Consider the following 57,671-nt stretch of genomic DNA (forward strand, 5'->3'; position numbering starts at 1 on the left):
CGTTGGCCTCGGCGTTCCCGGCTCCGCGTAGGAAGCCGCCGCCGCGGTCCTCGCGGCTGGATCGGTTCAAGCCGGTGATCGATCAGATCCTGTGGACTGATCTGGACGCTCCGCGCAAGCAGCGGCACACGGTGCGGCGGATCTTCAACCGGCTGGTCGCCGAGCAGGAGATGGAGGGCATCTCCTATTCCACCGTCGCCAACTATGTGGCCTGGCGCAAACCGCAGATCATGGCCGAGGCGGGCCGGGGGTCGCCGCCCGAGGTGCCCATCGACCAGGTTCACCGGCCTGGTGTCGAGGCCGAGGTCGACTTCGGGGACGTGTGGATCAACCTGGCCGGGACGATGACCAAGTGCTTCCTGTTTGTCTTCCGGCTGTCTTATTCGGGCAAGGCGGTGCATCGAGTCACGGCCTCGGCGGGGCAGGAGGCCTTCTTCGAAGGACACGCGCACGCCTTCAGAGTGCTGGGCGGCGTCCCGACCGGCAAGGTCCGCTACGACAATCTGCGGGCCGCGGTCGCCAAGGTGGTCGGGCTGTCACGGGTCCGGGTGGAGAACGAGCGCTGGGTCGCCTTCCGCTCGCACCACCATCTGGAGGCTTTCTACTGCCGTCCCGGCAAGGACGGGGCACATGAGAAGGGTGGAGTGGAGGGCGAGGTCGGCCGGTTTCGCCGCAACCACCTGGTGCCTGTTCCCGTCGTTGAGTCGTTGGCGGAGCTCAACGCGATGATCGCCGATTGGGAGGACGAGGACGATCAGCGGCGGATCGGGTCGCGGGTCCGGACCGTCGCCGCCGACTTCGCCGTCGAGCAGCCGCTGCTGCAGCCGCTGCCGGACGAGCCGTTCGAGACCGGCCGGGTCTTTCATCCGCGGGTGAACCGCCGCTCGCAGATCTGCGTCCGGATGAACTACTACTCGGTCCCGGTCCGCCTCATCGGACGGCAGGTCAGGGTGCTGTTGCATGCTTCGGAGCTGGTGGTCTTCGACGGCCGCACCGAGGTCGCCCGGCATGAACGGCTGGTCGCCAAACACCAGCGCCGGCTGGAGCTGGACCACTACCTGGAGGTCCTGATGCGCAAGCCCGGTGCGCTGCCCGGGTCGACCGCGCTGGAACAAGCCCACCAGGCCGGCAAGTTCACCCCGATCCATGACGCCTGGTGGGCCGCGGTCCGCCGGGCGCACGGCACCGATGAAGGCAACCGGGCACTGATCGAGGTGCTGCTGCTGCACCGCACCATGGCCCACGAACACGTGGTCGCCGGCATCGCCGCCGCGCTGCGCGTCGGCGCCCTGTCGCCTGACGTCGTCGCGGTCGAGGCGCGCAAGGCCGCCCAGGCCGACAAGGCCACCGACGCCCCCGCCGCCGTTTCAGGGCGGCAGGCCGATCGGCCGGTCGGCAACCCGGTCCAGATCCCCGACGAGGTCGCCTCACTGACCCAGCGCCGGATCACCGCCCTTCCGCCCGACACCCGGCCGCTGCCCTCGGTGGCCGCCTATGACCAACTGCTGCGCCGCAGACCCCCACCAGCCGCCAGCCAGGGAGACGTCTCATGACCCTCAACCACCAGCGCGGGCTGACCGAACCGGCCGCCGACGCCGCCATCGACCAGGCCTGCCGGATGCTGCGCCTGCCCACCCTGCGCCAGCAGTTCACCGCCATCGCCGACGCCGCCGACCGCGAACAGCTCACCTACCGCGGCTTCCTGGCCGAACTGCTGATGGCCGAGTGCGAGGACCGGCAACGCCGCCGCTCCGAACGCCGGATCAAGGCCGCCGGCTTCCCCCGGCAGAAGTGGCTGAACGACTTCGACTTCGAGGCCAACCCCAACATCCAGCCCGCCGCCGTCCACACCCTGGCCAAATGCGAATGGATCAGGCAAGGGCACCCGCTCTGCCTGATCGGTGACTCGGGCACCGGCAAGTCCCACCTGCTCATCGCGCTGGGCACCGAGGCCGCCATGGCCGGCTTTCGGGTCAAGTACGTGCTGGCCGCCAAGCTGGTCAACGAGCTGGTCGAGGCCGCCGACGAACTCCAGCTCAACAAGACCATCGCCCGCTACGGCCGCGTCGACCTGCTCTGCATCGACGAGCTCGGCTACATGGAACTCGACAAACGCGGCGCCGACCTGCTCTTCCAGGTCCTCACCGAACGCGAAGAGAAGGCCAGCGTCGCGATCGCCTCCAACGAGAGTTTCGGCGGCTGGACCAACACCTTCACCGACCCCCGCCTCTGCGGCGCCATCGTCGACCGCCTCACCTTCAACGCCACCATCATCGATACCGGCAACGACTCCTACCGGATGGCCCAGACCCGAGCCCGCCAAGCCGCCGAACCCGCCTGAGTGCCTTAACGACTGGCCGGTCAGCAACCCCAAACCCCCACCCCAGCGGAATGACCAGCGCACTGTCGGGTAACCCATGCCCCACCGGCAACACAAACCACCGCAAAACGACCGGCGAGGGAGGGCACCATGGAAAGCTCCGGGCAGTCACACCCCGGTCCCCGACAACGACTCCAAGCCCGCACCCGCCAGCACGGCACCGCGATGATCATTGAAGTCGACGGTGAAATCGACCACGCCACCGCCGACCTGCTCCGCGAGCACGTCATCACCGCCGCCCTGGCGCTCAGACCACCCCACGTGGTGCTGGACCTCGATCAAGTCACCTTCTGCGACTCCTCCGGCCTGGGCGCCCTCGTCGCGATCTGGAAAGCGGTCCGAGCACACCACGGCGACCTGGTCGTGGCCCGCCCACCAGGCGTCTGCCGCCGCATCCTGGAACGCACCGGGCTCGACGGCCACATCACCACCCACCCCACCCTGGAAGGCGCCCTCCGCCACACCTGACCGCCCCCCGATCCGTCGACGCTCTGACTGGCCCCACCCCCGCCGAGGGGTGGGGCCAGTTCCCATTCGACGGACACCCACCCAAGATCGTCAACTGGGGCCAACTCAGCTTCGAATCTGGGGCCTGTTCTCACTCGCCAAATCAATTCCTGCGCCCGCGGGGGGCCGGCGGCTCAGGCCGCCGGGGGAGCGCTGTGCCGGACCGGGTTCGGCGGCCGGGCGGCCCCAGGGCCGACTCGGCGCCCGGCGCAGGGGGCCCCGCCCGGTGGCACCACCGGTCCCGTCCGGCCTCCGCGCACGCCTGGCCGGGTAACGGCGCCCCGTCAGGCTGGGCAGCGATGGCCGGGAGACGCGGGTGGATAGCGGCGGGGGCCGGTCTGATCCCCGCCCCGGGGCTGCCGATCATGGGTGCCCGGTGGCCGGCGAGCCCGATGACGTCCACGCCGAGCTGCTGGCCGCGCTCACCGAGCTGCAGCAGGATCTGGTGGGATACGCGGGTCGCAGGCTGGGCGGAGACCGTGGCTACGACGCGGCCCAGGAGGCGATCGCTCGTTTCCTGAAGAAGATCCGCACCGGAACGGCCCCCGAAGACCTCAGCGCCGAGGACTTCGACGCCGAGAACCTGCGCAGATACTTGTTCAGAATGACCTGGAACGTGGTCCGGGAAATGCGGCGCGCTCATCGGCGGGAGAGCAGCGTATCCGACCCAGTGCTGGAGCGTGCCGCTGACTGGCGGCCGCGGGACGGCGGGCCCGGCCAGGACTCCCAAGTCGACTCGCACCTGGCCGCGCAGGTGCTCTCTCGGGCCGAGGAGATACTGCCCATATCCGAGTATGAGGCCATGCGGTTGCACCTGTTGCAGGGGCTACCGGTCAAGGCGGTGGCGGAAACACAGGGCGTAGCGCGCAACACTGCCGCCAGCCGCATCCGCCGTGCGGTGGTCAAGCTTCGCTCTTCACTGCAGGACGACCGGCTGCAGGACGACCAGGTCTAGGGCCTGTTTCGAAGTGAGATGAGCGGCGGCGTGTCGTGCGCCGGACGCAGTGAGGTCTCCGGTAGAGCGTTCATCGACCAAGAAGAACAACACCGGAGACCTCGTGGCCACCCTAGCGGTGACGAGGCGGTTCGACCTGACCGATGAGCAATGGGCGCGGCTGGAACCCCTGCTGCCCGTCCCCAGGCGTCCGGGCCGGCCCTCGAAATGGACGAAACGCCAGCTCATCGACGGCATCCGCTGGCGGGTGCGGGTGGGTGCCCCGTGGCGGGACGTGCCCGCCTGCTACGGCTCCTGGCAGGCGGTGTACTCGCTGTTCCGCCGCTGGCAGCGCGACGGCACCTGGGCCAACATCCTGGCCCGGCTGCAAGCACGGGCCGATGCCACCGGGCTGATCGGCTGGCAGGTCGGTATCGATTCCACCGTCATGCGGGCCCACCAGCACGCCGCCGGAGCCCGCCGGCACGGCGAGGCGCAGGCCGAACCGCCCGGCGGAATCACGCCCGAGCCCGACGACCACGCCTTGGGACGGTCGCGCGGCGGGCTGTCGACCAAGCTGCATCTGGCCTGCGAGCAGGGGCAGAAGCCGTTGTCGCTGGTGGTCACCGCCGGGCAGCGCGGCGACGCGCCCCAGTTCGCGGCGGTGATGGCCGGGATCCGGGTCGCCCGGATCGGCGGCGGGCATCCGCGCACCCGGCCCGAACGGGTTCGCGGGGACAAGGCGTACTCGTCCCGCGCGATCCGCCGCCATCTGCGGCGGCGGGGCATCGCGGCCACGATCCCCGAGCCGGCCGACCAGGCCCGCCACCGGCTCCGGCGCGGGGCCCGCGGTGGTCGGCCACCGCGCTTCGATCCGGTCGACTACCGCGAGCGTCATGCGGTGGAGTGCGGCATCAACCGGCTCAAACGCCACCGGGCACTGGCCACCAGGTTCGACAAGCTCGCCGCCCGCTACCAGGCCACCGTCCACATCGCCGCCATCAACGAATGGCTCTGATCAACTTTGAAACAGGCCCTAGCCGAGGCTGCTGGGCGCGGGCAGCGGCATCGCGAGACTGGTACCGGGCGAGAACGCCGGTGCGGTCAGCCGAAGCCGACGGTCTCGACATCTCCGATGAGGTGCAGGATGGTCTCCTGCGCCAGGCGGCGCGCGGCTCTGGCGCTGAGCCCCTGATCCAGGGCCTCCTCCTCCAGCCGGGGGCGCAGGACGACATGAAGATGGCGCGCCACCTTGCCTGCGGCGCTCACCAGCGCATCGGCCCGGAGCGCCTCACCCGGCGGCCCTTGAGGACTAGACCACAGCCTGCTCGCCAGAACCCGGCAGCCGTCCTTGAACTCGGGTTCACTGATCAGCATGTCGATCGTTTGGCGATCACGAAAACGCTCAAGGCCGATGAGAAGTGATTTTTGACTGATTGGGGTTGCGATGTCCCGCACCGCTGCGGGCGGTCCCTCTGCACGAACCAGCGCAATGGCCTCATCTGATGGAGTTCGCCCTGTATGGAGCCAAAGAATCGATTCCTGCGCTATTTCCTCAGCCGCCCATTTGTCAAAGCCCTTCCACAGCAAAAAGGCGACGAGCGTCAAACGGAACTCAAGATGAGCAAAGTCCTGGACCTCTGAAACTGACAGTTCGCCTTCGGTCACTTGCTCCGCAAGCAAACGCAAGGGAGTCTGTTCGTAATCCAGCGCAGCGAGCCAGCGCAAAGCGAAATCGACTTCTGATTTCTGGCGTCGCAGCGACTCGTCATCTTGAGACAATGCCGCAGCGAATCTGAGCTCACCAAACTCCTCCGCAGTTGGCAATCCTTTCCGGGGTTCACGCCCCAGAATGCTCGACGCTAGTTTCTGGAACTCGTCCTCCTCCGGCAGCCATGAAGTCATGGTTGAACTCTCCTGTTTGGGCCGGCCCGGAGGCTGGCATGGACATATGTCGGCGACGACCGCAGTGTCAGCTCTTAGCAGGTTGCAGGACTGCTGGCCTCCTGCCCCCGCCCAGCAAGCAAGGCCACTCGGCGTTCGGGTAAAGGTTCGCACGTAAGCACAGGAGAAGTCACCGGGCCGATACTCCCCGGCGTTTCATCTGCGCACCTCCATGCCATACTGCACGATCACCTCCCATAGCGCCAGGCAAGAGAGGCCAGCCCGCAGGTCACGGCATAATCCCCGAAGGGCCCGCCGCCTCTGAGGCGGAGGTTCCGGACTTGCGTCCCCTGGCGGCAGCGGCCCGTCAGCTCCGGCTCCCGCACCGACCAGATAGCGCACATAGGGGCATGGCGGCACCCCACCCAAGTCGGTGATCAAAGAGTCGCTTCCGGGGTCCAGATACACCAGTAAACCAATCTTGCTCCAGGCCAGGCCATGATGTGTCCTTCTGTTATTCAATCATCACTCCGGCGCCCGGTGGGACATGGTGCGTTTCAGGTGATTTCACCACATCGGTTCCGAGGCTTGCATCCATGTCCCCGCATCACTACATTGTCGGTTTCTGTGCCGCTGATGGGGAACAGGCTGTCGATAGCGCCCAGGTATGGATCGCGTGATTGAACAGATCTCGGTGAACGGCTCCACCCCGGTGCTTCCAGCGCGGGCGCAGGCCAGGTGCTTCGCACAGCGCCTCGCCGGCGACCACGGCATGCCCTTAAGCCCCATTGGATAGAGGCCGCCCCCGATCTGTCGTTGGCGGGATGACTCCACCTGTGGCCCGGCCCGCTCTCGCGGTGGCCGGGCGGGCCGGCCCCCCAAGGCGCGTCGGCCCGCCGAGGCTGAACGGGGATTGCTCCGGCAGCGGTTCAGATGGTCCCGGGGGCAGCGGCGGATGACGCCGCCGGAAGCAGGCCAACTGCCTCGCCGATCGCTCTGCTGCGGATGCACTGCGTTTCATCTGTTCCTGGAGAGAACCGCCGTGGGCCTGCCGCGGACGACAAAAGCGCTTAATGGGCAACAAATAGCCTACCTCTGCTGCACGTGCGGATGCACGCGCTGATGGCATGCCGCTGTTCCTGGCGCCCACCCGCCGACAACCTCGTGTCGCCGACCGTCGCCTCTGCCTCCGAGGTGGAAGGAGAGGCGTGCGCGCGTGCCCTTCCAGGCGCCGCGTCCTGCTGGTCCGCAGCGCTGCCGGTGGCCCTGATGGGGACGTGCCCCGCCACCGCCGACACCGGCGTGACCGGTGCGGACCGCCGGGCCGGTCCGTGCGATCGGCGTTGGCCTCGCCCCAGGACCGGCGTGAGTGTGATCTAAATCACAGCCCCGGGTTGGGCATTTCATCGGCCCTGCCGCAGGTAGGTGCAGACCCGCATCGAGCGAAGGAGCCGCGAACCCCACCGTGTCGGCAGTGCCATACGGCGACACCACAGCACACGCATATGCCGCGCAGCGGCATTGCACAGTCCGTTCACAGCCCTGCCTGGGATCCGTCCCGAGGTTCGGGTGAGAGGAGTCCGCATGACAAGGCCCACTGAACACCGGCCGTCGACCACCCCAGGCACGCCCGAGCCTTTGGCATGGCGTGTCAGCCGCCGCTGCGAGGGAGGTGAGTCCTGTGTGGAGACCACCCGGCTACCGGAAGGCCTGATCGGTGTGCGCGACACCGCCGACCGCGGCCGCGGGCCGCTGACCTTTAGTGCCCAGCAGTGGGCCGCGTTCATGGCCAACGCCAAGCACGGCGCCTACGACCTTCCGCGGGCGCCGGCCACCTGATCCACTGCGACGGCCGTGTTCCCGCAAGACGGTCGCCTCCGGGGAACACGGCCGTCGCGTGACGACGTGCACCAGCGCCAAGGCGCGGCCCCGCAGCGCGGCCATGCACCGGGAACATACCTGGCAATCGCCGGTGTCGCCGGGCTGCCACCACTGATCTAGGCTCGCGCTGCGTCAGGTTCTGCGGTGACTGCGGCGTCGGCTCGCATCAGCGACGGCGCTGACCTGCTCGGGTCGTTCGGGCGGCGGCCGGCACGCGCAGCGGTCCGCCGAGATCACCGCCGCCCCGCCGTCGCCCGTCTCCGGCCATCACCGGGGTCGACGTCCAGCGCGCACTGCTGCCAGCGACACCTGCGCGCTGGACGGCTTGACCTACCGAGCAGGGCGGCCTTATCGAAGATTGTTGCTGCCAGAGGTACCAGCCGGACGAGGCGTGGAGGCTCGGTGAGCCAGAGGGAGGAGGACCAGAAGTTGGTGAGTTGCAGCCGGTGTCTTCGACGCTTGTGCTGGTCGCCATCTCCCGCCTGAGACCCGGCCCCGGTGATCGACGGTGCGCACAGCCTTCGGCGCAACCCCCCAGAACACCGGGCCACGGCCGGCCCGGCTGCAGTCCACAGTCGGCCAGGTTTTCCTGGCCGTTGGCTCAACCACGCGCGGCGTGCCCCATAGTGTCGGCGGTGGCGGCTTGACTGCGCGTATGGATGACCACCGACCACCGGAGGACCCCATGGCCACCGTGATCAGCAGATCCGAAGCTGAGCTCCGCGCCCAGCGCCGCCACCTCCTGGAACGAGCCGGAATCGCCGAGGACGAACTACGCCGACGCGCTCAGAGCTATCAACTCACCGCCGAGCAGATGGACGTCCTCACCGCGATCGACAACATCGACTACCTCCTCGGAGACTGAGTGTCAGCGGACGAAGCCGAACTGCGCCGCCAGGCCGAGCGGTTCGCCAACGAACTCACCGCCACCGTCCGCGGCGTCATCGGCCCCCAGGCGCCGCCCTTCCAGGCCGTTTACGAGAGCGGCGGCCGGCGCCTGGTCATCGCCACGCCAGCACGAGAGGACAGTCCGTCCCCACCGATTCCGATCACCATCGACGGCAAGCTCCGCCTGGAACTGAGCGTCACGCTCAAGGGAACCTGGGACGGCGCCAAGGACTACCTGGCGATCGAAGAATCCAAGGCGGCCGTCCGCATGGCCGGAGGCAACGCCGAGCCGCTGTTTCGCTGGGAGTACATCCGCCACCCCAAGAGCAACATCCCCGGCGCCCACTTCCAGGTCCACGCTCACCGTGACGAGGTCGTCTACCTGCTGCTGAGCGGCGGCGCCGCCAACCGCCGCATCAAGAATCGCCTCGACCAACTCGACCGGACCAGCCCGACCATTCCTCAGCTGTCCAACCTGCACTTCCCCGTCGGCGGTGCCCGTTTCCGTCCCTGTCTGGAAGACGCGTTGCAGTTCTTGGTGGAGGAGTTCGGCATCGACCGCCAGGACGGCTGGAAGGACGTCCTGTGCGAGGGCCGCCGCGCCTGGCGTCGAGCCCAGACCGGCGTGGTGGTGCGTGACTGCCCGGACGAAGCGGTGCGGGTCCTGCGCAGCCTCGGCTACAAGATCGAAGAGCCGCACGCCAAGCCGCCGGTGAGCGACAGGCTCGCCATGTACTGAACCGGCCGGGCGTCGGGGCACTGGAGACCGTGAGGTCTGGTCCCAACCCAAATGGTGCGCTCGCGAGAAGGAGCGACAGCCGGTCACCAGGCGGCTCAGTCGAATTCCAGGGGGCGGCCACGGCCCAGAGCGCCAGCCACACGCAGCCCCAGAAACAGTGCAAGCCCCGTTCGCACCATCAAGGGCATGCCCCACGAAGTGAAGAGTGTCTCAGACTCCCCGCACGGTGAGCCGGATGCCGGCTCCAGCCGGGAGACGTTGGAGGAGTACGGAGGCACCCCCGATTTCCCGGCGGGCCGGCCAGCGCGAGATTGGGGGCATGCACGACTTCGGCTGCTCCAGGGTGGCAGCCGCCCACTCCGTCACGCCGTCTGTCTGGTCCAGAGCACGCCCCCTAGTAGCCCGCGCCGGTCTCACTGGCTCTTGTTGTGCCATGGGGTCGAGGTGGCCATGAGTTCGGCCGGGGTCATGTCGAGGCCGTCGGCGAGTCCGAGGATGAGCAGCAGAGATGGATTGCGGCGGCCGTGTTCGATGCCGATGAGCATCCGGGCGGAGATGCCGGCGGCATCGGCGAGCGTCTCGATGGACATGCCGCTCCGCTCGCGCGCGTCACGTACTGCGAAACCGAAGGCCTGCAAGCGTGGATCGGGAGCGGAGTCGGGCACCCAGCGATGCCACCAGCACCACTAACCGAACGACCATGAACGATAGTTCAGGATCTGCAGGTCAGGGTGTCTTTATCTAGACGTAACGGCGTGATCCGCTCATCCTGGCCGCAGCTGTGCCTTGCGGTGGCTCGTGTAGTGCGCCCGGCGGCTCTTGCGGCGGAGTTCGCGCGCCAGTTGCTGCGCCGGGTCCTACTGCCGTCACGCGGGGCCGAGGGGCCTGTGGGTGCTGCCCTCCGCCGTTGACACCTAGACGAAGACGGGTTCGTGCGGCAGCCGTGTCCGAGTGGGTCAGGCGCGGACACGGCGCCCGCTGTGCGCAGTTGCCCTCGCTACCTCGAAGCCAGTCTTGCCCTGTTGCGTGAACTGGCGGTCGCCGCTGCGGTTGGGGAGGCGGCCGCTCGATCAGGGGGTCGACGGGATCGCTGGCCAGAGGGTGTCCGGCATGCTGCGAACCACGCAGCACAGACGAACCGTGCTGCGTGGGCTAGGGAGATGGCGCGTGGTTGTGGGTGCCGCTGTTGCCTGGCGCACCGCGGGCCAGGAGGTCGGCGGGGGAGAGGCGCAGGCCATCGGCGATGGCCAGAAGCGTCGGCAGGGTGGGGTCGTGGCCACCCTGTTCGATGCTGATCAGCAGGCCGGTGGAGATGCCGGCGGCGGTGGCGAGGGCGTCGATGGACATGCCGGTGTGCTCTCGGGCGTCGCGGACGGCGGTGCCGAAAGCCTGCAACCGCGGATCAGGAGTAGCGGTGGGCATGTCTCTATATCACCAGTGCCGGATGGGTACACGCCAGGAATGATGGTTCGGGATTCGTGGGGTTCACCGGCGCGGTGGCGTGGGAGGGGCGGGGTGCTCCGTCCAGGGCGCGGTCAGGTCGGCGACCACGGTTGCCAGCGTCGCGGCGACCAGGCACCAAGCCTGTTCCAGGCCGTGGGGCGGGTGGGAGGCGTACCAGGCGGCGCGCTGGTAGCGCTCCAGTAGTCCGCCGGGCGCCAGAATCGCCGCCGCCAGCGCGGCCTGGCTGACTGCGTGGCTGGCGGGGCCGTGAGCGGCGGCCGGATGTGCGGCGCTGGTGGCTGCGGGGTCCGGGGGGTGCAGGCGGGCGCGGAGGAACGCGATTTGGGCGCGGGCTTCGCGCAGGGTTGGCGTGGGCCGGGTCTGCGGTTCGATGCGGGCGGGCAGCGGTCGTTGGCGGCGGGGTGGCTGCTGCGTGGCGCGGGTTGGCTCGGTCATTGCCAGCCGTCCCGCGGGTGCTCGGTGCGGGGGGTGAGCAGCATCCAGCAGACGAGGCGGATGTGGTCGGCTGCGGTGTCGGGGAGCAGGCCGTGGGCTTGGGCGACGGCGGTGCGGGCCTGGTCCAGCAGCGCGGCCACCAGCTCGATGTGGTCGCCCTGCAGCGGCGGGGTGGGCGCCGGGCGAGGACCGGTGGCGCGGCCGGCGGCGAGGTAGGTGGTGAGGTCGATGCGGGCGTGGCGCAGGCACCGGTCGGAGTCCAGGGTGATGTGGCCAGCGCGGCGCGGGCCCGCAAACACCTGGGCGAATGCGGCGCGGTGCCCGCGGCCGTCAGGGCCGTCGGGCGTGGCGGGCAGGCGGAAGCAGAAAATGACGCTGGCGTCGGGGTCGGTGCCGGGGCGGATGGTTCCCGCGCCGGGTGGCAGGTCGTTGAGGGCGGTGGTGACGTGCGGGATACGGCGGGCGTTGCCCAGCCATGCGGTGGCCCAGCCGTGGTCGCGGGCAGGAGCGGCCTGCGGGGCGTGAACGGTGGGCGTGACCCCGATGGGGTCGCCTGGTGGCGGTGGGGTGGGGCTCGGGTGCGGGACCTGCCAGAGGTCGAGCAGGTCGGTGTAGGTGCGCACAGGTGAGTCGGGGAACAGGGCGGTGGGCACGCCGACGGTGTCGGCGGCGACCTGGGTCTTGGTGGTGAGCGCGTCCATGATCTGCAGGACGGTGTCGGTGGCCGGGCCGGGCAGCATGGTCCAGCAGGTCACGCGGTCGTGGGTGCTGCCGACCCGATCCAGGCGTCCTACGCGTTGCCCGAGTCGTTGCGGGTTCCAGGTCAGGTCGTAGTTGACGCACAGCGCGGCCTGTTGCAGGTTGACGCCTTCGGAGAACTTGTCGGTGCAGATCAGTACGTCGTAGCGGTCGGCTGCGGGTGGCAGGGTGGCCTCGGTGACCGCGGTGCTGGCCGTTTGGGGGGCGAAGCCGGCCAGGATCGCGCCGACATCTGGAGGTTCGTGGCGGCTGCCCAGGTTGGCCACCCGGCCGCGCAACGGTGCCAGGTCCGGGTCGGTGGCGATGCGCTCGTGCAGCCAGTGGCCCAGCTCATGGGTGGTTTCGCGAGCGCTGGCGAAGATGACGATCTTGGGGCCGCGGTCGTCGGCCAGCGCGTGCCGCAGCAGCCGCAGCAGCGCGGGCTTTTTGGGGTCGGCGGGGACCGCAGCGCGTGCCCGGGCGGCCAGCTCACGCAGGATGGCCAGGTCATGTTGGAGGTCGGCGCGCAGCGCCGCGGTGTGGTAGTCGCTGGCCGGTTCGGTGGCGGTGCCGGTGTCGGCCAGGTCGGTCAGCAGGGCTTCGCCGTCGTCGGTGTTGTCCCACAGGGCCGCCAGGCGGCTGGTGGCCCGTGGCCGGGTGATGCGGACCAGTCCGTGGTCCAGGTCGGTCAACGCCTGTGCGGCGGTGGCGGCCATGCGGTCGGCGGTGGTGGCTAGCGCGGCGGGGGAGGACTCCATCCGTTTGACCAGCAGGGTGCGCAGCAGCCCGGTGATCGGCGGCCGCGGGCCGGGGTCGTGCAGGCGGTAGCAGGCGCGCCGGTAGGCGGCCAGGGTGAGTTCGGCGGGCCGGCCACCGTGCGCGGCGCGGACCGCGGCCAGCGCCGCCGCCAGCTCCGCCAGCGGCCCGCCGTCGGGGTCCTCCGGCGGGCCGCTGGGCGGCTGGCCGGGCGGGGTGGGGCCGGGCAGCCGGTCGGCGTAGCCGACCGCGTCCAGCACCGCGGCGAACAGCTCGCGCAGCGGCGTCGGCAGCGGCAGGTCCACCCGGATCTGTTCGACCCGCGGGAACCGCACGCGCGCGGCGGGGTAGGCGCGGCGGATGAAGGGCCGGTCGCGGCGCAGCATCCGGGCGTGGGCCATCTGGTAGTACCAGGCCTTGTCGCCGGTGGCGGCCATCAGCGGGTCCGCCAGCACACTGGCCAGCCGCCGTCCCGCCTCGGAGCGCGCGGTCAGGCGGGCCTGCTGCAGCATCGCCGCCGGCTGCCAGTGCGGTTCCAGGGTCCGGTCGGCCAGCACCAGCAGTTCGAACAGGTCCTCGGCGGTGTTGTTGACCGGGGTGGCGCTCATCACCAGCACTTGAGGTGGGGCGGGCTGCTGCGGCTGGGCGGCCAGCAGCGAGCGCAGCGCCTGGATCCGTGCGGTCAGCGGGTTGCGGACCGCGTGCGCCTCGTCCAGGATCAGCAGCCCGCACCGCTGCCAGGTGTGCCCGTCGGCCAGCACGCTGCGGTGCAGCTGGGTGAGCTGGTGGTAGGACAGCACCCGCACCCCGGTCAGGCCCCATTCGGCCAGGCGGCGCTGCCACATCGCGCGCAGGCTGGCGGGGGCGACGACCGTGACCGGGCCGCGGCCCTCGGCGACCGCCAGCCGGGCGACCTCGCCGGCGATGTAGGTCTTGCCGAGCCCGACCTCGTCGGCGATCAGCGCGCCGCCGTAGCGGCGCAGGATCGCGCGCACCCGGGCGACGCCGTCGCGCTGGTAATCGGCCAGGTCCATGCACGGGCTGGCGGCGGCGTTGACCTCGTCGTCGTAGGCCTCGGCCAGCATCCGCAGGTACACCAGCTCACCGGGATGGGCCTGAAACAGCTCGGTGATCGCGGCGGCCAGGTCGTAGGGGCGGGCCTGCCGCCACCAGGCCGCCGCCGCGGCCAGGGCGGCGCGGGCCTGGCCGCGGCCCAGCACGGCGTTGAACTCCTGGTTGCGGGCCAGCCCGCCGACGGTGAGGTTGGAGGAGCCGGTCACCGCGTGCACCCGCTCGCCGCGCTCGACCACCACCGTCTTGGCGTGCAGGAAACCCCGCTGGTACCGGCGCACCTGCAGGCGGTCGTCGGCCAGCAGCGCTCTCAGCTGCAGTAGCCGCCGCAGCTGCGCGCCGGTCAGCGCCATTCCGGCCAGGTCGGCGCGCAGCACCCGGTCGGCCTGGGCACACAGCCGCGCCATCGTCTGCGGCGCGACCTCGGCCTCGGCCGGTGCCCCGCCGGGTACCACCGGGGAGGGCGCGGGATCGTCAGGGCACGCGTCGGCGGCGCTGGCCGGGGCGACGGGCAGTTGGGCGTGCCGCCAGATCCGGGCGCCCTCGGGCGGCGCCACCCCCAGCAGCAGCCGCACCTGGTGGCCGCGCTCCAGCAGCACACTCAGCGGCTCGATCAGCTGCAACAGTCCCTGCACGGTGACAAACCCGGTGACCAGGTGGATGCGGGCTGGCCGGCGGCCTGCGGTGGCCAGCAGCCAACGGGCCAGCTCGGCGCCGACGGTGGCGCCGGCCGCGTTGACGAAAACACCGGCAGGCGACGCATCGGTCGCGGACGGGCCCGGCTGCGCGGGCCCGGGCTTGGAGGCGGGCGTGGGCAGGACGGCACTCATGGAACGCTCCATTCAACGCTGGTGGCTGGACCGTCACCGCCCGGTTAACGCCGGCGACGGCCAGAAGACGGCCAGAGACGGCCGGGAAGGTAGAGAAGGTTGGACGGTGGCCGCGCGGCTGGCGGCCGCCGATCACGCGGCCGGAGCGCTACCGCAGGCGCCCGCGCCGGGAACCTGCAGCGGCCCGATCCGCGCCAGAAACCCGTTGATCATGTGGAGCAGCTCTTGCTCTCGGGCCTTGACCAGCTGCGCCGGGGCGATCCCGCCGCCGTCGGCGGCCGGCACCGGCAGGCACTGGGAGGCCAGCGCCGAGTCCCCGCACCGCATCTGCTCGTAGGCGGGACGGCCCCACCCCCCGGCGTCGGCCAGCGCCTGCGCGGTCGCGGGCGTGGCCAGCACGAAGTTGCCCAGCGAGGACTCCAGCGGGCCCCGCCACAGCGGCACCAGCGCCATTCCCGCCTCGGGGAAGACCGCATCCTGCTCGAACAGATCCCGCACACCAAGCCCCGACTCGCTCGCCGCGGCCAGCGCGTACAGGCTGGTGACGGCACCGAACCCGCCGCGCCGGCCGTGCAACTGCTCGGGCTGCAGCGGCGGCGGCGGGCCGGCCGGCAACATCAGCTGCGCCAGCACTGCCCGCGCTTGGCGGTAATCGCCGGCGCGCAGCATCGCCGACACGTCCGCGCTGGCCCGGTACGGGGCGCCGTTGTAGCGGCCGGTGGCCAGCGCGTGCACCAGCCAGCGCCGCGGGAAATCGTCGTCGGTGGCCTCGGGGAAGTGCGCGGCCAGATGGAACAGCACCCCCAGCGCCGCCGGCATCGCCAGCAGCGAGGCATCGCACAGTCCGCGGCGCTGCAGGTAGCCGATCATGGCGGTGCAGCCGGTCACCGCGGTGCGCGCGGCTTGGGCCACCGTCTCGGCGCCGGCCTTGAGCGCCGCGCGCCGCCGCGCGCTCGGCGGCAGCAGCCGCTGCACCAGCTCGTTGATCACCGGGAAGGTGACCGCGGCCGCATACCCCTCCTTGTGGGCGTGCCGCCACAGCGGATCCAGCACCTCGCGCCGCACGCCGGGGCTGGCCAGGTCCAGGTACAGCGTTTCGATCTCCGAGGCGTGCGCGACCTTGGTGGAGGAGCCCTGGTTGAGCACCCGGTAGGACTCGGCCGCATCGTGGGCCTGGTCACGCAGCCACATCACCGGGATCTCGGTGTCCAGCAGCCGCTTGCGCAGATCGGTCAGCTCGGCGGTCAGCTGGCTGGCCTCGTGGCTGCGCATCCCGGCGCCGGCGTCGGCGACCAGATGCGGGATGTCGCTGGGCGCCGCCTGCAGCAGATCGCCCAGCCGGATCTGCGGATGCTGGCGGGCCCGCATCGGCTGGATGTACAGCCGCCGCGTCGACTCCAGCACCACCCCGACCTGAAGGTCCGGGCCGCCCAACTCGGCCCACACATCGGGCGGGTAGCACGCCGGCCGGATCCCGGCACCGCCGGCCAGCGCGGTACTGCGCTGCTGGCCGTCGACGATGAACACCCTGGCGCGGCTGAAGGCGCGGTAGCGCCCGGCCCGGGGCTCCTGCTGCGGCGGCGGCATCCACCACACGAACCCGTTGATCGGCCGCTGCGGGTCGCGCGCCAGCGACCCCCACAGCTCGGCCCCCCAGTGCACGTTGCGCTGAAACGGGCGACCGAACTGCACCACGTCCAATTCGCCGTCGGCCAGCAGCCGCAGCAGATTCTCCAGCCGGATGAAACGCTGATCGAACACCGGCCACCCCCCGTGTGACAGCCCGCTGTTAAGCGAGCACCCGCATGATCACCTCGCCCACTACCCACTCCCACCCGAGTCCAATACATTTCCGCAGGTCACAGCTTCTAAATGGGGTCACTTGCCCGGCTTTCCGCCCGCCGCAGAGCCGCAGCGATCACCCGCTGCGGCTGCCGGTACACCCGCGCCACCGACCGCACGAACACCGCGCGCGCCACCGCCCGCGGCAACCGTCCCGACCGCTCAGCGCGCAGCAACGACCACTGCGAGAGCCCCAGCCGCTCGGCCGCCTCATCGGCGGTGAGCCCGGCCCAGTGCCGCAGGTCCGCCAGCTCAGCCTCCTCGACGCCCACCGCCGCCAGCGCCGACGGCGCCACCCCCAACGCCCGGCACAACTGGGCGAACCGCGCAGGGTCACAGCGCCGCCGGCCCGCCTCATACTCCAGCAACTGCCGGGCCGGTATCCGGCCCGCGGTCAGCGCCGCCAGTTGGTCCAAGGTCAGGCCGCGTTCCAGCCGCAACCAGCGCAGCCGGCCGCCCTCCAGCCGCACTCTGCCGTGGGCCATCACCGGCCGCCCCGTCGACGCACACTCCATCACTACCGGCGGGCCAGCGATCGGGTGCCGGGCGACCATGCACGATCGTTCAGGATGGGCTCTGGCCCCCTGAGGGACAAATCGGCATGGCGGCGACCAGCGAAGTGTCCATCACCCAGGACCGACGCGGCGCTACCGGCGCCCTTCCCGAGAAGAGGCCGGTGTTTGCGAGCGGACTGGGCTGGGCCTTCGCTCACGCATGGCAACGCGACCAGGCGGGCCGTTGGCCGTCAGCGTGGCGGTGACCGCGAGAAGCAGGAACGTGGGTTCAGTGCTTCGGGCGACGCTGACGGCTGCGTCGGCGCGGGAAACTCGATGAGTTTCGGCGACGGTTCCGTCCGGCGCTCTCGCCCTCTGATGCTGGCAGAGGGTGGCTGGCCAGGCCCGCGTGCCACCGTGGCAGCCGGCACGGCCCCGGCTGGACCCAACCCTCTCGACTGTGCGCGACCTCGGCTGCCGCGTCCGTTCACCGCGTTCGGCTCCGTGCATGCCCGGCGCCGACGACCGCGGCATCGAGGCAGGGCAGCACGGCTCTCTGCCTCGAAGTCGCGCGTGTCGCCCGATCTCATCGGCACGGTACGGACTGCGGAAGAGGGCGTTGTCGGACTTCGTCGAAAAACGTTGCTGCAAGAGGTGAATCAAGACCATCGGGCGCATCCGCCTACCGATGACCTCGCCCGATTCGACGCGGCCGCAGGCCCGCGACGCGGCGGCCCGAGCCGGAGAGGGCCGGGGAGGCTCCTGGTCACGGCAAGACGAGAGCGAGCCTCAAAACAGGACGCGAGGCAAGACTCGTGCCGGTGGCACCGGCTGATTCCCCCGCCTGGCGCGTGTGGGCCACGAGGCGGCGGAGCGCAAGGACGCGGGCCGCGCTTGATCGACATCGCTCCGAAGGCGCCGCCAGATGCCTCATGCCGGCCATCGCTGCGGCTTGGGCGGTTCTCGGGCGGCCGGGCGGGGCGACTTGAGGGCGCCTGAGCGGACAGCCCCCGCACTGGCGCATCGTGGAGGTCCTCGCCGGTGCGGCTGTCGCCGTGTGGCCGCCGGCGGCCGGGCCGCGGCAGAACCCATGATTCGGACCATGCGCTGAGCCAAGCCTTCACTGGCTCACCGAGTGCAACAAACTGCCACAGAAACCCCGCAGGAATCCACCTAAACGTCCATGTTCTTGGCGATTATTCAAGGCAAGCCGAAATGACATAATTTGTCACCTATTATGGCAATTCTGATGACCGATGAGCGTCTTTGAGAATCTAGTTACCCTTGCCGAGGGATGCTTTTTTGTGCAGGTAGCATTTCGGGTCTGGACAAGTCGAAGGAGTGGCGGCCGTGGCCGTTCTTGATCCGCGCAGATTCTTCAGTCCCGCCCAGCGGCAGGTGCTATTCGAACTCGCCCAGGGGCGCTGTCAGGGGTGCAGTGCGGAGTTGCTGGAAGGCTGGCACGCTGACCACCGCATCCCCTGGGTGGACGGCGGGCCGACCAGCATCGAGAACGGCCAGGCGCTGTGTGATGCCTGCAATCATGAAAAGGGGCGCCAGATGCAGTTCCGTGATGACTTCGTCCCCCGGCCCTTCCAGGCCGAGGTGGCCAACCAGGTCCTGGAGCGGCTGCGCGCCGGCCTGGACCGCACGACCGTGCTCGCCACGCCCGGATCGGGCAAGACACTGGCCTACCAGTCGCTGGCCACCCGGCTTTACCGGGAAGGCCTGATCACCTATGTGGCCGTGTTCGTGCCTCGCATCGCGCTGGCCGAGCAGTGCGAGACGGGCTGGATGTACACCGGGGCAGCCGGCGAGACCCGCGGGCTGTGCCTGCTGTTCGATGCGGCCAAACGGATCGGGATGATCCGCCATCGCACCAACGAGGCGCCGCTGACCTTCCCCAGCCAGCACGGGAGCGGGTTCGTGGCCACCTACAGCGCCCTGGTCACCAACGAGTCGCTGTACCTGAACTGGGCGAAGATCAACGAAGGCAGGTTCCTGCTGGTCGCCGACGAGGCGCAGTTCTGCGGTGAGGGCAACGACACCGACAACGGCGGGACGCGCGCGGGCGAGCTCATCAAGCGGATGCATGATCACGCCCGGCATACGCTATTGCTGACCGGGACGCCCTACCGAGCCGACAACGCTCGGTTGATCCTGGCCGACTACGAGCCCGACCCCGCCAACCCCAAGCGGCTCAAGCTGGTTCACCATGCCGAGGCCAGCTACGCCGACGGAATCGCCGAGGGCTACCTGCGCAAATTCGAGCTCACCCGCACCGACGCTCGGATCTCGCGGCGCACACTGGGCGAGGACGACGGCCGCGGCGAGAGCCTGCTGGAGTACAACCTCTCCGATGACGGAAGCGACCTGGTGCCGGTGCTGCGTGACCCGCAGACCTGGAAACCGCTGGTCGACCGGGTGGTGGCCGCGGTCAAGGACAAGTAGACCTTCCACCGCCAGTACCGCGGCCTGATCTCCTGCATCGGCCAAAACGACGCCCGGAAGGTCGCCGAATACCTGCACAGCAACTATCCGGGCCTGCGGGTCGGGCTGGCGGTCTCCTCCGACGCCGACGCGCCCCAAGCCCTGGCCGACTTCAAGTACCAGGAGCAGGACATCCTGGTCACGGTGCGGATGGCCTTCATCGGCTACGACTGCCCGCAGATCAGCGTCGTGGGCATCCTGACCCACTACCGGGACGGGGGGCACCTGATGCAGTTGGTGGGCCGGGGCCTGCGGGTCTGGAAGGAGATGCCCGGCCGCGAGCAGTCCTGCGTGATCGTCGCCCCCGACGACCCCAAGATGGAGGGCTTCCTGGAACTGCTGCGCGATGAGAGTGCCCTGGGCCTGCGGCTGATCGAGGAGCGCGAGCGCGACGCCCCCGAGCCCGGCGCCGGCGTCCAGGAGCCGCTGTCCTATGTCGAGTCGGCGATCGCCCAAGGCACCCGCGCCTCCAGCAACGAGCTGGACATGGAGGAAGACGAGGTGCTGCTGGTGGAGCACATCAAACGGGCGGTGGACTCGGCCGAGACCGTGACCAAGCTCAAGCAGGCGATCGAACTGGCGGGGGTCATGCTCCAGGTGCCCGCGCCACGCCCCGAGCCAGGCCCGCCGCCGGTCTTCGAGGCCCCCAAGACCGAACGGCAGCAGATCGACGAGATCAAGGTCAAGGTCGTCGACACCGTCAAGAGCCAGCTGTACAAAAGGGGCATCACCCCCGAGGTCCCCGGCTACCAGGAGGCCATGACCAAAGCGATGGCCGCGGTCAAGCGTGCTTCGTGTAGCGCCGATGAGGCCAACACGATAGAGAAGGCTAATCGGAGATTGAAGGCGGCGTTGGGCCTGTCGAACTCCATCTGAAGCGAACCGGCACCTGGAGCCCCATGGAAACGCGCGTCGACTCCAACAGCTACCTGACCGAGGAGCAGAAGCAGGTCTATCAGCTTCGCTCCAGCCTGGAGCGCAACGGCGGCACCCCCGTGGGGTTCTTGGAACTGCTGGCGGCCGTGGTCGACCAGGACACATGGCGGAAGATCCCCTCGGGCGTCAACCGGGAGGATCCCTTCGATGACTTCGCCGACTTCATCGAGGCCAAGCCGCCCTTCGGGCTGAACTCCACGGTGGAGCACGTCCGCGTACTGCTGCGACTGCACCACCCCCACGAAGGCGTGCCGCACATCGCCGAGCAGATGCAGCACATGCGGGCTCGGCTCGCTCAACTACTGGGCCCCGATCCCTGCCAAAACCCGATCGACCGGGACGCCCGCGCTTTCGGCGCCTTCACCGAGTCGGGCGGCTGGGTGTTCGCCTTGATGGTCGCGCGCAGTGCCCGCAAGGGGGGTGGGGGACCACGACCCGGAAAACCCGTTAGCAAGGCTCACGACCAAAATCGGAGGCCCCCCGACAACACAGACGGCAAGGTGTCGTTCACGACCTTCGCCCAGCGGGCGGGCTGCGACGTCGGCCGCGTTTCCCGTTATCACAAGGCGTGGGAGCGCGCCGCCCACGACGGGGTCGTTCCGCATGCCGACACTCTGGTTCCGGGGCAGCAGATCGCCCTGCCCGGGCCGGACCGTTGGTCGGCCTACTTCACCGTCTACGAGCCCAGCAGTGACACTCGCCAGCAACTGGCCGCCCAGGCCGAGGCGATCGGCACCAGTTACAGCAAGGCCGTGCAGATCACAGCGAACCGGCCGGCGCTGCGCGCCGCCATCCTCGGTGATCGGCAGACCGCCGAGGCCGCGCGCGACGCCCTGCTGGAGCGTCCCCAGGAGCGAGCGGCGATGGTGGCCCGGGTGCTGCAGGAAGACCCCGCGGTGCGCAAACAGGCCGCCGCGCACACCCGCCGGGCCGAGCGGCTGGACTACCTGCAGCGCGTGGTCGCCCAGGGCAGGGCCAAGACCCCGGCCGGACACGAAGTCGACCTGGACCCGGCCGTCCGGCAGCAGGCAGCCCAATATCTGACCGCATGCCAAGACCCACAGTCCGACCCTCACACCCTCGACCACGCTTGTGAGTTCGTCAGTGACAGCGTCCGCGCAGCGGTCCAGGCCGACCCGGACACCTTCCTGCGCGAGCAGCGCACCAAGCTGGGCAAGGCCCTGAGCGGCACCGTCCGCAGCATCGAGGCCATCGACCCAGACGACCTGATCGCCTGCGCCGACAGTTCGCTGATCACCAGCGTCGCCGAACTGCAGAAGAAGGTCAACGCGTTGGCCACGCTCATCGCGCGTCTCGCCGACGACGCCAACACCGGCCCGCGGGGCTGAGTCGGCAGTCCAGGGCGGCAACTGGTGTTCCCGGCGGAGCCTGTCGATCCTCCCACCAGGACCGAGGCGGCCAGCGCTCGCCGAAGCGACTGCGGCCGAGCCGGGTCCGCTCGTGCCCTGGTCAGCGGCTGCCGCCGGATCGGCTCCACAGCCGGTGTTCATCCGGCTCGGCCGTCCTCGCCGCGTGCATGGAGCGGTTGCGCTTGCGTTGTCGGCCAGGCCGACCCGGCCACACCTGCTAGACTGCACGCACACCGCCCGGCCCCTTCGAGGGCCGGGTTTTTGCTGTTCAGACCTACCACCCGAGGCGAAACCTGGGTCACCGGTCAGGCCGCACCGCGCCGGATTAGCCTTGCTCGCAGGCCCCCAGTCCGGGTGCCTTGCGTCCCCTCAACGCCCCACGCGTCAACGGCTCCGCCAGGGGGCGCATCTTGATCGTGGACACCGAGGGCCCCGGGGGGAAGCCCGGCCGGCCGGACACCTCGGAGGGGGCCCGGGTCATGGTGGGTCGGCCGCCGACAGGCAAGATCACGCGTTCGGGAGGCGAAAAATGGCCACAGCCCGGGCGTTGGCATCGGAGCCGCCGCGCCCCGGCTCCAAGAGCCCATCGGCGGGCGTGTGTTTGGTGCCGCGCATCTCCCGGGGGACGCGGCTCGGCGCTCTTGCCCGCCGTGGTCGATCGGCGATGACGCCGACCGCGTCGCCCCGCCAGCCTGCACCGCTGCGGTGAGGGCTTGTAGGGCCGGGCGGTGCGCGTGTGCTCGGACGTGCAAGAGCCCGTCGGCCGGTGCTGGCGCCGACTTCTGGCGTCGATCACGGTGGCCGCCGGCGCCATCCGGCTGGCGGCTGCCCCCTCGATCGGACGGGTGCGCGCGTTGGCCCAGCAGGGCGGTTAAGGAAGCGGGCGCGTGGCCGGAGGGCGAGGAGGAGTCCTGTGGGCGCGGTCTATGCCTGCGGTCGGGCCGGAGCTGGCTCGCCCTCGATCCGCTTGTTGCGGGAGCCGGGCAGCGGTGTGACGGTGAGGGTCTGGGCGGCCATGTCGAGGTCGATCACTCCGCCGCCCATCCGGCGGAGCTTCCTCCAGGCCGCGTAGCCGGTGAGGATGGCCTTCTCCCAGTCGGCGGCGCGGTGGGCGGCGACCTCCAGCTGTCCGACCATGGCGCCGATGTCGTCGAGGAGCTTGTTGTCGATCCTGGTGGTGCCGTCCAGGAAGTTGTGCCGGCTGGCGTAGGCGAAGACCAGGACGGAGACGCCCTCCTCGATCGCGATGGCCCGGCCGCCGTCTTCGGCCTCGTCGACGCGGGGGTCGGATCGGCGCTTGCAGCCCATCAGGGACCGCATGACCGGTGACCAGCCGAGCACCGCGAGGTAGGACAGGTGGAAGACATCGTGCATGCGGTAGTCATCGTCGATGCGGGAGGCGTCGGTGAGCGGGTCGTCGATGGGCTGGCCGTCTCGGGTGAGCACCGACTTGGTGGTGCCGTTGACGTCGGTGAGGCGGAGGGTGAAGCGGGCAGTGCGGGGCAGTTGCTCGTGGGGCGGGTAGGCCCGGTCGAAGGGGATCTGGTCGGCGGCCGTGGGCCGCCACCGGTCGGCGACCTTGTGCAGGTTGGCAGCGGCGATGTCGGTCAGTTCCAGCCCGCACTGGTCGGCCGTCATGGCCAGGTACCACAGTGTGTCGCCGAGCTCTTCGCGAAGCTGGGCCTTGAAGGTGGGGTTGGCGGGGCCGTCGCGCAGATGCTTCTTGTAGGCGGTGGCGATCGCCCCGATCTCGCCGATGAGTCCGAGCAGCGGGACGAGGACGGCGGCGCCCTCCTGCCCGGGCTGCAGGGCCGTCGGTGCGGGCGGTGGCGGTCTGAAGCAGCATCCGCCGCTGCACCCGCTCGCGCAGCGCGTGCGCGTCATCGCCGAGCAGCCTGTCCAGCCGGACGCCGGGGGATGACGCGGGCCCCGGACCGTCGGCGCGGCGCCGCAGCCGCCACGTCGGCGGTCCGGGGCCGATTGCGGACACGGGCCGACCACGGTTTCCACGGCATCCGCCGGCCGGGTGGGTGATGATGACGGTAAGGGGCCGGACCGTCACCCCAAGTAGAGGCCCCGCTCATGGAACGGGGCCGTCGTTGGGCACCGATGACAACGGCCGGGTTGCGTCCCCATGCTCCCAGAGCATAAGGACGGAGTCCGGATCAGGTCAGGGAGGCGTACGGCTGCGTCATCGTCCCCGATGCGCAGACCGAGGGCGGAGGTGCTGCGGCGGCTGGAGGCGTCGGCGGGTGCCGGTGCGGGGCCGGGCGGGGACGCCGCCCGCCAGGCACTGCTGCGGCGCGAGGCCGGTGCTGGCCGGGACCAGGCCGCCGGGGCACGGGACCGGCGGGCGGCCGGTGAACGTGATCGGCGGGCCCGCACGCACTGTCGGCTCCTGGCAGGTGATGAGCCTTCTTCACCGGTTCCGGCGCGGATCCGCCTCTGGAAGCGCGGTCAGCCGGGACAACCCACCGGGCGGACCACCTGCTCGGCGTGGCCGTCTCCCACCCCCAACAGATGATCTTCGCCTGGCGTCGGCGGCGTACCTGGTTCCCAACCGCCCCCGCCGCCGGTGCGCGGTGCCCGTGTGGCGGCAGCGCCCGGCGGTGAGTCCGATTGCGGCGGTGAGTTCCAGCAGCGGGGGCGCGGTGCCCATAGTTGCCCGGGGCCGCCGCGGCCAGTTTCGGTGGTCGCGTGCGGACCCGGCCGGGCGGCCTGGTGCCCCGAGGCGCTGCGCCCTGGAAGCCATGAACTAGCCACGATCCAGACAAGGAGCAAACGACGGTGCCCCACCACTTCTTGGACTTGCCCGGTGCCCGAACCTTAAAGACCCGCCAATATCAACTCACGCAACGAATAGCCGCCGACGTGGCGAAGGATTTGGCAATGGGCTGTGTCCACGGCCCCGCGGGCACAGGCAAGACCTTCGCTGTGGAGGCGGCGTTGGAAGCCCTAACCGGACTTCCGATCGTCTACTGCCAACTGTCGGCCCTGGGCAACGTGACGCCTTACCAGCTGGCCCGCGAACTGTTCAAGGCGGTGACCGGAGCCGAGCCTCCGCGCGAGCGGAGCCGCTTTCCTCTCCTGGAAGTTCTGGAAGACTATCTGGCCGCCCCGGCACGCATGGTCGTCCTCGACGAAGCCCAGCGTCTCAACGGGGACTGCCTGGAGATGATCCGGCAGCTCCATGATTCGCGCAGGACCCGCTTTGCGGTCTTGTATGTCGGCGGAAACGGGTGCTGGGAGAGGCTGTCGCGAGAGCCGATGCTCAAGTCCAGGATCTATCGCAGGCTCCCGTTCATGCCGCTGACGCCCGATGCGGTGCCGCGCTGGATGCGCTACTACCACACCATCTACGCCCAGACCAACAAGGAACTGCTGACCTCCATCGATGAGACCTATGCCGAGGGTGTGCTGAGGAACTGGGCCGCCTTCACCCTGACCGCGGCGGAGCTTTGCAGCGAATCGGGCCGGGAGCACGTGGACGAGGTGGTGGTCGGCAACGTCCTCAGCTTGCTGGGAGGTGGCGTTGAAGACTAGCGGACCCGTCCCCGGCCGGCCTGCCCGGCAGAGCGGCCGGGCCTCAGCACGACCCGTCCGGCCGGCGCCCGGTGAGGTCGTCGTGGTCAGCAATCCCGACGACGACGTCGCCGTGACCCACTATCTCGCCACGATCCACGACCTCGACCAGGGACGGATCGTGGTCTCGCCGCGCGTGCCCGGATCCCCGCGCAGCAGCCTGGCTGCGGCACGCCACCGGCTGGGCGCCGACATGCTCGCCGCGCTGGGCAAAGAGCCTCTCACCGGCAGCATCGCCAAGGCGCCGGCGCTGGCGCTGGCGCTGGCGTGGATGCGCGGAGAACGCGTCGGGGACCTGGTGGTGGACCGTGCGCACGCCCTGCCTGAGGAACTGCTGCGTGAGCTCGCGGCCTTGACCCAGGATGCACACATCCGGCTCTGGCTGGTCTGGATCGGCGCGCCGCCGCCGCGGCTGCGGCTGAGCGCCGGTAAGCCAGTAAAGATCACCGCCAAGCAGCTTCGTGACGCGCTGCCGGTCATCCCCGCCCCGGCGCAGCAACCGCGACCGCCCGCCTGGCCCGCCCTGCCCATCACCGACTTCCCCGTCTTCATGGAAGTGTGCCGCGCCCGCATCGCTGACGCCGATTTCGCGCGCGTCGCCGAGGTCTTCGACCTGGCCCGCGCGGCCGCGGCCCGGTTCGCCGCGGACTACGGCATCGGCGTCCGAATCGGCACACCACAGCTGAACCTGCTGCGCACCGAGGCCTGGCTGCGCGATGAGATGCTGACCGCCGACCATCACCCCGCGCAATTGCTGGTCACGCTCCGAGCAGCCCAGGTGGGGCTGTTTCATCACAACCTCCTGCTGCGCTGGCGCCCCAACCGGCTTCCGCACCCTGCCGAGGCGCACCTGGGGACACAGCTCACCGACGCCGTCATCAGGCGTCTCCGGCGTCTGTGCGCACCCGCTGAGGCCGCAGCGCTGGCGCTGCGACTGCACTTGGCGGCCGATCTGAACGCCCTGCAGATCCGCCACCTGTCACCCGACGGCGCCACCGTGACACAGATGGCGCCAGAGTACGACCGAGTAGCCGTCGTGGAACACCGCTTCCCACGCACAGCGCAAGGCATCCTCAGCGCGCACCTGGCACACCGACTCGAAAGCGGCGCCGGCGAGGACGCACCGCTGTTCCCCCGTGTCCCACCGCACCCCGACCACGAGACGCTGCGGATCCGCTTCGGCCTCCCCATGCTCGACACCATCCCGGCAGCCACCGCAGACCCCACGGCCACGACTCCATGGCTGGCGCAGCGAGGACTGTCCCTGCATCGGCTCGAGCCCTACCGCCTCACAGACAAGTACCGAAACAGTGATCAGTAGAGCAGTGATCGGCCAAAGACTTCACCAGACCGCGACGAGCTGGGCGACGATCTGCCAGCTACTGAACACCTGGATACCGTTCGACGGCACCGACGACATCGACCTCTCTCCCTTCCCGCTCTCGGCCATCGTGGCGGTCAGCCGCGCACTCGATCTCCCCGTGACCACGCTCGTGCCGGAACTGGCCGCCCTCACCGGTCAGGAGGCCACCACCAAGGACACGGCCGAGAGTGACATCGGCGAGAGCGATGCGGCCGAGAGCGACATGTCCGGCTTCGACCGGGCCGCCGACGACGCGAGTGCCGCCGCAGCTGAAACCGCCACCTGGGAATCGGGCTCCCTTGAGCATCGCGGCATGCTCGTGTTGACCGCGCTCGCACACGCCCCCTGCCCGCTGGGAGCGACCGAGATCGCCCAAGCGCTGGATGTGCCGCTGGCACAGGCCACCGAAGCCCTCGAGCACCTGCTGCAGCACCACCGACACCCAGGCCCGCTGCGGCTGCGGCCCGTCTCGCCCGGCAGATATCAGCTGCAGCCTCGGGCAGACCTGCTGAACCCCGACCAGCTGCTCATGCTCAGATCCATGGACACCGCCCGTGACGGCATGACCGTCACCGAGGCCACGGTGCTGCGCGCCGCGCTCAACGTCAGCCACGACCCATCCCCCCTGAGCATCACCGGCTTCCTCCAGCAAAACCCCAAGGTCGCCGACAGACTCGTCCGCCTGGGCTACCTACAGCCGCCCGCGCTCAGCGCCACCTACTTCGTCGACCCCGACGTCATCAACAGCCTGCGCACTCCCGCAGCCTCATCGACGCACAACCGCGCCGGCCCTGTGTACAGGCGCGTCAGCTCCAAGCAACGCACCGAACCCGAACGCCGCCTGCCCCAGGGGGCCGCCCTGGGGGAGTTCCCCTATCGCCACCACAGCTATGAGGCCATCAGCTCCCCGGCCTCGCCACAAGACTCCATCCCCGGCTTGAAGGCAGACTTCACGCCAATCCATGGAAACGACGGTGACGACCCCTCCAGCACTGCCCCCGACCAAGAACCGCCGTGACCGCAACAGACGCCGCCGCTCACCACCTCGGCACCCCCGGCGACGGGGCGAGCCGGACACCTTCCGCCATCACACAGCGGCCCCCCGCCCCCCGCAGCCGAGACCACATGCACACCTCCTCGCCGGCCTTGCGCGGCGACCGCCAGAAAGGGGCACCCGTGGGCCACATCGACCCCGAACAATGGGCAGGCTCGCTGCTGCACCTGCGTGCTCTGCGCAAAGACGGCCTGCTCACCACCGCCCACGTCGAGACGGTCGCCACCAGCTACGGAGTCACCGCACGCACCATCTGGAGGCGGCTGAGCACCGCGCCGCCACCCGGCGGCGACCCGCTACCCACCCGCAGGGGACCGGCCCCCTACGAGCTGACCCAGACCGACCTGATCGCCTACATCCTCTACAACGGCAACATCGCCTACCTGCACCGGGCCCGGACCGGCGTGCTGGACAACTCCCTCACCGTCGCCGGCGGTCCCATCCCGCAGACACTGATCGACGGATGGCGCGAGGCCCAGCCGGTGTCCCTGCGCACGCTGCACCGCGCGTTCACCAACCAGCTGTCCTCCGGAATGCTCGCCGGCATGACCGAAGGCGAGGCCGGCTGGCGACGCCACCAGGTCTACCTCGACCGCGACAGCGTGCCACGCAACCAGATCTGGGAGATGGACCACAAACAACTGTCAGTAATGGTCCTGCCCTCACGAGGAGCCGCGACCAACCCCTGGCTGACCAGCGTGGTGGACTGCGGCAGCCGCGCACTGCTGGGCTGGTGCCTGTCCACCCAGCCCACCCAGTCGACCGTGCTGACCTCCCTGCGGATGGCACTGACGCACGCCCCCGCCCGCGGGCCGTTCGGAGGGGTGCCACGCCTGGTCCGTGTCGATCAAGGGCTGGAGTTCGCCGCCGAGTCGGTCCAGGCCGCCCTCGGCTCGCTCAGCGTGGCCCGCAACAGGCTGCCCGGCTACGCACCCCACCTCAAAGGCAAGATCGAGCGGCTCCACCGGACCGTCGAGCAGACCCTCATCCAAGGGCTGCCGGGCCACACCCGCGGCGCACGCGACAAGGCAGGCCGCCTGCTCGGGCCGCTCGGCGACGACCCCAAGTCCCGCGCCAACGCGCCCCAGGCGCAGGTGAAACCGTGGACACTGGAACATTTCGCGCAACGCTTCGCCCGATGGGCTCAGTGGTACAACGCCACCAAGCCTCACTCCATGCTGAACGGCGCGACACCCCTGCAAGCATGGGAAGCCGACCCGTTCGAGGTCTACCGCATTCCCGCAGAGACACTGCGTCACCTGCTCATGGCCACAAAAGAGCACGTCATCCAAAAGAACGGCATCAACTACAAATCCCGCACCTACTACGACCCGAAACTCAACGGCAGAGGCGGCGAACGCGTAGTCCTGCGCTATATGCCGCACGAGCACGACTACGTCGAGGTGTATCAAAACGGAGAACACCTGTGCACCGCCCGCACGAAGGACAACCTCACCGAAGAGGAAAAAGATGAAATATTCACAGAACGACGGGAGTCCGCCGCCGAACTCAAACGACTTCACGCACACGCACGGAAGGCGGCACGCGACGACCTGATGCTCGCCGGCGATGCCCCCGAAACGCAGCAAGCCACCAGCACCAGCCTCCACCTCACCCGCACAACCCCACCACGCCCGGCAGCACCGCCCCCCGCGCCACCAGCCGCGAAGAAGACGAAACCGGCCGCTCGCCATGACCTGCTCGGCATCGCGGAACCCTTCGCCGAATCCGACGCCGAACCCTTCACCCAGCCACCAGTCGACCTGTCCAGCTTCGAGCAGCCCGACCACAACCCCATAGAACGCCCGCAATAAAGCGGCAAACCCCCCGCCGTCACCCCCCCAAAAAGACGACTTTCTCTAGCGGCGCTCACAGGCAAAGGGAGGTATCTGAAATCCTGCGGCCCGGGCGGCGCCCGGCTTCAGTACAGGATAAACCGGTGACCCTAGTGCAGCAGCAGCGCTTTTAGCGCGGCCCGCCAGCCCAGGACTTCGCCGGTAAAGCCGGCCTCTCAGCGGTTACCCAAGAACAGCCAGAGCACCATGAGCGTGGCCTCACACCCCCACGGCCGCGGCGTCACCCGGTTGAACGCGATCGCGGCACTGGGCCAGACCGCCAAGCACGCCATCAGCAACCATGACGACCAGGTGACCGATCACGCTGCCGACCCGCGCGCGGAAACCGGCATGGCGTACCCGGATGCGACGATGACGCAACCACCACAACCAACCGCCGCGGCTGGACCGAGGCGACCAAGACTGAAGAAAGCGCCCGACCGCATCACAGCCGCGGGATAGAACGCACTGCCGGTGTGGTGGCGACTACGCAGCCGCGAAACCGGGCTCGGCGATGCCCTCGCGGCTACGCACCGACACCGCTTTCGCCCGGCGGCTCGCGGACTCGGCCAGCGGACCGCCGCTCCCGCACGTCTCCCCACCACCCCCCAACGGCAGCTCCGGCATGCCTGAGCCCAAGCGAATGCATGCCCCCGCCGCAGCAGACACGAGCTGGCCGGGGATCGGCGAAGGAACTCAAGCAGCCCGCCGATAGGGAACGGAGAGCCGGACAGGTACCGGCGCGGACGCAGCGGGGCTCACCCCGACCCGAGACAGCAGCAGCGGCAGCTCGACTGCACCACGTTCCGCAAACCCACCACCGCCTGGCCGCAGAACAACCAAATCAAAACCGCGGGTATTCAATCTGCCGAAAGTACCCTGAGTCGCCACTCAGGCATGAGTCTGCAGACAGGACCAAGGCTGCAATCAACCGCAGCGATAAAACGCGGCCCAGGTAGAACCATCAAATCATTACCTCGCACCTAACAACCGCTCTGTCACATCGAACGCCGCCGCCCAGCCACCCCGCCACTGACAAACTTGGCGAGATGGCGCCTTCCCTGACCTCGAACAGGTGAAGATCACTTCACTTGAAGGAGGGAGCTCGGAGTTCGCATCTCTGCAGGTCAGGCCCCAAGTCAGTCAGTCTGTGCTAGCATGTCACTGACATAAATGGCGCTAGTCTGACGAGACTTGACGCGATTACTGACAACTATCTGGCGTCCAACAGGCCGGGCACGTGTCGCCGCCCGGTGCGCGGCGGGCACCCCAAGATGATCACCGAAGCGAGCTTAGCGCATAAGTCTTTTTATGCGCTGGCCATGCTTTCCAATCATCTCATTCGTTAGCTGAAACGTTTGCTCCTGTGAATAAGCTGCTAAGGTGGGGAGGTGATCGAAGACCCGCCGACTCAGGTCCCGACCAGTACAGGTTCCGTCACACCCGCCGAGCCCGGTGCAGGGCCTGAAGCAGAACCCGCAGCGCAGGCCGCGGGCGAGTTCGACGCGCAGACCGGCAAAGGCGAGGAGGGGCGGGGGCGGTGCAAGCACTGCGGGACGCCGCTGCCGCCGCCCCGGCGCGCTGGGGGCAGGCCTCGGGAGTACTGCCCTGCGCCCAAGACGTGCCGGTCCGATTACCACAACGCCCGCCGCAGCGGGCAGGCTTCAGCGGTCACCCGGCTGCACCGTGACGTCGCCGACCACCTGGCCGCCCACACCCCGACGCTGACCGCGCTCTCGCAGGTGTTCACCACCTTCATCGACCGGCTCGGGGAGCTCGAGCAGCAGGTCCTGGCCCGCAACGCCGAGCTGGAGGCCGAGGCCGACGAACTGCGCACGGCGACCGCCGAGGCCGAGCAGCGTGCCGACGACGCCGACCGCGCCGCTGCCGAGGCGGGCCGGCGCGCCGCTGAGGCCGAGCGGGCGCAGCGCACCGCCGAGGAACGCGCCGCCCGCGCCGACCAGGCCGCCGACAACCTGCACCGCGCGGTGCAGCGGGCGCAGGGCGAGACCGAGCAAGCCGTCAAGCGCGCCGACATGGCCGAGACTCGGCTCGGCGTGGCAGAGGAGGAGCTGCGCCTGACGCGCACCGAGCTGGAACAGGTCCGCAGCCAGGCGCAGCGCGCCCTGGACACGGCCCGCCGCGAACACCTGCAGGAGCAGCAGGCCCTGCGCACCGAGCTCGACCGGCAGACCGGCCGCCTCGCCGACACCCGGACCCGGCTCGACTCCACCGCCGAGGATCTGGCCGCCACCCGCGGCGAACTCACCCGCCTGCAGACCGCGCTCACCGCCGCCGAGCAGGCCGCCCACCGCGCCCAACAGCGAGCCGATGCTGCCGACGCCCGCGCACGGGACACGGCCGAGCATCTTGCGCGCGAGCGTGCTGCCGCCCGCGAGAGCCTGCTCACCCAGACCACCCGGCTGCAGACACAGATCGAGGCACTTACCGCCGAACGCGACGCCGCCCGCGATACTGCGGCTACCAACCTCGAACGCGCCGTCCGCGCCGAACACGCCCAGCGCATCGAGCAGCCTACGCAGGACCCGCCGGGCGACACCCAGACCCGGGCGCGGCCGGACACTTCCTGACTCCCGCCACGCCCGGCCGACGTCCAAAACATCGGACCAGGCCAGTGCGGGACAGCCCAACCAAGCGGGCCCGGGCGTTCATGCCCCGCCTCAATCTCACACCGTGGTTTCCGGGGTGGGTGCGGCTCAGCGAGCTGTCACGCGCCGCAGGAGCGGCCCCGATGGCCCGGGGGCTGCGGATCGGTGCGGATCAGGGCCAGTTCGGCTCCGGCCTAGCCGGTCGGCCCCTCCGTGATGGCGATCGCGTCCAGAATTCCTGTGGCGGGCGCGGGATCTCGGTGCCGCCATCGCCACCGAAGGCCACCCCGTCGACACCGACGACCTGGCCACCATCTCGCTCTACATCACCCACACCATCCGCCCCTTCGGCAACTGGACCCTCAACCTCACTCCACCCGACCAGGCCCCCACCACCCGGCTCGACCTGGAACCCCGCGTGCTATTCGCGCCGAGCACCTGATGGCCCCGGCGCAGGCCAGACGAGCGCTACATCGCGCTGGCACGGGTTGGCCATGACGCACCGAGCCGGACGCAGACGCGACGGTGTCGGTGGCGCCGAACTCGGCGGTCACCTTTACTTGCCGCTGAAGACAGGGAAGGCTCTGTGGTCGCCGTAGTCCACGTCGCGCAGGCCCCGCAGGGCGTCCATGTCCGCGCCGGAGATCTCGAAGTCGACGTCGGCGTTGGAGCGCATGTGGTCGGGGTTGGCCGTCTTGGGCAGCGACACGGTGCCCAGCTGGAGGGTGTAGCGGATGCATAGCTGGGGGACGGACAGGCCGTACTTCTCGGCCATCGCCTGGACATCGGCGTTGTTCAGGATGGCGCCGTGGGCGATCGGCGAGTACGCCTCGACGAGGATCTGCCGGCTCTCGCAGTAGGCCAGGAGGTCGGCGGGGGTGTTGCCGGCGTGCACGAGCAGTTGGTTCACGTGCGGGACGATGGTTGCGCCCTGCAGGATGTTCTCCAGGTCGTGCTGCTGGAAGTTGGAGACGCCGATGGCCCGGATCTTTCCGGCCTGGTGGGCGTCCTCCAGGGCACGCCACGCCTCGCGGTTGCCCTGGGCGTAGTCGCCGCCGCGGAAGTCGTCCCACGGCTGCGGGCTGTGGATCAGCATCAGGTCGATACGGTCCAGGTCCAGCTTCTCCAGAGAGCCGTCGATCGCGGCGAGTGCCTGGTCGTAGTCCTTGATCTCCGCAGCGAGCTTGGTCGAGACGAACAGCTCCTCGCGGGGCACCCCCGAGGTACGCACGCCCTCGCCGACGCCGCATTCGTTGCCGTAGGCCTGGGCGGTGTCGATGTTGCGGTAGCCGATCTGCACGGCGGCGCGGACCGCGTCGGCCGCCTTGTCGTCGTCGATGAACCAGGTGCCGAGTCCCAGCTTGGGAATCTCGACGCCGTTCGACAGCGTGTAGGTCTCCTCCAGGACGGTCATGTGTTCGCTCCGTTCTTGGGCAGCTTGCCGTACACCTCGTCGGTGACCGGCTCCAGCCATTGGTTGCTGACACCTTCGCCCGGGGTGATGAAGGCCAAGTGGGAGAACCACGCGTCGGCCTTCGCGCCGTGCCAGTGCTTGGTGCCGGCCGGAACGCGGATCACCGTGCCCGGTTCCATGCTGATGGGGTCCTTCCCCTCGGCCTGGTACCAGCCGCTGCCTGCGGTGCACAGCAGGATCTGGTCCCCGCCGCCGTTCGTGCCGTGGTGGATGTGCCAGTTGTTGCGGCAGCCCGGCTCGAAGGAGACGTTGCTGACGGGAACGCTGCCCGAGACGAGCGGAGCCAGGTAGCTCTGGCCGATGAAGTACTGCGCGTAGGCGTCGTTCTTCTCGCCGAGCGGGAAGATCTGGTCGAATCCGTTACCAGCCATGTTGTTCCTCTTCGGGTTCACTGCGGCCCGCTGATCGTGCGGGGCCGGTTCGCTGCTCGCGCCGGGATCAGGCCGCCAGCACACTGACGGTGACCAGGCTTCGGTCCCTCGGAGCAAGGCCGGGGCGTTCCCAGATGTCGCCGAACAGCACCTGGTCGGTGACGTCGACGAGCTTGGGCGCGATCTGCGCGAGTTCCTGCGGAGCGGACTGCTTGGGCACGGAAGAACTCCTCGGGTGGAAGGCCGGTCGGCTTTCGGGGTGGGAACGGTCGATTCAGGCACAGCCTGGGAACGAGCAGCCCCACGGCTGTTCACTACCCAGATATCCGCAGGTCAGAGGCCGAGAACAGGGCCTGATGATCTAGATGAGGGTGCCGGTAAGAACCGTGTCGTAGCCCCAAACAGCGTGTGGGACGGCTGTGCGTCTTGCGACGGTCTGTCGGAAGACGCACAGCCGGCTCACTGTCTGAGCTGCGAGGTCGATCTCAGTGGGTGGTGTAACCGCCGTCAACGGGCAGGGCGACATCGACGACGACGGAGGCGGCCGGGCTGCACAGCCACTGAGGTGCTCCCCGCGCACGCGGGGATGGTCCGCCGGCCAGGACGGCGGCGGGCGCGGTGGTGAGTTGGAAGAGCGGGCCGGGCGAGCGCAGGCCGGGTTACTGGAGGTGTTCGGGTCTCGCGGCTCGGTCAGGCTCCGCCTAGCACCAGCGCGGTTGCGTTGAGCCCGATCGAGCCCGTCACGGTGAGCTCGATGCCTGGGGCGAGGATGGCGTGGTGTCCGGCAGTCAGTTGGCGGGCGGCGGCATGTGCTGCGTGAGTGGTGAGCCCTGCTTGTTTGAGTCGGATCATCAGAGCAGCGATGGTGGCCTCGGTGTCGGCGTACTGGCGGGCGTTGCCGGTTCCGGTGCCGGGACGGGGCCGGTTGGTCTGCAGGTAGCCGGCTGGAGTCCACCGGGTTCGGTGAAGTGAATGGTGTATCCCTGGTTTGATGGACGCCAGTGGCGCATCAGCCTGCCGGGTAGGAACATAACGGTGGCAACTGGTCGTCACCGGGGCCGGTGTTCGTCACCCACCGCAACCCGGCCCCGGAAAAGGTCCTCGCGCCGCGCGACGTGCGCCCGGGCACCGGTCCGGAGTCGTCGCGTTCCTGCGGGACCAACTGAAAGCCCCCTGGCGTGGTGGAGCCGTCTCCGGCGGCGCCACCGCACAGCAGCATGTGTGGACACGCCCCCTCGGTCACCAACGATGAGGCCCGCATCACACCGCCGTCGCCCCTTCGTCTCGCCGGGAGCCGATCTTGTTCAACTCGGCGAGTTCATCGCCGGAGAGCAAAAGTCCCGCGCCGGCGGCGTTCTCGCGCAGGTGCGCCACCGATGAGGTGCCGGGAATGAGCAGGATGTTCGGCGACCGCCGCAGCAACCAGGCCAGGGCGACCGACATCGGCGTCGCGTCCAGCCGGGCGGCCACGGCGGAAAGCGCCGTGGACTGCAGTGGGGTGAAGCCGCCGAGCGGGAAGAAGGGCACGTAGGCGATGCCCTTGTCGGCGAGGTCGTCGATCAGCTCGTCGTCCTGACGGTAGGCGAGGTTGTACATGTTCTGCACGCACACGATCGGCGCGATCGCCTGCGCCTCGGCGACCTGTTCCGCCGTCGCGTTGCTCACTCCGAGGTGCCGGATCAGGCCCTGCCGCTGGAGTTCGACGAGGGTTTCGAAGGGCTCGGCGAGTGAGCCGGGCCGGGGGCCCTGAGCGTCGCCGAGCCGGAGGTTGACCACGTCGAGCGCATCGAGGCCGAGGTCCTGGAGGTTCTCGCGGACGGCGCGGCGCAGGTCCTCGGGCTGCCGGGCGGGGGGCCAGCCGCCCTGCTGATCGCGGACCGCGCCGACCTTGGTCACGATGTGCAGCGATGCGGGATAGGGGTGCAGCGCTTCACGGATGAGCTGGTTGGTGACGCGTGGTCCGTATGCGCCGGCGGTGTCGATGTGGGTGATCCCGAGAGCGGCGGCCTCGCGCAGGACGGCGAGCGCGCCGTCGTGGTCGGCGGGCGGGCCCATCACCCCGGGGCCGGCGAGCTGCATGGCGCCGTAGCCGAAGCGGGTGACGGTCAGATCACCCAGGGTCCAGGTGCCGCCGGGCAGTGACGCCGAGGGCGTGTTCATGGTTTCGCTCATGCCGTCGATGCTCGCGCGCGGACGAGCGGCGCATCCAATACCGCTACAGCGCCCTGTCATACCCGGCAGGTATCACAGGGCTATGCTGCGGCCATGGACGCCTTGGAGACCCGCGAGCTGAGATACTTCATGGCCGTCGCAGAGGAGCTGCACTTCGGTCGTGCCGCCGAGCGCCTCGGCATGGCTCAGCCACCGCTGTCCCGGGCGATCCAGCGGCTCGAGCGGCGCCTCGGCGTCTGTCTGCTGAAACGCGACCGCCGCGGCGTCTCCCTGACCGGCGCCGGAGAGATGCTGCTGCACGAGGGTCGCGCCGCCCTCGACGCGACCACCGCCGCCGCTCGCCGCACCCGTCGCGCCGGCGGCGCCGACGGTCCGGGCGGCCCCCGCAACCGCCTGGTGCTGGCGGTGAAGGCCGGCGCGTCCCACGAGCTGCTGCACAAGCTCCTGGACGCCTACGCGGCCGAGCCCGACGCCGCCGAGATCGAGGTGCTGCCGAGCGGCACGTGTGAGCAGGAAGGGATGCTGCGCGATGGCCGCGCTGATGTGGCGCTCCTGCACACGCCGTTCAACTCCCTCGCCGGGTTCGACAGCGAGGAACTGATGACCGAGGGGCAGATCGCCATCCTGCCCGCCGGGCACCCCCTCGCCGCGCAGAGGACTTTGTCCCTGGCCGACGTCGGCGACATCCCCGATCTTCCGCTCGCCCGCTGGCCCCGCCACGGCACGTACCCGCCCGGCCCGGGCCCCAAGATCCACGACCAGACGCAGCTGGCCCAGCTGATCGCCCTCGGACGCACCGTGGCCGTCTTCCCCGACTCAGCCCGCGCCTGGCTATGGGCCGAGCACACCGCCGTCCCCCTGACCGACGCACCCCCCGTCGTCACCCACATCGCCTGGCCCGCGCACAGCCGCTCCCTCGCCCTCGCCGGATTGATCCGCACGGCCACACGGCTATGACCCGCCCTCGCCTCCCATCGCCGTGACATCGTCCGCAAGGCCAGAGATGGACTGTCCGCATCATCGTGGCCGGAGCGCAGGTCTCGGCCGGTGCCGTCCACAAGACCCTGGCCGCGGCCAGAGCAGAGGCCCAGCGCGGCACCGCTTCCGGCGGACCGGTGACGAATCTGATCAGACGTGCGCGAGCGGGCGGCCGTCGGGCTTCGACTCGGGTTCGGTGATCTGCCGGGTCTTCGTCCTGCGCAGGCCGAGGGCGGTCAGCGTGGTGATCGCGATGCCGGCTGCGGCAATAAAGACTGCGGTGCGCAGCCCGTCGTTGGTCGCGGCGCGGAGTGCCTGGCCGCTGAGCCCGTGCAGGCCGGTGTTGGCGACGGCCACCAGGAGCGCGAGGCCGACCGCGCCGCCGACCTGCTGGCTGGTCGAGGCGATGCCCGAGGCGATGCCCTGGTCCCCGGCGTCGGCCCCGGCGGTGGCGGCGCCGAACATCAGGGTGTAGCCGGCGCCCTGCCCGACGCCCAGCACGATCAGCCCGGGGATCAGCGCGATGTACGAGGCGTCTGCCGCCATGGTCGCACCGACGATCGCGGCACCGAGACCGCCCGTCGCCAGTGCGGCGACCAGCACCGGCCGGGTCCCGTACCGGGTGGCCAGCCGCCCAGCGGTCTGCGAACCGGCTGCGATCGCGGCCATCGGCACCAGGAACGCCAGCCCGGTGGTCAGCGCGTCGTAGCCGTGCACGCCTTGGAAGTAGACGGTCAAGAAGTACAGCAGGGTGCCGAAGGTGCCCATGTAGAGGAAGGTGACGACCGTTCCCACGCTCAGGTCACGGTTGGCGAACAGCCGCAGCGGCATCAGCGGATCGGCGCAGCGCCGCTCGATCGCGACGAACGCGGCCAGGAGGACGATGCCTGCCAGCACCCCGGTCAGCACGGCGGGCGAGAACCATCCGGACTCCGGCCCCTGTACCAGTGCGAACACCACTGCAGTGACACCGATCGTCGAGGTCAGCGCCCCCGCGACGTCCAGCGAGCGGCCACCGGCGCGCGGCGCGTCCGGTGCGATGAGGGCGAGGGTGAGCAGGGCGGCGGCACCGGCGAGGGGTACGTTGACGAAGAACACCGACTCCCAGCCGAACACCTCCGTCAGCACACCGCCGAGCAGAGAACCGAGGATCATCCCGCTACCGCCCGCTGTGCCCCACACCGCGAACGCGCGATTGCGCTCGCGCCCTTCGGCGAAGCTGGTGGAGACAAGGGTGAGCGTCGCGGGGAACAGGAACGCGCCACCGATTCCCTGCACTGCCCGGGCCGCGACCAGTACGGAGGCGGATTCGGCCAGGCCGCCGATCAGCGAGGAGACCGCGTACAGGACGAGCCCGACGGCGAACATCCGCCGCGGGCCGAACAGATCCCCGGCCCGCCCACCGAGCAGCAGGCAGCCTCCGAACGCGACGGCGTAGGCGCTGATCACCCACTGCAGGTTCTGCGCGGAGAAGCCGAGGCCGGAACCGATCTCCGGCAGGGCGACGTACACGATGTTGTAGTCGATCGAGATGATCAGTTGGGCGAACGCTAGCAGCGCCAGGGTCGCGCTCGGGCGGCGAAGCAGTGCCGCGGGCGTGTGCGCTGACTCGGTAGGGGCCGGGTCCCAGCGCGGTGGTGGGCGGCAGGCCAGGGCGGCCACTTGCAGTTGGCTGTCGGGGGCGTGCACGGTGACCTCGGCGATCTCCTCCCACTCCTGCTCGGCCCGCGGCGGACGGGCACCCGATGGCGGGGCGTGGCGGTGCAGCTCGACGGTGACGGCGACGTTGCCGTTGGCGATGCCGGTGTGGACCAGCGCGCTGCACCACCGGTCCGGGGAGATCGGGCCGTTCAGCGGATCGCCGGGCTCCGGCCAGGCGGGGGCGCCGTCGTCTTCGGTCAGCACGAACTGGTGGTAGTCCACCCAGGTCGGGGCTGGCCCGTAGCGGGCGACCAGGCCGTCGTGCTCGGCGGGCGGGGTCATGATCCTCCCGGTCGGGGCGGGCGGCGGGCCGCCGGTGCGGTCGTCGGCTCGGGGCCTCGATGATCGCACGTCGGTCTCACATAATCAGCAATGTGAGACCCGAGCGGGGCGGGAACGCGCACGCCGGAGCGCGCGGGAGCGCCACGGCCGGTGACCGGCCCGGCACGCCCGGCCGGGATTTTGAGACTTTCGAGACGCACCTACGCGCGCGAGCGCGCGCGAGGCCGATGTCAGCACGCTTGCTCGGCTTCCATGACCAGAGCACCACCCGCATCGCCGCCGAGCCCGGAGGAACCTGGAACCGCTACGCCCCCGGCAACCACACTCGGTGACCGAGATGACCACGCCAGGGACGAACACGCGCTGAACGATTATGCGAGCTCACCAGCATCAAGCCCCGTGGCGCAGGCAGCCCAGGTGCTTGGGGACCGTGGACTGGACCAGTCCCGCTCGCGTTGGTTGTCGCCTACTGTGACCGAGGGGCTGTGGTGGTCGAGCCCCACTCCCACAGCGCCTGCAGGACCGGTGCGAGGGCGCTGCCGCGTTCGGTGAGGGCGTAGCGCACTCTAGGTGGCCAGCCCGGCTCGCGGTGCCGGTCGAGGGCGCCGGCCTCGACCAGTTGGGTCAGCCGGTCGGTGAGGACCTTGTCTGAGAGTGCGGGTAGGGCCTGTGCGAGCTGGCTGAAGCTGCGCGGGCCATGCAGCAGTTCGAGGATGACCAGGGCGGTCCACCGTCCGCGTATCGCGGCGAGGGTGATCTCTACTGGGCACGACGGGGAGGGCTCGACCACCGGGCCCGGGCAGCTGTGCAGGAACTCGGTCGCTGTGTAACTGACCGTTTGGTGAGCCACGGAGGGCCTCCTTAGGGTTGCCGGCACATCCCAGCGTGCCAGGGCCGGGAGCCGACCCGGACATCGGTGCGGCATGTCCGTACCACCGGCCAGGCGACCATCCGAGCGGAGGAGCGACGTGGTGCAACCCATGGAGAAGATAGCGATCGCGGAAGTGGTGACTCGGCTCTTTCATGCGCTGGACGCGCATGATTGGGAAACGATCAGCGCACTGGCGACGGATTCGGTTGATCTTGATTACCCGTCGAAACAGGGTGGTCCGGAACTGGTGTCTGCAGACGATTTCGTGTCGGGCCTGCAGAGTTTCCTTCCTGGTTTCGATGCCACGCAACACATGCTGGGTCCGGTCGTCGTCGAACCGGGCGAGGAACCCGAGGCGACGGCGCGGTTTGACGCCCGTGTCACGCACCTGATCACCGAAGCCGCCGATGCGCCTACCTGGGTGATCGGCTGCCACTACACCCTCGGCCTCGCAAGGCGAGACGGTGGGTGGAAGCTGTGTTCCTCCCGTGTCCGGGTGCTGTACGAGGAGGGCAACCGCGACCTGGAAGCCGCAGCGCGTCAACGGGCGCAGCCATCGTCCCTCTAGGGGGATTACGTCACGGGTTTTCGTCACGCAGGTCGTGCAGGAGGGTGTCGTCGGGGTCGCCGAACAGCGGCCCCGGGGGCGGTCGGCAGGCGGTCGATGGCCTTGGTGCGGGTGGCGGCGCGGTGCACCACGGTGCGCTGGTCGGTGCCGGCGGCCTGCCAGTGCCGCCCATTCAGCCAGATCCGGCCCAGGGTGTGGGTGTCGCCGTGGTCGTCGACGGTGACCAGGTAGCCGCCGCCCTCGGCGCGCGGCGGGTCGGTGGCGGCGGCCGCCAACTGCGCGGCGGTGTAGGGGCTGACCGGCCGCTCACGGCGTGGCCGGGCGGCGGGACGGCGCCGGGTGCGAGCCTCGCCGGGAGGTCGTGGGCGGGGAAGGGGCGGGGGCATACAGCGCCAGGACGGCCTCCTCCCGGGGCGGAGCGGGCGGGCCGGGCACCGGCCCGGCGGCGGTGCAGGCGGTGTAGCCGCTGGCGGGGTGGGGCTGCAGCCAGCCGACGCAGCGGCCGCGTACCAGCACGTCCTCGCGGCCGACCACCCGGCCGCGCTGCAGCATCCAGGACGCCAGCGAGCCCAGCGAGGTCTCGATGATGCGGCCGTGCCGGTCGCGCAGTGGCCTGCATGCCACCTCGGCGTCCTGGGCGCCGGGCACGCCCAGGGCGGCCGGGCACGCCCAGGGCGGCCGCCCCGGCCCGCGCGGCCGCCGACCCGGTCAGCGCCTCGTCAAGGGCGATGACCGGCTGCTCCTGGCCGGGCGCGTGCACCTGCCAGCCGTCGCCGGTGCCGCGCAGCCATCCGACCCGCCGCTCATCGGCCAGCAGCAGGTAGTCCTCGGCGTGCAGCCGCACCAGCTCCAGCTCCCCGCACTCCACCGCCACCGCAGACGCCGAGGCGGACATTGTTTGCGTCACGGCGGCCGGGGTTTCGTCACGAACGCTCGGCGGCTCCCCGGCGGTCGGCTCGACGACCAGCTCGGGGGCGGGGGAGGGCGGCGCGGCGATCGGGCCGGCGCGCCGGGGCAGTTCGGCGACCAGGTCGTTCAAAGCGGCCTGGACGCGGGGCCGGTCGGCGCCGTAGCGGTCCAGGGTCTCCCACCCGTTCGCCAGGGCGTTCTCGATCGCCAGGGAGGCGTGGAAGGCGGGCCACCGGGCCGCCTCCCGGTCCAACGCGCTGGTGCGGTCGTGGAGCGGGCCGCGGCCGCCGGCGGGGGGCGCCGCTGGCCCGGGTGACAGCGGCGCTGAGGCGCACTGGGCTGGACCGCTTCCGGCGTGTCTGCGCCGCCGTCCCCGGCAACGGCGGGGCCGGTGCTTCACTGAGCGTGCGGTGAGCGGCGGCGCCGCCGGGCGGCCGGGTCGGGGGCGGCAGGCCGTCCGCAGTCCGCCGTGTGTCGTCCGCGTACGCTTACCGCTCCCGGACGGCGTAGGTCAGGTGCGTCACCTTCGGGGAGGACTCCGCGCGGACCTGCTCCAGGGCCACGCGGCTCGCGTCCACGCCCTCGAACAGGCGGATTCCGGAGCCGAACAGCACGGGCGACAGCGCGATCGAGAACTCGTCGATCAGGCCGGCGTTCACGTACTCCAGGATCGTCGCGCCGCCGCCCGCGATGCGGACGTCCCGGTCGCCGGCGGCCTCGCGGGCCCGCTCGAGCGCGGACTCGATGCCGTCGTTGACGAAGTGGAACGTGGTCCCGCCCGGCCGTTCCCAGGGGTCACGCTTCTCGTGCGTCACGACGAAGACCGGCGTGTGGAACGGCGCCTCCTCCGGCCACATCTGCTCGCCTGCGTCGAACAGGCGCTTGCCCATCACGCTCGCGCCGGTGCGCTCGAACGTCTCCCGCACGATGTCGTTGTCGCGCCCCTCCTTGCCGCCCCCGCCGAGCTTCAGGTTCTCCCGGAAGAACCGCTGCGGGAAGATCCACGCCTGCAGTTCCATCCACTGCCGCTGCATCAATTCCTCGGGGGACTCGGGCGCGATGAACCCGTCCAGCGACATCGACACGCTGAAGAACACCTTCCCGGCCATCAGTTCTCGACTCCCTTCCGAACGATCTCGGTGACGTAGGCGGCCAGATTGCTCAGGGTCTGCTGTCCGGCCTCGATCGCGTGGTACTTCTCGGCCGCCTCGTCGCGCAGTTCCTTGGTGGGGAACACGGCGCGCATCTCGATCCGGGTCGCCGCACCGTCGGGCGCGAACGTCAGGACCGACTCGAAGGCGTTCGGGTCGCCGCGGGACTCACCGTGCAGCATCGCGATCCGCTCCGGCGGGACGATCTCGGTCCAGGTGATCCACTCGGTGTAGTCCGTCCCGTCCGGTCCGTGCATCACGAAGTCCCACGCTCCGCCGACGCGGAACTCGAACGCCCGCGTGGTGGTGGTGAACCCCTCCGGCCCCCACCATCGCGATAGGTGCCGCACCTCGGTGAACGCCTCGAACACCAGCTCCCGCGGCGCGTCGATGACCCGGGAGATCACGATCTCCCGGTCAGCCGTCGCGGACCGGGCCGCCGCTTCTCGTCCTATCTCGCTCATCAGCTACTCCTCCTGCCTTGCCTGCTGTAGGTCCTGCACGTACGCCTCCAGCCGGTCGAAGCTCTCGTCCCAGAACCGCTCGAACCCGCCGGTCCACTCGTGAACCGGCCGCAGCCCGCGGGCGTCAAGGCCGTACAGGCGCTGCTTGCCCGCCTTGCGGTCCCGCACCAGCCCCACCTCCCGCAGCACCCGCAGGTGCTTGGACGCCCCCGGCTGGGTCATCCCCAGCTCCCGGGCCAACTCGGTCACCGGCCGCTCACCCGCCCGCAGCAGCATCAAGATCTCCCGACGCTGCGGCTCGGCGATCGCGTTGAAGACGTCCGACGTCGTCGCTGCTCGTGCCATGACCTCGTCGTATACCCATATCGGCATGCGTCAGGCCGGAGGAATCAGGCGGGTTTTGCCAGATGACGATCGCCACCGACCCCACTGAGCCGGCCCGCCCGCAAGGCCCACCACGTGTACGCCACCCGTGTCGCAGCAGCCGAGATACCAATCCGCTCGCTTGGGCCCGTGACGCTTTTCTTGCCGGCACCCCATGTAGGTGGCCAGCGCTGGGGCGGTGGTGGCGTCCACCGCGCCGCTGACGGCGATCGTGGTGACGCTGCCGGGCAGGTTCACCTAAGCGCGGGCGCGCGCGAGGCGGCAGGGGTTGCGCCGCCCCGGAGCGGGCAGTCTGTGCGGCATGTCCCAGCAACCGGTCACCGCCGAGGATGTGGCGGCGGCCCTGGCGGTCTCGGCCGAGCTGCGCGAGGCGACACGGGACACGTTGCGCCGCGCCGCCGAGATCTGCGCGCAGAGCCGGCGGCTACGGCAGCAGGCGGCCCAGACTCGCGCCCAGACCCGCCGACACCGATAGCCGTCCTCGACGGGCCGAGGGTGGGCAGAGGCGGGGCCCGGTCGCCCTAGGCATCATCCGCCCAGCCCCCTGAACACCGCCCGTCGCACAGCGATCAACCACGCCCCGCCGGACGCACAGAAGACCCGCCACCGTCGACCCGGATGACCGCCTGCCGCGACTGTTGCGATGCTGGTCGACCCGGTCACGCGGCGGTGAGGTATCAGATTGGAGTCCCAGGAGGCGAACCGCTAGGAATCCGAGGCGGTCGAGGTGGCCTCGCCCCACCAGGCCGGGTCACGGGCCTCCAGGGTGGGCGTTGACCGTCTTGCACGAGTTCTACCGACACCTCGGTACGGATGAACGTGCAGAGTTGATCAGCGTCTCGGAGCCGTCGCCGCCGGGCGATCGGACCGGTCTACGGGTGCTGCGCGGCCTCGATCGCCTGCTTCATCTCCCAGGCGCCTCGTTCGACACGAACGCGGACCTCGGCCGCCGAAGCGTGCGGCAGCACGTCGGTGCTCCAGATCAACCGGCCCCGCTCATCGCCCTCCGGACGGACCTCGAACGAGGCGTGGTGATGCTCAAGCGGCGGCCGAGCACTCTCGACGACGGCGTAGGCGAGGCGGCGGGACTCGTCATCGACGGCGACGATCAGCTCGCGGATCACATGGCCGTCGGGGAAGGTCAGGAACCGCTGGTCGCCCTCGATCCGGGTGCCGGTGACACGACCGGGGAGCAGTCGCTCGTGAACGGCGCCGACGTCGCGCAGCGCGTCCCAGATCTGCTCAGGGGACGCGTCGATCACGATCTCGTAGCGGACGGAAGCCATGACGGCGGCGGGCTCCTTCTCGGAGCGGACTGGCGTGATCACCCTAGTCGCAGCCTCCCGTCCCCCGACCGGTAGTGCGCCGATCATGCCCGACATCTCTACGACCGAATGGCCGCGAGCTGTTCGGTACGGAACTGCCAGCAACCGCGTTGCAGCGCCTGTTCTGATGTCCACCGGACTTGGTGGACACCACGCTGTCGGCAGCAGGCAAAGTCACTTCCTGGCCGCAGACAGATGACAGGGCCGCTCCGCGCAACGCGCGATCGGGACGACGGCGCGGAGTTCGAGGACGTGCTCGCGATGGTCGGCGAGGGAGCATCCCCGTGGTTGCGGCATGGCTCTGTGCACGTACTGTCACTCTGGAGTCCGCCGACAACGTGCGGCCAGGCAAGACAGGAGCATGAGCGTGCAAGACGCGGGTCAGCCGCCGAGAGTTCGGCTACACATCGTGACGGGGATCGCCGTCCTCGGAACGTTCGCCGCGGGGTGCGGCTCCAGTGCCGCCGGCGGGCACGCGACCGGGGCCTCGACCTCGCCGAGCCGGCCGGCCACGGTCACGCCGGTGACCGAGGCGCAGGCGAAGACCATCTTCGCCCGCTACCAGAAGGTCAACAACCAGGCGAACGCGCAGGTCTCCGACGAGCTGCTGCGCTCCAACGAGACCGGCCCCATGCTCGAAGCCGATCTGGCGGGCAACAAGCGCATCCGCGGCAAGCACGAGAAGAAGATCTCCGCCTTCTTCTACCGGAATCCCCAGTTCTATATCCCGCGCACCTCGGCTCCCGCGTGGTTCGCCGTCACGGCGGCGGAGACCGAGAGCGGGAACACCGAGTTGCTCGTCTTCGTGGACACCGGAGGCGGGTCCTACAAGGCGGCCGTCGGCGTGTGGCTGGCGAAGGGCAAGAAGTTCCCGGCGATCGCCCGCAACTCCGACGGCTCGGCGACGGCCGTCACGGCCGGGGACGCCCTCGGCGCCGGCGGCAAGATCTCCGACTACCTGACCACGGCGGCGGCCGGCAAGCAGCCCGCCGCCGGGCTCGCCCCCGGCCCGCTCACCTCGAAGCTCGGCAAGAACTGGGCCAAGGCGGTGAAGCGGACCAACGGCGGGCTCCGCTGGGCGGGAGGCACGTCCTGGAAGGTCCGGCCTCAGCCCGTCTACGCGCTCAAGACGGCCGATGGCGGAGCGCTGGTCGCGAGCGTCTCCATCCAGACGCTGACCTATACGGCGATACGCCAGAACGTCTGGTACCAGCCTGACTCGGCGTTCTTCGGGCTGGGCCCGAAGCGCTACTACAACCGATTCTCGGGCGAACGCCTGTGGGAGTTCGCCACCCACGTCCCGCCCAGCGGCCAGGCGGACGTCGTCGCCAGTGCCTCCCACGCGACATCGGCGACCGGGTCATGAGACCCCCGTCGGGCTGAGGCGCGGTCGTCCAGCGGGCACGCGGGACGTGGAATCGCCCGCCCGCCTCCTTGGCCAGGGCGGCGTGGCACGGCAGTCCTGCACGCCGGCCGCTGCCTGGGGGCGGGTCAGAGTCCTGATTGCGGATCTTCCATGCCTTCGCCGAGGGTGGCGATGACGCGGCGGGGGTACCCGGCCTGGACGAGCGGAGCGGCGACGTCGCGTTCCAGGTCGGGCAGGTAGCCGAACAGGACGTCGGCGGGCCCGGTGATCTCGGCTTCGCCGAGGGCGGCGGGCAGCAGGAGCGTCTCGGCGCGGCCGAGTTCCTCGCGGAACTCTCCGGCGCGCACGTGTACGGGGGCGCCGACGTTGGACAGGATCTGCGCGGTGGCGAACGAGCGCCGCAGGGGGGCCGCCGTCCCGGCCCGCCAGCGTTCGAGGGCGAAGTACGGGCCGGCGCACAGGAAGGTCCGTTCCACGTCGTCACCCGCCGCGATCTTCAAGCCGGGCGTGAACTCCGGCCGCGAATCCGGCTTGACCTGCCGCATGAACATGTCGAGGTTGAACGCGAACCGGTCATCGCCCACCGGCGAGCCGTCCTCCATCTCCCAGCGCATCACGTGCCGCTGGATGTCGGAGGTCTGCTCGATCTCGTAGACCAGCGTGTCCGGCCCGAAACTGTGCGGGGTGCCGCCGGGCACGTAGATCGTTTCTCCGGGTCTCACCGGCAGGCGCCGCAGTACGCGGTCGAAGTCCTGCGCCTCCAGCGCCGCGCGCAGCCCGGCATCGTCCACTCCCTCCTTGACGCCGCACAGGGCCGTGGCACCGGGCGCGGCGGCGAGGACGTGCCATGCCTCGGTCTTGCCGTTGCGCTGGCCTTCGAGCCGCCGGGCGGCCTCGTCGTCGGCGTGCAGGTGCACCGGCAGCGAACCGGTGGCATCGATGAACTTGGTCAGTACCGGGAAGTGCCGGCCAGACCATCCGGCTCCCATGAGTTCTTCGGGATGGTCGGTGACGACCTGGCGCAGCGTCCGCCCGGCGAGCGGGCCGCCGGTCACCGTCGCGACGGCGCCGTCGACGTCGCTGCATTCCCAGGTCTCGGCGATGCTCCAGTCCGGGATGCCGGTCTTGCCCAGGTGGCGGGCGATGGCCTTCCCGCCGAACACCAGCGGCTTGGCCGTGACGCTGAGCCGCAGCGGATGCAGGGGCGTCCCGCCGCCGCTCACAGGATGGGTTTCCCGCCGGTGACCGCGATACGGGCGCCGGAGACGTAGCTGGCCTCGTCCGAGGCGAGCATGACGTAGACCGGCGCGAGTTCGGCCGGCTGGCCCGGCCGTCCCAGCGGGACGTCCTGGCCGAAGCTCTCGACCTGCCCGGGCGGCATGGTCGCCGGGATCAGCGGCGTCCAGATCGGGCCGGGCGCGACGCTGTTGGCGCGGATGCCCTTGGGGCCGAGCAGCTGGGCCAGCGAACCGGCCATGTTCGCGATGCCGGCCTTGGTGACGTTGTAGGGCAGGAGCTGCGGCGGCGGGCTGTCGGAGTTCACCGACGTGCTCCCGATGATCGCCGACCCGGGCGGCATGTGCGGGACGGCCGCCTTCACGAGATGGAAGAAGGCGCTGATGTTGATCGCCAGGGTGCGGTCCCACTCCTCGTCGGGGATGTCCTCGACGGAGTCCCGCGTCATCTGGAACGCGGCGTTGCTGACCAGCACGTCCACCCGGCCGAACTCCTCCACCGCCCTGGCGACGATCGCCCGGCAGTGCGCCGGATCGGCCACGTCACCGGGGACCAGCACGCAGGTCCGGCCGGCGTCCTGCACCCACCGCCGGGTCTCGGCCGCGTCCTCGTGCTCGTCCAGATAGGAGACCAGGACGTCGGCGCCCTCCCGGGCGTAGGCGATCGCCACCGCCCGCCCGATACCGCTGTCCCCGCCCGTGATCACCGCCGCCTTGCCGGCCAGCCGCCCCGAACCGCGGTAGCTCTCCTCGCCGTGATCGGGCCTGGGATCCATCTTGCCGGTGACACCGGGAGGGGTCTGCTGTTGGGATGGCTTCGGCATGTTCTCTCCCCGGGCCGCGTGCGGTGGACGACTTGGTGCCCGGTTCCCTCACCGCGTCGGCTCCAACGTCGCATGAACTCAACTGGCGCCCGCAACATCGAGTCTTTACGCGGAACGCCCATGGGCGCGCCGCCCGAGCCCGGCGCGATGGCCGCCGTTCAGTCGTTGACCAGCAGGATCTTGCCGATGTGCTTGCCGGTGTCCATGAGCCGGTGCGCCTCCGCGGCGTCGGCCATGGGCAGGGTCCGGTCGATGACCAGCCGGACGGCTCCGTTCTCGATCATCGGCCACACCCTGTCCCGCACCTCGGCCACGATGGCGGCCTTCACGTCCGCGGACCGGGTGCGCAGGGTGGTCCCGTGGACGGAGGCGCGCTTGAAGACCAGGTCGGCGAGATCGAGCCTGCCGTCCAGCCCGTTCTGCAGGCCGATGATGACCAGGCGCCCGTCGCCGGCCAGGGACGTCACGTTCCGTTCCAGGTACCGGCCGCCGATGACGTCGAGGACGACGTCGTAGGGGCCGTGCTCGACGAAGTCCTGTTCGCGGTAGTCGATCGTCAGGTCGGCGCCCAGCTCCCGCGCCCGGGCCGCCTTCTCGGGACCGCCGACGGTGGTGATGACCCGGGCTCCCAGCGCCTTGGCGATCTGGATCGCCATGGTCCCGACGCCGCCGGCGCCGCCGTGCATGAGGAAGGTCTCGCCCTCCTTCAGTCCCGCGGTCATGACGAGGTTGGACCACACGGTGGCGGCCGCTTCGGGCAGGGCCGCGGCCTCGACCAGGCCGATGCCCTTGGGGATGGTGAGCAGCTGGCCCGCGGGGACGGCGACCTTCTGCGCATAGCCGCCCCCGGTCAGCAGCGCGCAGACCTCGTCGCCGATCCGCCGGCCGGTCACGCCGTCCCCGATGGCGCTGATACGGCCCGAGACCTCCAGCCCCGGATACGGCGAAGTCCCCGGCGGAACGGGGTAGAGGCCCATCCGCTGCATGACGTCCGCCCGGTTCAGAGCGCTGGCCACCACGTCGATGACGACCTCGCCGTCGGCGGGTACCGGGTCGTCGACCTCGGTCCATTCCAGGACTTCGGGCCCACCGGGTTCCTTGATCGAGATTGCTTTCATGAGGCTGCGCTCCATGTGGCTGAGGTGAGGAGCTCGACGGACGTGCGGAACAGGGCGTCCGCGGCAGATCTTGCCTGGACTGCGGCAACGAAACGTCGTCGCCATGTAACACAACGCAAGGGCTGGGCCGGGCGGCGGCCGTCATCCAGGACGCCGCAAGCTCAATGTTTACGCTGCACACATTATGAGAGGAAGTATGCAGCGTCAACATCGATGTGGTGCGCGCTGCGCTGGAGAACCGGCCCGGCTCCGGCTGGACGTCGTGGGCGCGATCCGGGCCGCTGTCGCGCCGTCGTTCACAAGGCGCCGCCACCCCCCGCGTGATGAGAGAACCGGCGTCTCCTGGGGCGTACGAAGTCGTCGCTGGACGGGCGCGGAGTCGTGAGCCGGCCTCAGTGAGAGGCGCCGGGCGTCAGCGGCTCACCGGAGAGGCGGCGAAGAGCGCACGGACGGCGTCGCCGACCCGGTCGGCGACCAGGCCGGGGGAGGAGGCGCCGAGCTTGCCGTCGAGGTACAGGAACGCCAGGCCGTGGACCAGGGCCCAGACGGCTGTCGACAGGGCACCCGGATCGGCGTCGGGAAAGGTGCGGTGCGCGATGCCGTGGACGTATTCCCGGATGGCGGCGGTCGCGCTGGCCCTTTCCTCGTTGCCGGGGTCGCAGGGTTCGGCGAACATCACCCGGAACAGCGCGGGGTGCTTCAGCGCGAAGTCGACGTAGGCGACGGCGACCGCGACGAGGTCGTCCGGTGCCGCGGGTGAGGGGTGCGCGGCGGCCAGGTGCTCGGCGAGCTCACGGTAGCCCTGCGCGGCGACCGCGGAGACCAGTGCGTCGCGGTCCGCGTAGTGGCGGTAGGGGGCCGTCGGCGATACGCCCGCCCGGCGTGCCACGGCCCGCAACGACAGGCCGGCGCTGCCGTCCTCCTCGAGCAATTCCCGCGCGGCCCGCAGGCACGCGGCGCGGAGATCGCCATGGTGGTACGAGGCACTCGCCCGGGACACAGGTCACACTCCCCGATGTAAGCAACGCTGACATCATCCACCATCACGGCGTTCCCCGCGACGGCCGAGAACGTGCGGTCGGGGGAGGGATCACGAGGGTGTGCGGTCGGCCGCGGCCTCGTCGGTGGCCGGTTCTCCGGGCGCCGTGACCTCGCCGCGGTCCAGGCCGCTGGGGAGAGCGCCGGTTCCCGCCGTCAGGCCGGCGCGCGGGGCGGTCATCACGGTGGTCACCAACGTCATGACCACCAGGATCGCGAAGAGGTCGGCGGAGATGATCCCGGCGTCCACGCCGATGCGCAGCAGGATCAGCTCGGTGACGCCGCGGCAGTTGAGCAGCAGGCCCAGCGCCAGCGACGGGCCCCAGGGCCAGCGCCCCGCTCGGGCGGCGACGGTCACGCCGCCCATTTTCGCGGCCACCGCGGTGGCGATGAACGCCAGGCACCACAACCGGTCGCTCGTGTCGCCCAGCGCGTCGGCCAGGTCGGTGCGGAGGCCGACCTCCAGGAAGAACAGCGGCAGCAGCACCGCCGCGGAGAAGCGTCCGAGCCGGTCGGCGGCCTCCATGCAGGCGGCGGAACGGCGCGGCAGCATGGCACCGAAGGCGAACGCGCCGAACGCCGCGTGCACGCCGATGGCGTCGGTGGCCGCCGCCGCGAGCAGTCCGCCCACCATGACGAGGGGCAACGCCGCGGCCGGCCCGCCGGTGCGTCCGCCGCCCGAGTCCGCGACCGCGGTGGCGGCACGGCCCAGCGCCGGGCGCACCACCGCCACCATGACGGCCACGAACAAGGCCGTCAGCAGGATCACCGTGGTGCCCGAGGCGGCGCCCGTTCCGGCCATGCCCAGGCAGATCGCCGCCAGGGACCACACGACAAGGTCGGTCCCCGCGGCGGCGCCCAGCGCGAACGAGGCGATCGGCGTCCCGCTCAATCCGAGGTCACCGAGGACGCGGGCCAGCACCGGGAGTGCTGTGACGCTCAGTACCAGTCCCAGGAAGACCGCGTAGACGGGAAAGCCCACCTGCCCGGCGTAGGCGGCCGCCGTCGGCACGGCCAGCGCAAGCCCTGCCGCCATCGGGACCGCCAGCCCGGCGTACACGACGGTGAGCAGCGAACGGCGCCCCGTACGCATCAGGTTCAGGTCGAGTTCGGCCCCGGCGGCCACCATGAACAGCACGAGGCCGAGCTGGGCCGGGCCGTGGACGGCGGAGACGACCTCGTCCGGGAACAGCCAGTTCATGCCGTCCGGGGCCAGTGCCCCGAAGAGGGAGGGGCCGAGCAGCACGCAGGCGGCGATCTCGCCCATCACCATGGGCAGCCGGAGCCGCTGGACGACCATGCCTCCGAGCCGTGCCGCGCCGAGCACGACGCCGATGGCGAGGAGCAGGCGGAAACCGTGGCTCTCCAGCGCCTGGACCGGGACGCCCGGGTCGGCGCCGGAGCCGCCGCCCGGGGACAGCCACCACGCGAGGGCCGCGGCGACCGAGAGGAGCGCGGTGGTCCCGCCGATCACCAGGATCGCGGGCCGCAGCCGCTCCAGGGCCGGCGCCGGGCGCTGCTGAGACGCTTCCGATGGCATGCTGACGTCCCCTTGGATGTCGAGCGAACATGATGTCTCCGACCCCTGAGCGCAAGCCCGTGCCCCGGTGCCAGAGGTGACAGTGCGATGAGGGAGGCGGGCCGCAAGCAGGCTCGGCCAGAACGGTCGAGCGAGCCGTCCACGCGACTCGGCGGGACGACGGTGCGCCGGCGAAGCGGACGTCCGCGATGTCGCCGCGCGCCGACGGTGTCGCCGCTCGATCCCCGCCGCTACGATGATCGCGGCCATGACGGGCGGCGGGTCCGAGTCGCCGCAGCGCGTGAGGAGTGCGGATGCAGCCGGATCCACCGCAGCCTGGGAATCCCCCGTACGGCCCGCCGCCGATGGCGGGCGGGCCCGTGCCGTGGAGTGGCGGGCCGGGCCCGTGGGCGGCGACGACCAAGCCGAGGGCGAACACCGCGGCGGCGGTCACCGCCGGCGTCCTGGCGCTGCTCACCGCCGTCATGCTCGTCTGGTTCGCGCTCTACAACGTCGTGTACGCCGGCGGGCCGTCGTCCGGACGCTGGTCGAGCCTGGTGCTGGAGAACGCGATCGGCGGCATCGCCGGAGCCGGGTTGCTGCTGGTCGCGGCGGCGTTCACGGTCGCTCGCAAGATTCCCGGCGCGTGGGCGCTCTGCGCGCTCTGCGTCCTCTACGTGGTGGCGACGCTCTTCGTCGGGCCGCTACTGCGGGGAACGGGCCTCGGCGCCCAGTTCAGGTTCGTCTTCGGTTTCGACCGGGGCGACGGCGTCGGCGTGGCGCTGGCAATGATCTTCGGCGTCCTGACCGCGATCGCGGCGGCGATCGCCGGCAGCGTGAAGTCGTACGGACCGGCCCCCGCCATGCCGCCGCGTCCGTGACCGCCCTCCCCGTTCGGTGCCGAACGGGGCACTCGCGACGCGTCGCGCTGCCTCAGGTGTTGTCCCAGGTCCAGGCGGCGATGCCGACGCGGTTGCGGACGCCGAGCTTGCGCTGGATGGCGGCGAGGTGGTTCTTGACGGTGCCGGGGGCCAGGTGCAGGCTCGCGGCGATCTCGGCGTTCGTCCTGCCTTCGGCGACGCCTCGCGCGATGTCGGTCTCGCGCGGGGTGAGGGGCCCGGCGGTACGGCGGGGCGCCGCCGGACGGGCGAGGCGGCGCAGCAGCCGGACGGTGATCTGCGGGCTGATGAGCGCGTCGCCGGCCACGGCCGCGCGGACCGCCTCGACCAGGAGGGCGGGCCCGGAACGTTTGAGCAGGAAGCCGCAGGCCCCGTCGCGCAGGGCGGTGTCGACGTACTCGTCCAGGTCGAAGGTGGTCACCACCACGACCCGGATCGGGTCGGCGACGCCGGGCCCGGACAGGGCGCGGGTCACCGCCAGGCCGTCCAGCACCGGCATCCGGATGTCGGCGAGGACCACGTCGGGCCGGTGCCGGCGGGCCAGCTCGATCGCCGCGGCGCCGTCGGCGGCCTCGGCGGCGACCCGGATGTCCGGCTGGGCCTCCAGGATGAGGCGGAAGGCCGCGCGGATCTCCTCCTGGTCGTCGGCGAGCAGGACTTCGATCATCGCTCGGCCGCCCGGTCCGGCAGTACGGCCCGTACGCGCCAGCCGCGGTCGTCCGGGCCCGCGCTGAACGTGCCGCCCAGCGCCCGTACCCGTTCGGCCAGGCCGGGGAGCCCGAGGCCGGCGGCGCGCGGGGCGGGGCGTGCGGGGCCGGCGTCGTCGGTGACGACGACCTCCAGGGCGCGGTCGGGCGTGCACCGTACGTCCACGTCGACGGTGGTGGCGGCGGGGGCGTGCCGCCGCACGTTGGTGAGGGCCTCCACGACGACGCGGTAGGCGGTGGTGGCGGCCTCCCGGGACACCTCCGGGACGGGGTCGAGGGTGAGCCGTACGCGGGCCGGTCCGGCGGCCGAGTACCGCTCGGCCAGCGCCGGCAGCTCGCCGAGGCCGGGCGGGGGCTCGCGGTCGCCGCGCCGCCCGGGGGACAGGGCGTCGATCGCGCGGTCCATCGACGCCAGGGCGTTCAGCCCCGCCCGCTCGACCCCGGCGAACAGGGCGGCGGCGCGTTCCGGTCCGGCGACCTGGCCGGCCTGGGCCTGGGCGACGATGGCGCTGACGTCGTGCGCGACGAAGTCGTGCAGGTCGCGGGCCAGTTCCAGGCGCTGCTCGCGTCGTGCCGCCGCGATCGCGTGCCGCCGCCGCTCGTCCAGCGCGCGCAGGTACGTCCCGCACGCCGCGGCGGCCAGCGGACCGGCTGAGAAGATGGCGCAGGCGATCGCCGCCGTCACCGGCGGGACGTCCGTGCTCGCCGCGATCAGCCTCAGCACCAGGGCGATGACCGCGGTCCCGGCCGCCGCCGCGAGGGCGAACGCCGACCACCGGGCCAGCCCGCCGGCCATGACCGTCAGCGCGGCCATCTCGGCGTACCCGAGCGCGATCACGGGCTCCGCGACTCCGAAGAACAGGAACGCGGCGCTGGCGCACAGCGAACCGGTCACGGCCGCGCCCGCCGTCCAGAGGGTGAGCCGGGAGGCCGGCCGGACGGCGAGCACGGCGGCCGCCCACGCCGCACCGGCTGCCACGGCGGCCGGGCCGTGGAACGGAGCGGCCGCGAGACCGGCGAGCAGCAGCGCGGCGGCGGCGCCGCCCGCGGACGGCCGGAGGGAGGCTCGCATGGGCCGAGCCTAAGCAGCGCGAGGCTTCTCGCGCATGTGCCGATCGGCCCCCGTTCATCGGTGCCGATCGGCATCTGGCGGGGGAGGGGGCACGGCGACCACGGTCGGGCCATGCAGACGACGCAATCGCAGGCACCTCGGTGGGCGGTACGGGCGGCGCACGCGGCGGCGGTGGCGCCGCTGCCCGCCGGGCTGTGGCGGATCGCCATGGCGGCCGGCGTCCCGGTCGGGTTCGACCGGGCCTGGCTCGACCGGGCCGACATCCCGGGCCGGGGATCGGTCTGGCCGGTCGTGCTGAGCCTGGCGGCCGAGGGCTGCGCCCTTCTGGCGCTCGGGCTGGTCCGACCGTGGGGCGAGCGGGTGCCGCGCCGGTTCCCGTTCATCGGGGGCCGGCGGGTGCCCCCGTACGCGGCCGTCGTCCCGGCCGCCGCCGCGTCCGTCCTCCTCACCGCGTTCGGCGTGGCGTTCGGACTGAAGATCGCCGCGGTCCTCGCGGGCGGGACGGACGATCCGAGCTTCCCGGACGGCGCGGCGGCGGCCGTCATGGCCCTGCTCTACGTGCCGATGATCCTCTGGGGGCCGCTGCTCGCCGCGGCCACCGTCGCGTACCACCGCCGCCGGTCCCCGGCCTAGCCGCGCACCATGACGACGTCCCGTCATCACCGCACGGGGAACGCGACCTCCGCCGGCGCCCGCGACTCCCACCGTTCCGGTCGGTCGCGGGGCCGGTCGCGGCGGGCCGTCAGCCGAGCTGCTCGGCCAGGGCGACGACGATGCCCTCGGGGCCGCGGAGGTAGCAGAGGCGGTAGGTGTCCTCGTACCGCACCACCTCGCCGACGAGTTCGGCGCCGTGGGCGCGCATGCGGGCGACGACGGCGTCGATGTCGTCGACCGCGAACATGATGCGGCGGATGCCCAGCGTGTTCACCGGGGCGTCCTCGGGCACGCCGCCGATCGCCTTCGGCTCGAGGTACTTCGCCAGCTCGACCCGCCCGTGGCCGTCCGGGGTCCGCATCATCGCCACGTCGACCCGCTGGTCGTCGAGGCCGACGACACGTGCCGCCCACCGCCCCTCGACCGGCATCCTGCCCTCCAGTTCCAGGCCGAGCTCCGTGAAGAACGCGATCACGGCGTCGAGGTCCTCGACGATGATGCCGATGTTGTCCAGCCGCTTGATCGTCATGGTGGTTCTCCTCTTCGTCGCGCGGCCTTCGCGGCCGCTGGTGAACCTGGGACGGAGCCACCGTCGCATTCTCGACACGCGAACCGTGCCGGGTTGCCCGCACCACGACGAAGTAGCGGTGCGGGCCGTGCCCGGCCGGCGGGACGGCGCCGATGGAGCGGTCCGCGCGGGCGTCGTTGGGCGCCCCGGCGGGCGCCTTCGGGCAGGCCCGTGCCGGTGTCGTCGCCAGCACCCACTCGCGATCGACAATCACAATAATAATCGATTATCTTTCAAATCATCTATGATGAGAACCATGAACCAGATGCCCGCCCCCTCCGCCTCGCCCGGGAAGCGGATGCTCTCCGAACAGGTCCACGCCCGCCTGCGGGACGCGATCATGCACGGGAGGTACGCGCCCGGCGCCGCCCTCAAGCCGCAGGACCTCGCCAAGGAACACGGCGTGAGCCTCGCCGTCGTACGTGAGGCGCTCCTGCAGGTGGTCGGCGAGGGCCTCGCCGAGCGGCTGCCCAACCGCGGCTTCGCCGTACCCGCCTTCTCCGACCGCCGCTGGCAGCAGATCGCCGAGGCGCGCCGGACCATCGAGCCGGCCGTCCTGCGCATGTCCATCGAACGCGGCGACATCGACTGGGAGGCCCGCGTGCGCGCCGCGCATCACCGCCTGGCCCGTACGCCGACGCACGTACCGGAAGAAGGCGAGTACTACAGCGACGCCTGGGCCGAAGCCCACCGGGTCTTCCACCGCACCCTGCTGGAAGGCTGCGGCAATCCAGTCCTGCTGGAGACCTTCGACCGCCTCTGGACCGCGAGCGAGCTGGCCCGCCGCTTCTCGGCGCTCCGCGCCCCCGGCCGGGACGCTCTCGGCGAGCACCGCCGGCTGGAAGAGGCCGCGCTGGCACGCGACGCCGACACCGCGGCCGAGGTACTGGCCCGGCACCTCACGCAGACCGCCGCCGGACTGACCGGCCCGACCCACGACGACCCCGCGAAGGAAGACCGATGAACCCCACCGACCTGGCCACCGGGCCCGCTGACGGCATGGCCTCGAACGAGACGCACGCGGGCCGCCGCTGCCACAACGCCGTCAGTCCCCTGCACGCATGCGTGTACTTCGCACCGGAGCAGCAGGACGAACTCGCGGCGCTCGGGCTGGAACGCGGCCCCATGGCCTACTACGCCGGCCGCGCCGCCCCCCTCGGAACGGTCGGCGCCGGTACCGTCACCGCCGCGTTCTACAACTTCAACCACGAGCATGTGCGGCGGTACATCCCCGCCGCGTGGACCATCACGACACCGGAATCGGTGCTGGAAGCCCGGCTGCGCGTCGCGGACCGGACGCTGCGGCGGCTGCTCGGTGACGAGGCCCTCGCCTCCGAGGAGATGGCCGAGGCGGCCGAACTGGCGCTGCGCGCCACCGAGGCGTGCCGCAGGGAGGCGCGGCCGCTGTACTCCGCCAACGCCGACCTTCCCGTCCCGGCGGAACCGCACCTTGCCCTGTGGCACGCCGCGACGCTGCTGCGCGAGCACCGGGGCGACGGCCACCTCGCCGCCCTGGCGATCGCCGGCCTGTCGGGCATCGAGGCGCTGGTCCTGCACAACGCCACCGGCAAGGCGCCGACGTCCAAGCTGTTCATGCAAACCCGCGGCTGGTCCGCGGAGCAGTGGGCCACCGCCCGCGACCGGCTTCGCGAACGCGGCCTGCTGGACGACGCGGGGGACCTCACCCAAGCCGGTGCCGCCCTGCGCGACGAAGCCGAGGCGCTCACCGACCGACTCGACACCGCCCCCTACGACCACCTCGGCCCGGCCGCCACCGCACGCCTCACCGAACTGGCCGGCGGCTTCACCACAGCCCTCAGAACGGCGAACGCCTTCCCCGCCTCCAACTTCGGCAAGGGCTGAGCCCAGCTCGGCCGCGGCGGATAGGGGCGCAGGTCGAGCCAGTACGCCGCCATATGGCCCAGGGCAGCCTCAACAG

General features: G+C 70.7%; 52 protein-coding genes (1 of these 52 only partly in view). 24 read left to right on the forward strand and 28 right to left on the reverse strand.

Features of this window, described 5'->3' with window-relative positions:
• From istA to ACA361_RS38210, 5 genes are all read left to right on the forward strand, one after another.
• Positions 1-1,553, forward strand: partial view of an IS21 family transposase gene (gene istA / locus ACA361_RS38190; RefSeq protein ID WP_375020063.1) — the 3' portion only. Its footprint begins 97 nt before the window's first position; the window shows 1,553 of its 1,650 coding nt (coding positions 98-1,650); its start codon lies beyond the left edge, outside the window; the stop codon is at positions 1,551-1,553.
• Positions 1,550-2,341 (forward strand): IS21-like element helper ATPase IstB, encoded by a 792-nt coding sequence (gene istB / locus ACA361_RS38195; RefSeq protein WP_375020007.1) that lies wholly within the window; start codon positions 1,550-1,552, stop codon positions 2,339-2,341. Before istA ends, istB begins: the two co-directional genes overlap by 4 nt.
• A gap of 129 nt (positions 2,342-2,470) precedes the next feature.
• Positions 2,471-2,848: an STAS domain-containing protein gene (locus ACA361_RS38200; protein ID WP_375020008.1), complete on the forward strand. Its 378-nt coding sequence runs from the start codon at positions 2,471-2,473 to the stop codon at positions 2,846-2,848.
• Between the two features lie 415 nt (positions 2,849-3,263).
• A complete protein-coding gene (locus ACA361_RS38205; RefSeq protein ID WP_375020009.1) occupies positions 3,264-3,842 on the forward strand; it encodes an RNA polymerase sigma factor in 579 nt (192 codons plus the stop codon).
• A 118-nt stretch (positions 3,843-3,960) separates the two neighbouring features.
• Entirely contained in the window at positions 3,961-4,839 is an 879-nt protein-coding gene (locus tag ACA361_RS38210) for an IS5 family transposase (RefSeq protein WP_375020064.1), read from the forward strand.
• A gap of 86 nt (positions 4,840-4,925) precedes the next feature.
• On the opposite strand, the gene ACA361_RS38215 is transcribed toward ACA361_RS38210, so the two are convergent.
• Positions 4,926-5,726, reverse strand: a complete 801-nt coding sequence (locus tag ACA361_RS38215; RefSeq protein ID WP_375020010.1) for a hypothetical protein — start codon at positions 5,724-5,726, stop codon at positions 4,926-4,928.
• A 1,563-nt stretch (positions 5,727-7,289) separates the two neighbouring features.
• Between ACA361_RS38215 and ACA361_RS38220 the strand changes: the two genes are divergently transcribed.
• From ACA361_RS38220 to ACA361_RS38230, 3 genes are all read left to right on the forward strand, one after another.
• On the forward strand, positions 7,290-7,544 hold the full coding sequence (locus ACA361_RS38220; RefSeq protein ID WP_375020011.1) for a DUF397 domain-containing protein: 255 nt from the start codon (positions 7,290-7,292) through the stop codon (positions 7,542-7,544).
• A 727-nt stretch (positions 7,545-8,271) separates the two neighbouring features.
• Positions 8,272-8,451 (forward strand): hypothetical protein, encoded by a 180-nt coding sequence (locus tag ACA361_RS38225; protein WP_375020012.1) that lies wholly within the window; start codon positions 8,272-8,274, stop codon positions 8,449-8,451.
• The gene (locus ACA361_RS38230) at positions 8,452-9,213 is read left to right on the forward strand and encodes a hypothetical protein (RefSeq protein WP_375020013.1); all 762 of its coding nucleotides are present in this window, start codon (positions 8,452-8,454) and stop codon (positions 9,211-9,213) included. It abuts the gene before it with no gap.
• A 413-nt stretch (positions 9,214-9,626) separates the two neighbouring features.
• On the opposite strand, the gene ACA361_RS38235 is transcribed toward ACA361_RS38230, so the two are convergent.
• From ACA361_RS38235 to ACA361_RS38260, 6 genes are all read right to left on the reverse strand, one after another.
• A complete protein-coding gene (locus ACA361_RS38235; protein WP_375020014.1) occupies positions 9,627-9,878 on the reverse strand; it encodes a helix-turn-helix domain-containing protein in 252 nt (83 codons plus the stop codon).
• A gap of 487 nt (positions 9,879-10,365) precedes the next feature.
• Entirely contained in the window at positions 10,366-10,608 is a 243-nt protein-coding gene (locus tag ACA361_RS38240) for a helix-turn-helix domain-containing protein (RefSeq protein WP_375020015.1), read from the reverse strand.
• Positions 10,609-10,698: 90 nt separating this feature from the next.
• Complete coding sequence (locus ACA361_RS38245; protein WP_375020016.1) at positions 10,699-11,112, reverse strand: hypothetical protein; 414 nt, start codon at positions 11,110-11,112, stop codon at positions 10,699-10,701.
• Positions 11,109-14,507 (reverse strand): helicase-related protein, encoded by a 3,399-nt coding sequence (locus tag ACA361_RS38250; RefSeq protein ID WP_375020017.1) that lies wholly within the window; start codon positions 14,505-14,507, stop codon positions 11,109-11,111. The genes ACA361_RS38245 and ACA361_RS38250 overlap by 4 nt, the downstream gene beginning before the upstream one ends.
• Positions 14,508-14,639: 132 nt before the next feature.
• Positions 14,640-16,268: a hypothetical protein gene (locus ACA361_RS38255; protein ID WP_375020018.1), complete on the reverse strand. Its 1,629-nt coding sequence runs from the start codon at positions 16,266-16,268 to the stop codon at positions 14,640-14,642.
• 107 nt (positions 16,269-16,375) lie between these two features.
• Positions 16,376-16,903, reverse strand: a complete 528-nt coding sequence (locus tag ACA361_RS38260) for a helix-turn-helix domain-containing protein (RefSeq protein WP_375020019.1) — start codon at positions 16,901-16,903, stop codon at positions 16,376-16,378.
• Positions 16,904-18,193: 1,290 nt separating this feature from the next.
• Between ACA361_RS38260 and ACA361_RS38265 the strand changes: the two genes are divergently transcribed.
• The 3 genes from ACA361_RS38265 to ACA361_RS38275 all read left to right on the forward strand — a co-directional run bounded on the left by ACA361_RS38265 (position 18,194) and on the right by ACA361_RS38275 (position 21,618).
• Positions 18,194-19,294, forward strand: a complete 1,101-nt coding sequence (locus tag ACA361_RS38265) for an HNH endonuclease (protein WP_375020020.1) — start codon at positions 18,194-18,196, stop codon at positions 19,292-19,294.
• 183 nt (positions 19,295-19,477) lie between these two features.
• Complete coding sequence (locus ACA361_RS38270) at positions 19,478-20,209, forward strand: hypothetical protein (protein WP_375020021.1); 732 nt, start codon at positions 19,478-19,480, stop codon at positions 20,207-20,209.
• A 23-nt stretch (positions 20,210-20,232) separates the two neighbouring features.
• Positions 20,233-21,618, forward strand: coding sequence for a hypothetical protein (locus ACA361_RS38275; protein ID WP_375020022.1), 1,386 nt, complete (start codon positions 20,233-20,235; stop codon positions 21,616-21,618).
• 945 nt (positions 21,619-22,563) lie between these two features.
• On the opposite strand, the gene ACA361_RS38280 is transcribed toward ACA361_RS38275, so the two are convergent.
• Positions 22,564-23,523, reverse strand: coding sequence for a nucleoside triphosphate pyrophosphohydrolase family protein (locus tag ACA361_RS38280; RefSeq protein ID WP_375020023.1), 960 nt, complete (start codon positions 23,521-23,523; stop codon positions 22,564-22,566).
• Positions 23,524-24,426: 903 nt separating this feature from the next.
• Between ACA361_RS38280 and ACA361_RS38285 the strand changes: the two genes are divergently transcribed.
• The 5 genes from ACA361_RS38285 (at position 24,427) to ACA361_RS38305 (ending at position 32,064) form a co-directional block, all read left to right on the forward strand.
• Positions 24,427-25,182, forward strand: coding sequence for an AAA family ATPase (locus ACA361_RS38285; protein ID WP_375020024.1), 756 nt, complete (start codon positions 24,427-24,429; stop codon positions 25,180-25,182).
• Between the two features lie 82 nt (positions 25,183-25,264).
• Positions 25,265-26,542 (forward strand): hypothetical protein, encoded by a 1,278-nt coding sequence (locus ACA361_RS38290; RefSeq protein ID WP_375020025.1) that lies wholly within the window; start codon positions 25,265-25,267, stop codon positions 26,540-26,542.
• Positions 26,543-26,546: 4 nt separating this feature from the next.
• Positions 26,547-27,602, forward strand: a complete 1,056-nt coding sequence (locus tag ACA361_RS38295) for a helix-turn-helix domain-containing protein (protein WP_375020026.1) — start codon at positions 26,547-26,549, stop codon at positions 27,600-27,602.
• Between the two features lie 158 nt (positions 27,603-27,760).
• Entirely contained in the window at positions 27,761-29,452 is a 1,692-nt protein-coding gene (locus tag ACA361_RS38300) for a Mu transposase C-terminal domain-containing protein (RefSeq protein ID WP_375020027.1), read from the forward strand.
• Between the two features lie 1,412 nt (positions 29,453-30,864).
• Positions 30,865-32,064, forward strand: coding sequence for a hypothetical protein (locus ACA361_RS38305; protein ID WP_375020028.1), 1,200 nt, complete (start codon positions 30,865-30,867; stop codon positions 32,062-32,064).
• Positions 32,065-32,638: 574 nt separating this feature from the next.
• On the opposite strand, the gene ACA361_RS38310 is transcribed toward ACA361_RS38305, so the two are convergent.
• From ACA361_RS38310 to ACA361_RS38325, 4 genes are all read right to left on the reverse strand, one after another.
• A complete protein-coding gene (locus tag ACA361_RS38310; protein WP_375020029.1) occupies positions 32,639-33,496 on the reverse strand; it encodes an aldo/keto reductase in 858 nt (285 codons plus the stop codon).
• The gene (locus ACA361_RS38315) at positions 33,493-33,927 is read right to left on the reverse strand and encodes a cupin domain-containing protein (protein ID WP_375020030.1); all 435 of its coding nucleotides are present in this window, start codon (positions 33,925-33,927) and stop codon (positions 33,493-33,495) included. Before ACA361_RS38315 ends, ACA361_RS38310 begins: the two co-directional genes overlap by 4 nt.
• Positions 33,928-33,994: 67 nt before the next feature.
• A complete protein-coding gene (locus tag ACA361_RS38320; protein WP_375020031.1) occupies positions 33,995-34,147 on the reverse strand; it encodes a carboxymuconolactone decarboxylase family protein in 153 nt (50 codons plus the stop codon).
• Positions 34,148-35,187: 1,040 nt separating this feature from the next.
• Positions 35,188-36,099 carry an aldo/keto reductase family oxidoreductase gene (locus ACA361_RS38325; protein WP_375020032.1) on the reverse strand — a complete coding sequence of 304 codons (912 nt, stop codon included), beginning with the start codon at positions 36,097-36,099 and terminating at the stop codon, positions 35,188-35,190.
• Positions 36,100-36,192: 93 nt separating this feature from the next.
• Here ACA361_RS38325 and ACA361_RS38330 point away from each other — a divergent pair, with 93 nt between their 5' ends.
• Positions 36,193-37,056, forward strand: coding sequence for a LysR family transcriptional regulator (locus tag ACA361_RS38330; RefSeq protein WP_375020033.1), 864 nt, complete (start codon positions 36,193-36,195; stop codon positions 37,054-37,056).
• Positions 37,057-37,227: 171 nt separating this feature from the next.
• On the opposite strand, the gene ACA361_RS38335 is transcribed toward ACA361_RS38330, so the two are convergent.
• Both ACA361_RS38335 and ACA361_RS38340 read right to left on the reverse strand, forming a co-directional pair.
• Entirely contained in the window at positions 37,228-39,060 is a 1,833-nt protein-coding gene (locus ACA361_RS38335; RefSeq protein ID WP_375020034.1) for an MFS transporter, read from the reverse strand.
• A gap of 466 nt (positions 39,061-39,526) precedes the next feature.
• Positions 39,527-39,910 (reverse strand): winged helix-turn-helix transcriptional regulator, encoded by a 384-nt coding sequence (locus tag ACA361_RS38340; protein ID WP_375020035.1) that lies wholly within the window; start codon positions 39,908-39,910, stop codon positions 39,527-39,529.
• A 130-nt stretch (positions 39,911-40,040) separates the two neighbouring features.
• Here ACA361_RS38340 and ACA361_RS38345 point away from each other — a divergent pair, with 130 nt between their 5' ends.
• Positions 40,041-40,499 (forward strand): nuclear transport factor 2 family protein, encoded by a 459-nt coding sequence (locus ACA361_RS38345; RefSeq protein ID WP_375020036.1) that lies wholly within the window; start codon positions 40,041-40,043, stop codon positions 40,497-40,499.
• 23 nt (positions 40,500-40,522) lie between these two features.
• Here the strand turns inward: ACA361_RS38345 and ACA361_RS38350 are convergent, their stop codons facing one another.
• The 5 genes from ACA361_RS38350 to ACA361_RS38370 all read right to left on the reverse strand — a co-directional run bounded on the left by ACA361_RS38350 (position 40,523) and on the right by ACA361_RS38370 (position 43,368).
• Positions 40,523-40,774 (reverse strand): hypothetical protein, encoded by a 252-nt coding sequence (locus tag ACA361_RS38350; protein ID WP_375020037.1) that lies wholly within the window; start codon positions 40,772-40,774, stop codon positions 40,523-40,525.
• Between the two features lie 31 nt (positions 40,775-40,805).
• Entirely contained in the window at positions 40,806-41,123 is a 318-nt protein-coding gene (locus ACA361_RS38355; protein ID WP_375020038.1) for a hypothetical protein, read from the reverse strand.
• A 773-nt stretch (positions 41,124-41,896) separates the two neighbouring features.
• A complete protein-coding gene (locus ACA361_RS38360) occupies positions 41,897-42,517 on the reverse strand; it encodes a dihydrofolate reductase family protein (RefSeq protein ID WP_375020039.1) in 621 nt (206 codons plus the stop codon).
• Positions 42,517-43,023 (reverse strand): SRPBCC family protein, encoded by a 507-nt coding sequence (locus ACA361_RS38365; protein ID WP_375020040.1) that lies wholly within the window; start codon positions 43,021-43,023, stop codon positions 42,517-42,519. Before ACA361_RS38365 ends, ACA361_RS38360 begins: the two co-directional genes overlap by 1 nt.
• A 3-nt stretch (positions 43,024-43,026) precedes the next feature.
• Complete coding sequence (locus ACA361_RS38370; RefSeq protein ID WP_375020041.1) at positions 43,027-43,368, reverse strand: ArsR/SmtB family transcription factor; 342 nt, start codon at positions 43,366-43,368, stop codon at positions 43,027-43,029.
• Between the two features lie 340 nt (positions 43,369-43,708).
• Here ACA361_RS38370 and ACA361_RS38375 point away from each other — a divergent pair, with 340 nt between their 5' ends.
• Positions 43,709-43,882 carry a hypothetical protein gene (locus tag ACA361_RS38375; RefSeq protein ID WP_375020042.1) on the forward strand — a complete coding sequence of 58 codons (174 nt, stop codon included), beginning with the start codon at positions 43,709-43,711 and terminating at the stop codon, positions 43,880-43,882.
• Between the two features lie 397 nt (positions 43,883-44,279).
• Here ACA361_RS38375 and ACA361_RS38380 read toward each other — a convergent pair whose 3' ends face one another.
• Entirely contained in the window at positions 44,280-44,789 is a 510-nt protein-coding gene (locus ACA361_RS38380) for an SRPBCC family protein (protein ID WP_375020043.1), read from the reverse strand.
• Between the two features lie 352 nt (positions 44,790-45,141).
• Between ACA361_RS38380 and ACA361_RS38385 the strand changes: the two genes are divergently transcribed.
• Entirely contained in the window at positions 45,142-46,098 is a 957-nt protein-coding gene (locus ACA361_RS38385) for a hypothetical protein (protein ID WP_375020044.1), read from the forward strand.
• 125 nt (positions 46,099-46,223) lie between these two features.
• Here the strand turns inward: ACA361_RS38385 and ACA361_RS38390 are convergent, their stop codons facing one another.
• From ACA361_RS38390 to ACA361_RS38410, 5 genes are all read right to left on the reverse strand, one after another.
• Positions 46,224-47,321: a class I mannose-6-phosphate isomerase gene (locus tag ACA361_RS38390; RefSeq protein ID WP_375020045.1), complete on the reverse strand. Its 1,098-nt coding sequence runs from the start codon at positions 47,319-47,321 to the stop codon at positions 46,224-46,226.
• Complete coding sequence (locus ACA361_RS38395; protein WP_375020046.1) at positions 47,318-48,157, reverse strand: SDR family oxidoreductase; 840 nt, start codon at positions 48,155-48,157, stop codon at positions 47,318-47,320. Before ACA361_RS38395 ends, ACA361_RS38390 begins: the two co-directional genes overlap by 4 nt.
• Positions 48,158-48,315: 158 nt before the next feature.
• Positions 48,316-49,275, reverse strand: coding sequence for an NAD(P)H-quinone oxidoreductase (locus ACA361_RS38400; protein WP_375020047.1), 960 nt, complete (start codon positions 49,273-49,275; stop codon positions 48,316-48,318).
• 412 nt (positions 49,276-49,687) lie between these two features.
• Entirely contained in the window at positions 49,688-50,275 is a 588-nt protein-coding gene (locus tag ACA361_RS38405) for a TetR/AcrR family transcriptional regulator (RefSeq protein ID WP_375020048.1), read from the reverse strand.
• Between the two features lie 90 nt (positions 50,276-50,365).
• Positions 50,366-51,853: a cation:proton antiporter gene (locus ACA361_RS38410; protein WP_375020049.1), complete on the reverse strand. Its 1,488-nt coding sequence runs from the start codon at positions 51,851-51,853 to the stop codon at positions 50,366-50,368.
• A 293-nt stretch (positions 51,854-52,146) separates the two neighbouring features.
• Between ACA361_RS38410 and ACA361_RS38415 the strand changes: the two genes are divergently transcribed.
• A complete protein-coding gene (locus ACA361_RS38415; RefSeq protein WP_375020050.1) occupies positions 52,147-52,713 on the forward strand; it encodes a hypothetical protein in 567 nt (188 codons plus the stop codon).
• 52 nt (positions 52,714-52,765) lie between these two features.
• Here ACA361_RS38415 and ACA361_RS38420 read toward each other — a convergent pair whose 3' ends face one another.
• Both ACA361_RS38420 and ACA361_RS38425 read right to left on the reverse strand, forming a co-directional pair.
• Positions 52,766-53,398 (reverse strand): response regulator, encoded by a 633-nt coding sequence (locus ACA361_RS38420; protein ID WP_375020051.1) that lies wholly within the window; start codon positions 53,396-53,398, stop codon positions 52,766-52,768.
• Positions 53,395-54,510, reverse strand: coding sequence for a sensor histidine kinase (locus tag ACA361_RS38425; RefSeq protein ID WP_375020052.1), 1,116 nt, complete (start codon positions 54,508-54,510; stop codon positions 53,395-53,397). Before ACA361_RS38425 ends, ACA361_RS38420 begins: the two co-directional genes overlap by 4 nt.
• 111 nt (positions 54,511-54,621) lie before the next feature.
• On the opposite strand from ACA361_RS38425, the gene ACA361_RS38430 reads away from it, so the two are divergent.
• Complete coding sequence (locus ACA361_RS38430; RefSeq protein ID WP_375020053.1) at positions 54,622-55,143, forward strand: hypothetical protein; 522 nt, start codon at positions 54,622-54,624, stop codon at positions 55,141-55,143.
• A 109-nt stretch (positions 55,144-55,252) separates the two neighbouring features.
• On the opposite strand, the gene ACA361_RS38435 is transcribed toward ACA361_RS38430, so the two are convergent.
• Positions 55,253-55,693 carry a VOC family protein gene (locus ACA361_RS38435; protein WP_375020054.1) on the reverse strand — a complete coding sequence of 147 codons (441 nt, stop codon included), beginning with the start codon at positions 55,691-55,693 and terminating at the stop codon, positions 55,253-55,255.
• Between the two features lie 295 nt (positions 55,694-55,988).
• On the opposite strand from ACA361_RS38435, the gene ACA361_RS38440 reads away from it, so the two are divergent.
• Both ACA361_RS38440 and ACA361_RS38445 read left to right on the forward strand, forming a co-directional pair.
• Positions 55,989-56,696 carry a GntR family transcriptional regulator gene (locus tag ACA361_RS38440; protein ID WP_375020055.1) on the forward strand — a complete coding sequence of 236 codons (708 nt, stop codon included), beginning with the start codon at positions 55,989-55,991 and terminating at the stop codon, positions 56,694-56,696.
• Complete coding sequence (locus ACA361_RS38445; protein WP_375020056.1) at positions 56,693-57,595, forward strand: hypothetical protein; 903 nt, start codon at positions 56,693-56,695, stop codon at positions 57,593-57,595. Before ACA361_RS38440 ends, ACA361_RS38445 begins: the two co-directional genes overlap by 4 nt.
• Positions 57,596-57,671 lie beyond the last annotated feature (76 nt).

The organism is Actinomadura sp. 21ATH (assembly GCF_041951345.1).
Lineage (GTDB): Bacteria > Actinomycetota > Actinomycetes > Streptosporangiales > Streptosporangiaceae > Spirillospora.

Coding starts and splice junctions, on each gene's coding strand:
- ACA361_RS38370 (WP_375020041.1), bottom strand. CDS start 43,368: ATGGCACGAGCAGCGACGACGTCGGACGTCTTCAACGCGATCGCCGAG.
- ACA361_RS38425 (WP_375020052.1), bottom strand. CDS start 54,510: ATGCGAGCCTCCCTCCGGCCGTCCGCGGGCGGCGCCGCCGCCGCGCTG.
- ACA361_RS38440 (WP_375020055.1), top strand. CDS start 55,989: ATGAACCAGATGCCCGCCCCCTCCGCCTCGCCCGGGAAGCGGATGCTC.
- ACA361_RS38260 (WP_375020019.1), bottom strand. CDS start 16,903: ATGGTCGCCCGGCACCCGATCGCTGGCCCGCCGGTAGTGATGGAGTGT.
- ACA361_RS38375 (WP_375020042.1), top strand. CDS start 43,709: ATGTCCCAGCAACCGGTCACCGCCGAGGATGTGGCGGCGGCCCTGGCG.
- ACA361_RS38245 (WP_375020016.1), bottom strand. CDS start 11,112: ATGACCGAGCCAACCCGCGCCACGCAGCAGCCACCCCGCCGCCAACGA.
- ACA361_RS38400 (WP_375020047.1), bottom strand. CDS start 49,275: ATGAAAGCAATCTCGATCAAGGAACCCGGTGGGCCCGAAGTCCTGGAA.
- ACA361_RS38310 (WP_375020029.1), bottom strand. CDS start 33,496: ATGACCGTCCTGGAGGAGACCTACACGCTGTCGAACGGCGTCGAGATT.
- ACA361_RS38335 (WP_375020034.1), bottom strand. CDS start 39,060: ATGACCCCGCCCGCCGAGCACGACGGCCTGGTCGCCCGCTACGGGCCA.
- ACA361_RS38275 (WP_375020022.1), top strand. CDS start 20,233: ATGGAAACGCGCGTCGACTCCAACAGCTACCTGACCGAGGAGCAGAAG.
- ACA361_RS38415 (WP_375020050.1), top strand. CDS start 52,147: ATGCAGCCGGATCCACCGCAGCCTGGGAATCCCCCGTACGGCCCGCCG.
- ACA361_RS38250 (WP_375020017.1), bottom strand. CDS start 14,507: ATGAGTGCCGTCCTGCCCACGCCCGCCTCCAAGCCCGGGCCCGCGCAG.
- ACA361_RS38280 (WP_375020023.1), bottom strand. CDS start 23,523: ATGACGCGCACGCGCTGCGCGAGCGGGTGCAGCGGCGGATGCTGCTTC.
- ACA361_RS38200 (WP_375020008.1), top strand. CDS start 2,471: ATGGAAAGCTCCGGGCAGTCACACCCCGGTCCCCGACAACGACTCCAA.
- istB (WP_375020007.1), top strand. CDS start 1,550: ATGACCCTCAACCACCAGCGCGGGCTGACCGAACCGGCCGCCGACGCC.
- ACA361_RS38410 (WP_375020049.1), bottom strand. CDS start 51,853: ATGCCATCGGAAGCGTCTCAGCAGCGCCCGGCGCCGGCCCTGGAGCGG.
- ACA361_RS38220 (WP_375020011.1), top strand. CDS start 7,290: ATGACAAGGCCCACTGAACACCGGCCGTCGACCACCCCAGGCACGCCC.
- ACA361_RS38435 (WP_375020054.1), bottom strand. CDS start 55,693: ATGACGATCAAGCGGCTGGACAACATCGGCATCATCGTCGAGGACCTC.
- ACA361_RS38315 (WP_375020030.1), bottom strand. CDS start 33,927: ATGGCTGGTAACGGATTCGACCAGATCTTCCCGCTCGGCGAGAAGAAC.
- ACA361_RS38345 (WP_375020036.1), top strand. CDS start 40,041: ATGGAGAAGATAGCGATCGCGGAAGTGGTGACTCGGCTCTTTCATGCG.
- ACA361_RS38430 (WP_375020053.1), top strand. CDS start 54,622: ATGCAGACGACGCAATCGCAGGCACCTCGGTGGGCGGTACGGGCGGCG.
- ACA361_RS38395 (WP_375020046.1), bottom strand. CDS start 48,157: ATGCCGAAGCCATCCCAACAGCAGACCCCTCCCGGTGTCACCGGCAAG.
- ACA361_RS38445 (WP_375020056.1), top strand. CDS start 56,693: ATGAACCCCACCGACCTGGCCACCGGGCCCGCTGACGGCATGGCCTCG.
- ACA361_RS38420 (WP_375020051.1), bottom strand. CDS start 53,398: ATGATCGAAGTCCTGCTCGCCGACGACCAGGAGGAGATCCGCGCGGCC.
- ACA361_RS38360 (WP_375020039.1), bottom strand. CDS start 42,517: ATGGCCGGGAAGGTGTTCTTCAGCGTGTCGATGTCGCTGGACGGGTTC.
- ACA361_RS38330 (WP_375020033.1), top strand. CDS start 36,193: ATGGACGCCTTGGAGACCCGCGAGCTGAGATACTTCATGGCCGTCGCA.
- ACA361_RS38365 (WP_375020040.1), bottom strand. CDS start 43,023: ATGAGCGAGATAGGACGAGAAGCGGCGGCCCGGTCCGCGACGGCTGAC.
- ACA361_RS38215 (WP_375020010.1), bottom strand. CDS start 5,726: ATGACTTCATGGCTGCCGGAGGAGGACGAGTTCCAGAAACTAGCGTCG.
- ACA361_RS38225 (WP_375020012.1), top strand. CDS start 8,272: ATGGCCACCGTGATCAGCAGATCCGAAGCTGAGCTCCGCGCCCAGCGC.
- ACA361_RS38325 (WP_375020032.1), bottom strand. CDS start 36,099: ATGAGCGAAACCATGAACACGCCCTCGGCGTCACTGCCCGGCGGCACC.
- ACA361_RS38380 (WP_375020043.1), bottom strand. CDS start 44,789: ATGTCGGGCATGATCGGCGCACTACCGGTCGGGGGACGGGAGGCTGCG.